This window comes from Pontimicrobium sp. MEBiC06410, from assembly GCF_053601615.1.
This window is the reverse complement of record NZ_JBSHNT010000164.1, coordinates 1-57671: the sequence shown is the minus strand read 5'-3', so window position 1 is coordinate 57671 and position 57671 is coordinate 1. Positions and strand designations below refer to the sequence as shown.

Annotated in this window: 38 protein-coding genes (1 of these 38 running past the window's edge); 22 read left to right on the top strand and 16 right to left on the bottom strand. The window is 30.8% G+C overall.

Annotated features, from left to right (window positions below; translation table 11 throughout):
* From ACVC08_RS18090 to ACVC08_RS18075, 4 genes are all read left to right on the top strand, one after another.
* On the top strand, positions 1–749 hold the 3' portion of the coding sequence (locus tag ACVC08_RS18090) for a S8 family serine peptidase (protein ID WP_452603113.1). Its footprint begins 481 nt before the window's first position; 749 of the gene's 1230 nt are visible here — the last part of the coding sequence; its start codon lies off the left edge, out of view; the stop codon is at positions 747–749.
* Entirely contained in the window at positions 749–3502 is a 2754-nt protein-coding gene (locus tag ACVC08_RS18085; protein WP_452603112.1) for a CHAT domain-containing protein, read from the top strand. The genes ACVC08_RS18090 and ACVC08_RS18085 overlap by 1 nt, the downstream gene beginning before the upstream one ends.
* 106 nt (positions 3503–3608) lie before the next feature.
* Positions 3609–5960 carry a T9SS type A sorting domain-containing protein gene (locus ACVC08_RS18080; RefSeq protein WP_452603111.1) on the top strand — a complete coding sequence of 784 codons (2352 nt, stop codon included), beginning with the start codon at positions 3609–3611 and terminating at the stop codon, positions 5958–5960.
* A gap of 123 nt (positions 5961–6083) precedes the next feature.
* Positions 6084–7043, top strand: a complete 960-nt coding sequence (locus tag ACVC08_RS18075; protein ID WP_452603110.1) for a YheT family hydrolase — start codon at positions 6084–6086, stop codon at positions 7041–7043.
* Positions 7044–7047: 4 nt separating this feature from the next.
* On the opposite strand, the gene ACVC08_RS18070 is transcribed toward ACVC08_RS18075, so the two are convergent.
* Both ACVC08_RS18070 and ACVC08_RS18065 read right to left on the bottom strand, forming a co-directional pair.
* Positions 7048–9804: a CHAT domain-containing protein gene (locus ACVC08_RS18070; RefSeq protein WP_452603109.1), complete on the bottom strand. Its 2757-nt coding sequence runs from the start codon at positions 9802–9804 to the stop codon at positions 7048–7050.
* Between the two features lie 41 nt (positions 9805–9845).
* Entirely contained in the window at positions 9846–11216 is a 1371-nt protein-coding gene (locus tag ACVC08_RS18065; protein ID WP_452603108.1) for a S8 family peptidase, read from the bottom strand.
* Positions 11217–11424: 208 nt separating this feature from the next.
* Between ACVC08_RS18065 and ACVC08_RS18060 the strand changes: the two genes are divergently transcribed.
* The 15 genes from ACVC08_RS18060 (at position 11425) to ACVC08_RS17990 (ending at position 36246) form a co-directional block, all read left to right on the top strand.
* Positions 11425–11991 carry an RNA polymerase sigma factor gene (locus ACVC08_RS18060; RefSeq protein WP_452603107.1) on the top strand — a complete coding sequence of 189 codons (567 nt, stop codon included), beginning with the start codon at positions 11425–11427 and terminating at the stop codon, positions 11989–11991.
* Positions 11992–12807, top strand: coding sequence for a hypothetical protein (locus ACVC08_RS18055; RefSeq protein WP_452603106.1), 816 nt, complete (start codon positions 11992–11994; stop codon positions 12805–12807).
* Between the two features lie 394 nt (positions 12808–13201).
* Positions 13202–13483: a hypothetical protein gene (locus ACVC08_RS18050; protein WP_452599073.1), complete on the top strand. Its 282-nt coding sequence runs from the start codon at positions 13202–13204 to the stop codon at positions 13481–13483.
* A 5-nt stretch (positions 13484–13488) separates the two neighbouring features.
* Positions 13489–14154, top strand: coding sequence for a C40 family peptidase (locus tag ACVC08_RS18045; RefSeq protein WP_452603105.1), 666 nt, complete (start codon positions 13489–13491; stop codon positions 14152–14154).
* 11 nt (positions 14155–14165) lie between these two features.
* Positions 14166–15227, top strand: a complete 1062-nt coding sequence (locus ACVC08_RS18040; protein ID WP_452603104.1) for a peptidoglycan-binding domain-containing protein — start codon at positions 14166–14168, stop codon at positions 15225–15227.
* 36 nt (positions 15228–15263) lie between these two features.
* Positions 15264–17879, top strand: coding sequence for a hypothetical protein (locus ACVC08_RS18035; protein WP_452603103.1), 2616 nt, complete (start codon positions 15264–15266; stop codon positions 17877–17879).
* A 30-nt stretch (positions 17880–17909) separates the two neighbouring features.
* The gene (locus tag ACVC08_RS18030) at positions 17910–20420 is read left to right on the top strand and encodes a hypothetical protein (protein WP_452603102.1); all 2511 of its coding nucleotides are present in this window, start codon (positions 17910–17912) and stop codon (positions 20418–20420) included.
* 109 nt (positions 20421–20529) lie between these two features.
* Complete coding sequence (locus ACVC08_RS18025; protein ID WP_452603101.1) at positions 20530–23118, top strand: hypothetical protein; 2589 nt, start codon at positions 20530–20532, stop codon at positions 23116–23118.
* Between the two features lie 21 nt (positions 23119–23139).
* Entirely contained in the window at positions 23140–25416 is a 2277-nt protein-coding gene (locus ACVC08_RS18020; protein WP_452603100.1) for a hypothetical protein, read from the top strand.
* Between the two features lie 7 nt (positions 25417–25423).
* The gene (locus ACVC08_RS18015) at positions 25424–27676 is read left to right on the top strand and encodes a hypothetical protein (RefSeq protein ID WP_452603099.1); all 2253 of its coding nucleotides are present in this window, start codon (positions 25424–25426) and stop codon (positions 27674–27676) included.
* Entirely contained in the window at positions 27619–30006 is a 2388-nt protein-coding gene (locus ACVC08_RS18010) for a hypothetical protein (RefSeq protein ID WP_452603098.1), read from the top strand. Before ACVC08_RS18015 ends, ACVC08_RS18010 begins: the two co-directional genes overlap by 58 nt.
* Before the next feature lie 4 nt (positions 30007–30010).
* Positions 30011–30574 carry a hypothetical protein gene (locus ACVC08_RS18005; RefSeq protein WP_452603097.1) on the top strand — a complete coding sequence of 188 codons (564 nt, stop codon included), beginning with the start codon at positions 30011–30013 and terminating at the stop codon, positions 30572–30574.
* Between the two features lie 35 nt (positions 30575–30609).
* Positions 30610–31698, top strand: a complete 1089-nt coding sequence (locus tag ACVC08_RS18000) for a hypothetical protein (protein WP_452603096.1) — start codon at positions 30610–30612, stop codon at positions 31696–31698.
* A 177-nt stretch (positions 31699–31875) separates the two neighbouring features.
* The gene (locus ACVC08_RS17995; protein ID WP_452603095.1) at positions 31876–33414 is read left to right on the top strand and encodes a YifB family Mg chelatase-like AAA ATPase; all 1539 of its coding nucleotides are present in this window, start codon (positions 31876–31878) and stop codon (positions 33412–33414) included.
* 54 nt (positions 33415–33468) lie between these two features.
* On the top strand, positions 33469–36246 hold the full coding sequence (locus tag ACVC08_RS17990) for a hypothetical protein (RefSeq protein ID WP_452603094.1): 2778 nt from the start codon (positions 33469–33471) through the stop codon (positions 36244–36246).
* A gap of 108 nt (positions 36247–36354) precedes the next feature.
* Here the strand turns inward: ACVC08_RS17990 and ACVC08_RS17985 are convergent, their stop codons facing one another.
* A complete protein-coding gene (locus ACVC08_RS17985; protein ID WP_452598964.1) occupies positions 36355–37812 on the bottom strand; it encodes a TonB-dependent receptor in 1458 nt (485 codons plus the stop codon).
* A gap of 93 nt (positions 37813–37905) precedes the next feature.
* Here ACVC08_RS17985 and ACVC08_RS17980 point away from each other — a divergent pair, with 93 nt between their 5' ends.
* Together ACVC08_RS17980 and ACVC08_RS17975 are read left to right on the top strand one after the other, a co-directional pair.
* Complete coding sequence (locus ACVC08_RS17980; protein ID WP_452598963.1) at positions 37906–38667, top strand: MBL fold metallo-hydrolase; 762 nt, start codon at positions 37906–37908, stop codon at positions 38665–38667.
* Between the two features lie 41 nt (positions 38668–38708).
* Positions 38709–39230: a hydrolase gene (locus ACVC08_RS17975; RefSeq protein ID WP_452598962.1), complete on the top strand. Its 522-nt coding sequence runs from the start codon at positions 38709–38711 to the stop codon at positions 39228–39230.
* Between the two features lie 31 nt (positions 39231–39261).
* Here the strand turns inward: ACVC08_RS17975 and ACVC08_RS17970 are convergent, their stop codons facing one another.
* The 10 genes from ACVC08_RS17970 to ACVC08_RS17925 all read right to left on the bottom strand — a co-directional run bounded on the left by ACVC08_RS17970 (position 39262) and on the right by ACVC08_RS17925 (position 52695).
* Complete coding sequence (locus ACVC08_RS17970; protein ID WP_452603093.1) at positions 39262–40986, bottom strand: hypothetical protein; 1725 nt, start codon at positions 40984–40986, stop codon at positions 39262–39264.
* A gap of 8 nt (positions 40987–40994) precedes the next feature.
* On the bottom strand, positions 40995–42239 hold the full coding sequence (locus tag ACVC08_RS17965) for a DUF4249 domain-containing protein (protein WP_452603092.1): 1245 nt from the start codon (positions 42237–42239) through the stop codon (positions 40995–40997).
* Positions 42240–42241: 2 nt separating this feature from the next.
* Positions 42242–43525 carry a DUF4249 domain-containing protein gene (locus ACVC08_RS17960; RefSeq protein ID WP_452603091.1) on the bottom strand — a complete coding sequence of 428 codons (1284 nt, stop codon included), beginning with the start codon at positions 43523–43525 and terminating at the stop codon, positions 42242–42244.
* A gap of 3 nt (positions 43526–43528) precedes the next feature.
* The gene (locus tag ACVC08_RS17955; protein ID WP_452603090.1) at positions 43529–46258 is read right to left on the bottom strand and encodes a TonB-dependent receptor; all 2730 of its coding nucleotides are present in this window, start codon (positions 46256–46258) and stop codon (positions 43529–43531) included.
* A 4-nt stretch (positions 46259–46262) separates the two neighbouring features.
* On the bottom strand, positions 46263–47003 hold the full coding sequence (locus ACVC08_RS17950) for a hypothetical protein (RefSeq protein WP_452603089.1): 741 nt from the start codon (positions 47001–47003) through the stop codon (positions 46263–46265).
* 417 nt (positions 47004–47420) lie between these two features.
* Positions 47421–48068 carry an alpha/beta hydrolase gene (locus ACVC08_RS17945; RefSeq protein WP_452603088.1) on the bottom strand — a complete coding sequence of 216 codons (648 nt, stop codon included), beginning with the start codon at positions 48066–48068 and terminating at the stop codon, positions 47421–47423.
* Complete coding sequence (locus ACVC08_RS17940) at positions 48068–48400, bottom strand: hypothetical protein (RefSeq protein ID WP_452603087.1); 333 nt, start codon at positions 48398–48400, stop codon at positions 48068–48070. Before ACVC08_RS17940 ends, ACVC08_RS17945 begins: the two co-directional genes overlap by 1 nt.
* A gap of 5 nt (positions 48401–48405) precedes the next feature.
* Positions 48406–49656, bottom strand: coding sequence for a dihydroorotase (locus tag ACVC08_RS17935; RefSeq protein ID WP_452603086.1), 1251 nt, complete (start codon positions 49654–49656; stop codon positions 48406–48408).
* On the bottom strand, positions 49653–51578 hold the full coding sequence (locus ACVC08_RS17930; RefSeq protein WP_452603085.1) for a vWA domain-containing protein: 1926 nt from the start codon (positions 51576–51578) through the stop codon (positions 49653–49655). Before ACVC08_RS17930 ends, ACVC08_RS17935 begins: the two co-directional genes overlap by 4 nt.
* Positions 51579–51687: 109 nt before the next feature.
* The gene (locus tag ACVC08_RS17925) at positions 51688–52695 is read right to left on the bottom strand and encodes a glycosyltransferase family 2 protein (protein ID WP_452603084.1); all 1008 of its coding nucleotides are present in this window, start codon (positions 52693–52695) and stop codon (positions 51688–51690) included.
* 161 nt (positions 52696–52856) lie between these two features.
* On the opposite strand from ACVC08_RS17925, the gene ACVC08_RS17920 reads away from it, so the two are divergent.
* A complete protein-coding gene (locus tag ACVC08_RS17920) occupies positions 52857–54758 on the top strand; it encodes a M61 family metallopeptidase (protein ID WP_452603083.1) in 1902 nt (633 codons plus the stop codon).
* Positions 54759–54891: 133 nt separating this feature from the next.
* Here the strand turns inward: ACVC08_RS17920 and ACVC08_RS17915 are convergent, their stop codons facing one another.
* From ACVC08_RS17915 to ACVC08_RS17905, 3 genes are all read right to left on the bottom strand, one after another.
* A complete protein-coding gene (locus ACVC08_RS17915; protein ID WP_452603082.1) occupies positions 54892–55089 on the bottom strand; it encodes a hypothetical protein in 198 nt (65 codons plus the stop codon).
* A 78-nt stretch (positions 55090–55167) separates the two neighbouring features.
* On the bottom strand, positions 55168–55362 hold the full coding sequence (locus ACVC08_RS17910) for a hypothetical protein (RefSeq protein ID WP_452603081.1): 195 nt from the start codon (positions 55360–55362) through the stop codon (positions 55168–55170).
* 1067 nt (positions 55363–56429) lie between these two features.
* Positions 56430–57356, bottom strand: coding sequence for a hypothetical protein (locus ACVC08_RS17905; RefSeq protein WP_452603080.1), 927 nt, complete (start codon positions 57354–57356; stop codon positions 56430–56432).
* Between the last annotated feature and the right edge of the window lie 315 nt (positions 57357–57671).

Below are 57671 nucleotides of genomic sequence, written 5' to 3'. Positions count from 1 at the left end.
TAGATTACAATTATGAAGGTTTTAACATCCCCTTTTTGTATGATACTTCGCAAGAATCAAGTTGTAGTGATGACCCATTAAAGCAAAACATATCTGGATGGGATTTCGTTAATGATGATAATGATGTATATGATGATAATGGACACGGAACCATAGTTACATATTCTATATTTGAAAAATTAAGAGACGCAAGAGTACCATTTAGAATATTACCTATAAAAGCATTTAATGAAGAAGGTAAAACAAAATATTCTACTATAGTATGTAGTTACATATATGCCATTAATAACCCAGATGTAGATATTATTAATATGAGTTTTGGTTGGTACTATAAAAAACTAGCTATTTTAAATAGTTATATTGCAACAACTAACAATATATTACTAAGCACATCCGCAGGAAACAAAAGCATAGATACAGATGCTATACCACATTACCCATCTGGTTACGAATATGATTTTATACTAACAACAACAGGAATAAAAAGCACGTATGACGCATTAGCTCCAATGGCAAATTTTGGAGATGAAACAGTTGATATAGCTGCTGCAAATGAATTTATTTTTATGTATGATAGTACATCTCACCTTTACCAAGGCACATCTTTTTCTGCGGCAGAAACAACAGCAAGAGCTGCAACATTATATACAAACGGAGTAAATCCTATGATATTAAAAAATGATGTTATATATTCAGGGGTATATTTAAGTTCTTTAAATAATATTAAATATCCATATACCCTCGATTAATGATTTATAAAACAGTTAGCGCACAAATTATTACATTACTATTTTTTTGTACGACTTTATTATCATTTGCTAATAATGAATTAGATGATAAAATCAATACAATACTAGAATCTAAAAGTATTGAAAACACAGAAAAGTTTAATAAAATAATGACTATTGTAGAAAATAGTACAGCGCTAACTGAATTAGAACAATCACAATATTATCATGATATATCTAAACTGTTTTATGGAAAATATAAAGACCTCCAATTAGCTATTAAAAGTGTTAAAAAAGCAGTAATAATTAGAAGAAAATATAAAGACACAAATCCAGATTTATTAAAAAAAAGCCTATTTAACTTAGGCGTTTTTTATAACAAAAGTGGAGCTATAAATGCTTGGTATAAAACTTACAAAGAACTTTTAACAACAGGCACAGAAGACCGTAGACATGCTAAAGTATATGTAGCGTTTGGTAAATTTTACAGAAAAACAGGAGATTTTGCTAAAGCACTAGAAAATCTAGAAAAAGCACAACGTTACTTTGTAGCTAATAACGATAGAAGAGAACTTTTTTTAACCCATTTAAGTTTTTCGTACTTATATGCAAATATGGGGCGTATAGAATACTCTAAGGAAATAATTAATCATTTAGAGCAGGCAGACTCTATTAATACAACCTTTTCCAATTCTAAAAATAGAATAGCAAAAGAGAGCGATTTGTTTATAATAAAACAACGATTAGGTAATCTAGCTTTAGAGAAAGATGAATTTAATAAAGCAGAAAAAAAATTAAAAGAAGCATTAGTTATAGCTTTAAAACAAAAAGACACAAGTAATATAGCCTTGGTATATAGTAATTTAAGTAATATTTATATAGAAAAAAAAGAACATGCAAAAACATTAAAAATATTACAAAAAGCAAAGTCTCTTGCTAATAGTAATATCATTAAATCTCTTATTAATAATAATTTAGGCGATTATTATTTTAATACAAAGGATTATAAAAATGCAGAAATTAGCTATTTAAGTGCATTTAACGGTTTAAATAATATTACAGAAAATAGGCTACCAAAAGAAAGCGAGCTGTCCAATGTTCCTAATAAATTAGACGCATTAAGCTATTTAAAAGATATAGCTGGTTTTTATTATAAACAATACCAACTAAATAATGATAAAAAATTGCTTCAAAAGGCACTGGAAGCAATTATTATGGCAGATAAACTAGTAGATATTATTAGGTTGGGTAGTACAGAAAATATGTCTAAACTTATATGGAGAGAAAGAGGGGCAGGCATATATATGAAAGGAGTAGAGATAGCCTATCTTTTAAATAAACCAGCCCAAGCATTTTATTTTATGGAAAAAAATAAAGGGTTACTTTTATTAGAAGATTTAACAGCACAACAAGCTAGAAAAGCGAGTAAACTACCAGATAGTATTATTATAAAAGAATTAAATTTTAATTCTAAAATAAAAGAAACAGAAATAAGCTTAGCAAATGAAAATATAAGTAAAGATAGAGAACAACTTAAAAATAAACTTTTTACATTAAAGAGAGAATATCAGTTTTTTACAGACACATTAAAAATAAATTATCCCAATTACTTTAAATCTAAACAGGATATAAAAATCACATCAATTAATGCTATAGATCCTTCTATTTTAAAAGATAATACTGCTATTATAGAATTTATACTCGATGATAACCAAGGTTATGCTATAGCAAAAACAACGTCTAGAATTAAATTAATTAAATTAAAAGATATAAAAACATTAAATAAAGAAGTAAAAACATTAAAAACACTTATTTCTAAACCTTTTTATGACGAATCAAGCTTTAAAAACTTTAATAATCTAGCAATAGAAGTCTATAAAACGTTATTTAAAGAACTAGAAAATATTATTAAAGATAAAGCAGAACTAATTATAATTCCCGATTATACATTAGCATACATTCCTTTTGAAGTTTTGCAAACACATAGAAATGGAAACCCGTTATTACCTAATTACTTACTATATACAAAATATATTAGCTATGCCTATTCTGTAAATTTTTTACTGCAAAATGATAAAGTAAACAGAAGCCCCAAATCTAATTTTTTAGCATTAGCCCCCATAGAATTTAATAGTGAATTAACGAAGTTAACAGATTCAGAAATTGAAATTGATAATATTAATACCTTATTAGATGGCACAATTTTAAAGCGTGAAGAAGCTACAAAACAAAATTTTTTATCACTATTAAATAATTATAATATTATACACATTAGTACACATGCAGATTATGACAAGGATAAAACAACATGGTTATGGTTTGCAGATAAAAAAATGAAACAAACAGAATTATATACTATAAAAAGCCAAGCAGATATGGTGGTGCTAAGCGCCTGTAAAACCTTAGATGGCGAAATGGTAAAAGGAGAAGGTTTAAATAGTTTGTCGAGAGGTTTTTTTAGTGCAGGAGCAAAAAGTGTATTGTCTTCATTATGGAATACAAATGATAAAAGTAATACAGACATAATGATAGCTTTTTACAAGGAACTAAAAAATAATACACAAAAAAATATAGCATTGGCAAATGCCAAAAAAGAGTATCTAAAAAAACATTTTGGAATAGAGAATTCACCTTATTATTGGGCATCGAATACAATTAATGGGTCAATAGAAACAAAAATGATAACTTCAAAAGTAAACTATAGCTATTATATTCTTAGCACATTAGTTGTACTTTCATTAATAATTTTCACCATACTAAAGCTAAAAAAATAATTAATTAATTTTTTTTTGGGTAACAGATTTTATTTTTCATAAACACTCTTAAAAGGTGTAAGCTGAAAAACCTAATTAATAGAGTAAGCCTATAAATTAATTAATTATGAAAAATAGAACTACACAATTAAAAGCCTTTCTGTGCTTTTTGGTATTAGCTATGTTTAGCTACAATTTATCAAGTGCCCAAAGTTGGGATTATGTGAATTTTACAGATGGCTCAGATTTAGCTATTAATAATGCTGCTATAGATGGTTCCGATAATGTCTATACTTATGGCTGGGGATCTGGGTTTACTAGAGTATTAAGAAAATTTAATGCCGCTGGAAATATACAATGGACAAAAGACATTACCGGGTTAATAGATTATTCAAATAATAGTACCATGTCTGGAGGTGTTGGAGGAGTAGAATACTCTAACTCTAAAATTTATGTAGTTGCCAATAAAAGTGGTAAAGGTATTGTTTTAACCTCTGGAGTAGGAGCAGGAGATCCAACAACAACGTGGGAACAGTTGGGAGGAACTGCAACAAGTACAATTTCTGGAATAGTACTAAAAAATGGTCACATGTATGTTGTGGGATATTTTGGAGGTGTAAGTACTGGGTCTTCTACAGTAACGTTTAATGGAAGTACAACTTTAACAGGTAACGCACATAGTGGTTTTGTTGCAAAATATACTTATCCATCAAAAACGCTTGTTTGGGCTAAAAAAATTCATGCCTCAAATATTGCAGATGCTGTAAATGTAGATGTAGACAACTCTGGAAACGTGTTTGTATCTGGACACTTTAGAGGGACAGCGACATTTTATAATGGCACAACACCATATTCTTTTACATCTGTGTCTACTTGGACCGCAGAAACATATTTAGCAAAGTTTAATAGTAATGGAGATTTTGATAATACCTTTGGTTTAAAGGTAGATGCAACTTCAGATAATTATAACTGGAGAAGTTATGATGTAGAAGTAAGTGATACTAATAATGCTGTGTATTGGGCAGAAGATACAAGAGTTCGCGCATATAATAAAAATGGTTCAGGAAGTTTACTGTGGTCTAGAGATTTAGCATCTAAACCTTACAGAATTAAAACGAATAATTGTGGAGATGTTTATGTAACAGGGCAAGCCGGTACACCAGTAACTAAAAATAGTAGTAAAGCACCATGTGGAGGTGACTTTTTTGGAGTATCACTAAATGCAGTAAATGGAACAAGTGTATGGCCAGAAAACTCTACATCTTGTTCATCTTATGGAGCAGAAGTCTTAATAGACTCTAACAATAAAGAAGTGTTTGTAGGAAGTTATTTTTCTAGCGGCGGTAGCCAGCCATTAGTAATAGATACATTTTCGTCAGGAAACTCAAAAGGTTATTTTATTGGAAGGTATACAGACGACCCTGTAAATAGCTGTTGTAAAGCAACTTTAGAAGTCGGTAAGAGTAAAGTAATTTGCGAAGGAGATCCATGGCCAGTACTAGATATTACAGGACAAATACCAAATATTGTATCTATTAATTGGTATTTAAACGGAAACCCTTTTCCACAACCTGTAAATGCAGAAACTATTACCACTTTCGCAGCTGGTACTTATTCTGTAGTTGTTGTTTACGACAACAGCTGTACACTAACCGACTCTATGACTTTAGTAGTCGAAGACTGTCCAGCAGAGTGTGAAATAACACCAAAATTTGATGTTAAAACAAAATACTGTACAGCAAGTTTCTCTAACAATTCTTACGCTTCTGGTGCAACTACTATAGTTGGTTATTTATGGGATTTTGGAGACGGAACGACATCTACAGAAGTAAACCCAACGCATACATATCCAGTAGGTGGTAACCATACAGTAACGTTATACGTATATGGAATAAATGAAGAAGGCGATTGTTGTGTAGAACAAATACAAAGAAAGATATATATTAATGTATCTTGTTTACCTAAATGTGGATTAACCCCTAAATTTAAAGTATCAGAAGTAGGAAATGGTGTTTATCTATTTGAATCTGCATCTATAACAAATGGGTTTACAACAATAGTAGGTTACGAGTGGACAATAAATGGAACAGTAGTATCTACAGCTCCTTATTTTGCACAACCATTTTCTGGAGGAACATTATGTTTAACAATATATGGATTAACCTCTAAAGGAGAATGTTGTAGTGAAACAACATGTAAATCTTTTGCTGTAAAACCAGGAGAAGACAGTATAGAAAAAGAATTTAAAGTATTTCCAAACCCAACTCAGGATAATATAAACTTCGATTTTAGTTCGCTAGACAATACAAGAGCATCAAAAGAGATTTCTGTAATAGATGTTAACGGACGCGTTATTTCATCACAAGAAACTAATGAGGCAAAATATAGAATAGAAACTAAAAATTGGCCAACAGGATTATACCTTTGTAAAGTTACAATAGATGGTATTACAACAACAAAAAAGATAATTAAAAACTAAAGACCAATAATTAGGTTTAAAAAAGAAAGCGCATTAATTTTATTGATGCGCTTTTTTACTTAAAAACTCATAATAGATTACAAGTAATTTACTAACTTTAATCTCAAAAAATAAACCAAAATAATGCCGATAATTCAATCAAAATATAAGCCCCCTTATTTATTTAGGCAAGGTCATGTTTCCACATTATATTCTGGAATTATTAGAAACGTAGAAGGAGTAAAACAAGAAAGAGAACGTATTATTTTAAACGATGGCGATTTTTTAGATTTAGACTGGAGCTTTTCAAAACAAAAAACAAATAAGCTCATTGTTATATTACATGGTTTAGAAGGTAACGCACAAAGACATTACACCTTAGGCGTAGCTAAACTATTTAATAAAGAAGACACAGATGCCGTTTGTGTTAATTTTAGAGGCTGTAGTGGAGAAGAAAATAAAACCTTTAGATCATACCATTCAGGAGTTAGTGAAGATCTAGAAGCCGTTATTAATTATGTTATAACACAAAAAAAATACAATGAAATATATTTAAACGGTTTTAGTTTAGGCGGTAATGTTATATTAAAATATTTAGGAGAACGTACCACAATACCAAAAGAAGTAAAGGCAGCAGTAACAGTTTCTGTTCCAGTTTGGCTTAAAGGAGCAATGTTACAACTGCATACCTTTAAAAACATACTGTATACTAATAAATTTAAAAAAGATTTAATAGTAAAACTAAAACGTAAAAAACAGTTTTTTCCAGATAAAATTTTAGATAGCGATATTAAACGAATTAAAGATTTAAAAACCTTTGATGATGTATACACATCTAAAGCTCATGGCTTTGTTGATGCTTACGATTATTATGAAAAATGTAGTAGCCTTCAGTTTTTACCTAATATAACTATCCCTACATTAATTATAAATGCATTAAACGACTCTTTTTTATCTCCAGAATGTTTTCCTGTAAAAGAAGCTAAAAACAACCCTAATTTGTATTTAGAAATGCCAAAATATGGTGGGCATGTTGGTTTTTACGATAAAGGTAATACATACTATAACGAATACCGTACATTAGAGTTTATTAAAAGCATATAAAATACTATAACTTTCTAAACCTCTTCATTAAAAAAAAGAGCAGAATAAGTAAAATAATAATAAAAGCAACTACCTTTAATACAAAAGGATTAAAGGACGTAAATTCTATAGCATCAGGATTTCCTGTTAATATTAACGAGGACCAATAATAAGGCGATAACTCTGTGTTTTGATGCGTATTTATATAGTTTAATTTAGCATTATGTAACGCTTTAGATTTTGTTTGTCCCTCTTTTAAGTTTTTATAAAAATGAACTAGAATTTCATTATTAGATTGCTCATTTACATTCCATTGAGAAGCAATAACACTCTCTGCACCACTATAGAAAAAACCACGAGATAAGCTCATAACACCTTCTCCTTTTTCTAATAAACCACTAGCAGTTTTACAAGCATCTAAAACAACTAAACGCGCTTGGTTTTCTGTGCCATAGAGCTCCTTTAATGTTATTTTATCATTAGAAAAAGCTATCCATGGATCTTTATTTTCATCTAAACCAGCATGAGTATTTACATGGATAACATTATAGTCGTTTAATCCAGATATAAATGCTTTTTTTGAGGCCTCTTTATAAGATAATATTACACTAGGAACAAGGTTAGATATGGTTTCCATTTCTTTAGCACTACCCATTAAACTTGGTAAAGAATCTATAGTATAAACTATAGGAGCAAAGCCAATTAACTCTTTTTTTGCAACACGTTTTTTTTGCTCTATTTGTTTAAATACAGAAGCAGATTGATAATAAGAAACCTCGGTGCTTTGTATTAAATAATTTGAAGCATTTTTGTTAGAAGCCGTTATTAACGCTTCAAAAGGAAGGTCTCTAAGTTTATAATCTGGTATAACAGTTAATTTTTTATTAGAAATTAAATGTAAAGCATTTTTAAAAGGAAAAATTGTTTTAAAAACCGAAAATGCTACAGCATTATATCTATCATTATCTTTTTTGTAAATAATAGGTTGACTTATAAGTGTTTTTAAAACCTCTAGTTCATTTAATAGTTTAGTAACATCTTTTATTTCAAAAAGAATCGTTTCTGTTTGAGAGCAAAAGAGACCATAACCAGAAGAGTCGTTTAGAATATATTCTATATAGTTTGTATTTGCAGTTGTATGCTTTGTTTTGGCCTCGTTTAGACTTAAAATAGTAGGCTCTTTTTTAGTATTAAAATAATCTGGATATTGATTTTTTAATGAGTTTAAAAAATTTATATACTTGTTTTCTTTTTCTAAGTATAGTTTTGTTAACGTATTATCTTTTGGGAATTTATGCCGTTTATCTTCTATATCTAAAATAGCATACCTTAAATTAAACTCATGTTGTAAAATAGAATCGGGTATTTGTAACCTTGCTTTTTCTTCTGCCGATGTTAAATTTTCAAGAAGCAATAGCGATTTATTTTTTTCCATAAAATAAAAAGCATCTTTTGGAGAATCTAGCAAATAAGAAACTTTAACAGCAAGCATATATAAATCCACCCCTTTGTTAATCCAAAATAACTTTGACTTTTCACTAGAACTATCATAACGCATTAACGATACTAATTGGTCTATTTTATAAAGTGTTTCTTGAGCTCTTTTTAAATATGTTTTGTTTTTTTCTTCCTCATAACTTTTTACGAGGTAGTTAGCGTATTCTGTTAAATATATCAAAGCATAAGATTTATGCGATGTTAATTTTAATTTTTCTAGAGTTGGTAACTTAAAAGTATAGCTTAAGTTTGTTTCCTCATTAAAAAGTATCCGTATTGCTTTTTCAAAATAGGGGAGTCTCTCAATAGACTTTTTAGTATTTAAATAAGCTCCTTGGTTTGCATAAATGCCAGACTTTGTTAAATTGTCTTTAACCATAGTAAGCGCTTTATTAAAATACTTTTTTGCTTTACTATGCTCTTTTGTAATTGAGTATAATTCACCTAAATTATGATATAAAGTAGAAGCATTTGCAGAATCATTTATTTTTAGGTATTCAGTTAAAGCTTTATTGTAGAATTTAGAAGCAGTCTCATATAGGCCTATATTTTTATAAATTTTAGCTAAACTATTATCTATATATATAGGTCGCTTTAATTTATCATGAAGCTTTACTAAGTTCTCAATGCTTTGGACATGCGTGTTTATTTTTATTAAATCTTCTTTATTGTTACTTTTTTCACTATAAATATAAATAGCAGCTTTATGAGCATCATAGAGGGTTTTAGGATCTTTATAAAATTCATAAGATAATATAACTTTATTTATATATTCTAAAGCAGTGTAATAGTCACCAATAGTTTCGTGTATATATGCTAATGCATTATAGGATTTATACACAAATTTATCTGTAGAACTTCTATTTAAAGACTCTAAAACTTTGCGCCTCATACTCTTATTACCCATACGAGAATAGCAGTTTGAGATATTATATAGGCTATTATTTATCTTTTTTAAATCTTTTGGAGTTGATGCTTCCCTTATTTTTATAGCAGTTTTATAATTATTTATGGCATCAATACTATTTTTTTTTTGCTTACTATATTTGGCTAACCTTTCATGTAACAACCCTTTTCTATGATAAATATTAGCAATCCCTTCAGAAGGAGTTAAGGTATCTTGTTGCTTTAATAGAGAATCAAGTACTATAAGCCCTTCTGTAGGGGTGCTTTTGTTTTGATTGTATATTGTATTGGTTTGTTCAATTAAATCGTTAATATTTTGAGCATTACTAAATGAAGTTAATAGTATAATACTATAAAATACATATTTATATAAAGTCATTATTTTGAGGGTTTCCCCAAATATATACAATCATACAATAATTAAGGAATTACTTTTTGAAATTTTACTTGCCTGTCAGACTCATAATAAGTTAAATATTGCCCGTAATTATATATTTTTTCCATGAGTTGAGCAATAGTTAAACTATAATCATGATTATCTAAAATTGTAGCAGCAACAGCAGAAACCTGAGGAGCAGCAAAAGAAGTACCGTGTATAAAATGCTGGTTATTGCCAACATCTATAAAAGATACATTGTAACCTCTAGCTACATAATCTACAGAATAAATACCATGATTAGAAAAACTAGCGATTCTAACATCTGTATTTTTAGCATAATATCTTGCTGCACCTATGGCTAAAAGATTAGGTTCGCTTATAGATGAAGGTTTGTGTATTTTTTCGTTATCATTATTATTATTTGCATTACCAGCAGATGTAACAACTAGCGTATTATTAAACTGTTTAAATAAATTAGTAAGTATTTGGTCGTTTGTTAAAGTAGCACCAATAGGAGAAGTTAATACAGGAGATTGGTAATAGCCAGAACTTATATTTATTACTTTGGCTCCCATATTTCCAGCAGCATTTACAGCACAAATGATATTAAATAACGAAGAGCGCCCCTCATCATTAGAAGCTTTTAATGGGATAATTTGGTAATCAGTATCAGTTAAATCTAATTTCGTTTTTAGTACACTGGTTACTAAACTACCATGTTGAACAAGATTATCATCAAAAGGATCATTATCACTATTTACAAAATCCCATCCAGAAATCACAGAAGGAAAACCAGGGAGATTGGCTTTGTATAAAAAAGGCTGACCATTAAAAACCGGGAAATTTGGATTCAATCCAGAATCTATTACAGCAATTGTAACTCCTGTATTTTCAGTAACAACTTTGTCTGTATAATCGGCATATTCAATAGAACCAAATGCAGGTGTAGTATCATTTTCTAAAACAAATGATAGATTATAGCTAAAAGCGTCAATTAAATCTTCAGAATCTGTATCATCATCTCCAGATATACCTATAGCAACAATCTCAATATCTACTTCAGGTTCTAAGGTCCATAATTCTATTATAGCTTCTGGAGAACATAAGTCACAAACCTTAAAGGTACCTTGTTTATTTGGTGGAGGTGTGCCTTGTAAATTAGCAGAATAAATGCCAAATGATTGCCTAAAAAGCTTTATAGCAGCTGGACTAACATTTTTTTTGTATTGAATAATAAGTTCGTTATTATGATATTTAGCCATGTTTATATTATTGTATGACAGATTAGGTTTTAAACCTTTTTCTAGTATCTGTGTAGATGCTGTATCATTGGTTATGGTGTCATCTTCAATTTCAGAGCATCCTAATAATATAAATGCACAGCAAACTAATAGTTTAATTAAATTTTTCATTGTTTAATAGGTTTTACGGGTTATTACTAATAACAACATTTTAAAAATATTGTAGGGTTATAGGTCTAGTTTTTTTGGTCTGATAGCATTTTACATTAACAAAATAAATATTGTGCACAACTTATAGTGTTTAATACTAATAAGTATTAAATAACTAAAAACATTACCCAATTTTTTTAAAAATTAAATTATTTTTGATTTTACTCACATGAATACACTTATGACGGAAAGCGAAAAGTACTTACAAGCCCTTATAAATGGAGATTATAAAAGGACTCTAGAAATATATGATAAGTTTTATCCAAAAGTACAAGCTTTTATACAACGTAATAATGGTAAAATTGAAGACGCTAAAGATGTTTTTCATGATGCACTAATATATTTAATAACAAAACATAAAAAAACGCCTTTAAAATTAGAGGCTTTCGAAGGATATTTATTTACTATTTGTAAAAATATATGGCGCAGCAGAATAAAAAACAAAAAAGAATGGGTAATGAAAGATGGGGTTTTACCACTAGTAGAAAAAGAAGACAGTATAGCAAACTTTACTTTAGAACAAAAACATTTAGAATTTTACCAAGAGAAATTCCAGTTATTATCCGATAACTGTAAAGAAATGCTAAGTAATTATTTTAATGGTATGAGTTATGAAGAAATTATGCGTGATTTAGCCTATAACTCTATAAACGTAGTAAGACAACGCGTTTTTAAATGTAGAGCTAAAATTGTACAATTAATAAAAGCGGATAGCCGTTATAAAACACTAGCATAAATGAACTCCAACCAAGACGACAACATGCAAGAGCAAATAGAGGCGTATTTAAACAATACACTATCTATAGATGAAAAAATAGCTTTTGAAAAGTTAATACAAGAGGATAAAGCTTTACAAGAAGAAATAAATTTATATAAAGCGTTACAAGAATCCCTTAATGAGAATGATTGGCATACCATAGATAAAAATAAAAACAAGGTAGAGTTATTAGAAATAAAGAAAGAATTAAAAAGTAAACCAATACAAGATGCTTCCAAGCATATAAAAAAAATAGAAGAACATTATTTTAATAATAAAAAGGCCAATAAATCCAAACGATTCTATACAATAGCAATTGCAGCGTCAATATTATTATGTGTTAGTATTGGACTTCCATTTCTATTTTCTAATCATAGTTTAGAAGGTTATTATAATAATTATCAAGACTGGGAGGATATACCCTCATTAACCGAAAAAGGCACACACGACGAATCTTTTAAAATAGAAACATTATTTGCTGAAAAAGACTATAGAGCTATCATTGAGTACTACGAGAAAAACCAATCAACAAAGAATATGTTACATCCTTATACATTACTTAAAGTAGGTAGTGCATATTTTTATACAGGAAATTATGATAGCGCATTGAAAATATTTGATGAGTTTATAGCATTAGATACTATGGATCGTTCTAGAGGCTATTGGTATAAGTTATTAGTGTATTTAAAACAAGAAAACAAGACTAAAGTAGAAGAAATGTTAAAAATAATTTTAGCAAATACACAAAACCATAACCACATAAAAGCTAAAAAAATAGCTGAAGAAATAAAATAAAGTATATATAGTGACTCAGAATAATTAATCATAAAAACTAAAACAAAAAAGCTATTACAGTACTGTAATAGCTTTTTTGTTTTTAGACACTTTAACAACTAAAGCATACAAAACATAAAAGGTGTTTTCCTCCATCACTTTATAGTATTTTCATTGTTAAACCCAAACGGGGTTTTCTTCAAAAAAAATAGACTTTCCCTTTCTAACATAAGTGTATTTCCTTAATCAGTAAGGTTAATCAACCTAAATTAAAAACAGCGTATTACCCACTTCTTAAAGGTCTGTTTTCCTATACAATAACCTCTACTTTAAAATTACTTTTGACTTGTTGAAAGACGTTGGCAGTCAGTCTTTTAATGCACAACAGAACATTAACTAATAAAATATAAAAGTCATGGTAAGTTATCCAGCAAAAATTAATAACCATTCAATTACAGTATCTAATACAGGTGCAAACATAAGGTTGCGAGGAGACAAAGAACAATTAATAGGAGATATACAATTTACTACAAGCCAATCTCAAGACCATTCTACTACAGCCTTTATTAATAGAGGAGGCTTTATATCTATGACGTATCCACTAGCACTTTTACCTTCTATTTTAATCTTACTTCAGCAGGACGATATACTACTAATAGAAGAAAACGGAGACTTTACTAATACAATAAAACAATAGACATTATGAATACTTTAATTCAAATAGCCTCAAAAGAAATAGGAACAAAAGAAATACCAGGTAGTAAGCATAACCAGAGAGTTGTTAATTACGCAAAAGAATCGGGCTTTAATTATATAAATGACGACGAAACACCTTGGTGTAGTTTTTTTATGAATTGGGTAGCCAAAAAAGCAGGAATGGAAACCTCTGGATTAGGAAATGCAAGATCATGGTTAAACGTTGGAATTTCTGTAGTCAATCCAGAACCAGGTGATGTTGTAATATTTTGGAGAGAGAGTCCAAACTCGCATAAAGGACACGTAGGTGTTTTTATGGGGTATTCACAAGATCAAAGCCGTATATATACATTAGGTGGTAACCAAAATAACCAAGTAGGAGAAACAGCATACCCTAAAAGCCAGTTATTAGGTTTTAGAAGATTACGACCAGCAAAAAAAGGCACACTATCTACAGCGGTTTTAAAAAAAGGAAGCCATGGGAAAGATGTAGTCGAGTTACAAAATGCATTAAAACTTTGTGGATTTAATGCAGGAACATCCGATGGCGATTTTGGTCCAAAAACAGAAGCAGCATTAAAACTATTTCAATCTACTAAAAAATTAAAAATAGATGGTGTTTTTGGAAGCGCAACCAGAGCAGAATTAATTAAACAATTATCAAAATTATAAAACCAAATAAAATGTCTGTACAAACTTTTACAATATCCGATGCTGTTTTAAGAAGAGCCTGCGAATACAATAGCTTTTCTATAGAAGGTAGGGAAAACGAAATGATCATTTTTGCTATTAGAGGAGCGCTTCCGGCAGCTCCAAATGTGTCTTTAATGGATTATTCCGAACACATGAAATTTAAAACCAGTCACTTATTACAACGTGTTAATATAAACTATTACTATCCAAGATGTCTTATAGGGCAGTGGCTTCCAGCCGAACGTAAGGTAGCAGTGTTTTTATCTAGTACAGTACCAAACCTTAAAAATGCACAACGTAATAGAAAGCGTAAGCATCAATTTAATAGTATGCAACCAGGGTTTTACAACTATAAAAAAGGACAACACCCTAGAAACAACTCAGGCTTTCAACCTCATAGAGCATTACGCTTAAATGGCTTAATTACGTTACGAAGAGCAAACTATACTATAAGTAACGGACAACCAGTAATTAATTATGGGCCTTCAGCAGATATATCAGTAGGCAATCCTGGCGATAATATCCATTGTGCAAGAAACAATCCAAAAACAACAAAAGTAAAAGCCATTAAAAACGATCCTTACTCTACATCATTTTGCATTTCAGACTATTATAGTAGTTATGGTTGCCAAGTGGTAACAGGCTGTCCGCCACAATATATTCCAAGAGGCTATACAAATGGAGATTGGAATGCATGGGATAAATTTATAAAAAACGTGTACGATGATAAAGCAGAAAATCAAGACGATTTTAAGTATATCCTTTTAAATAGCTGCGATCTGTACAATATATCTAAAGCAACAACATCTAACCCTGCGTTTATAAAAGTAAGACATGGCTCTACAGGACATTTAGTAGAAAAACTCCAAACAGGGTTAAAACGAATGCGTAGTAGCCAAACAGGTAATCCATATTATTCTGGACGTGTAGATGGAGATTTTGGTAAAGGAACAGCCGAAGCCTTAATACGTTATCAAAAAGAGAACTGTAATGGCAATGCTTTTGGGTTTGCGGGACAAAACACTTTTAGAGCATTAGGAGTTTCAATTTAATAAACAGTATACAATCAATAATTAAAAAGTAAAATCATGTTAAATATAGAAAAACAAGAAGTTATAGAAGGATGTGTAGTATACCAAGACTATACAGATCCAAATAGTTTTTACTGTTTGCCAGACGAAAAAGTAAAAATAGCAGATAACGGTAAAGCATTGCAATATGTAGTATATACAGATGGAGAAATAATAGAAGATGAAGACCCAGATTTTGATAAAGATGAATCTCGAGTGGGAGGTTTTTTAACCCTACAAGTAGAGTTAGGACCTTCCGATGAAAAATTTGAAGCCATTAAAAGCGAACTAGAATCTAAATACGGAGACGGTATTAGTTTATCTATGGTTCCTTTTAAGGATGGAGATGTAAAATTAGTCATGTTTAGTACAGATGGTAGTAGCGAAAACAATACCGAAGACTTTAAGGTAACAATAGCAGGTTCTACAAAACCATCATTAAGTATGAAACAAACAGCTGTGTTTTCTACGCGATTAAGTAATAAACCAGCACAGATAATGTGGAACTTACTAAAGCAAGAAGGACAAACACAAGTAGCAGTCGTGTACGATTTAAGCTATTTGGGTGTAATGAAAGCCTATAACTTAGAAATAACAGTAGATTTTAAAGCCACAGAAGATTTCTGGAACCACTCTTTTAATATGAGAGCAGGAGTAAAAAACGATAATATAAACATAGCAGCCAGTGCAGATGTAGATGTCATGATAAGGGAGCTAATGAGCGAAGGCGCAATTACAGTCAAACAAGTAGTATATGCAGAAGGAGAATCGCAAACTAATATTTTAGGTAACGACCCAACAGGAATAGAGTTAGTAAAAAAACTAATGGGGCCAACGCTCTTTAACGCTACAGCAATACCTTCAGAAGATTATAGTGCAGGAATTAATGAAACTATAGCAAATAGAGTAAGAGGAGAAGAAGAAGATGCAGATGGAGGAGATGATGAACAAGAAGAGCCACCAACAGAAGAAAATACTACAGATGAAGATGATGGTACAACAGAAGAAGATACAACAGAAGACGATCCAGTGGATGGAACAGACTCTGATAACGATAGACCAGAAGAAGATACAACAGGAGGCGGAAGTGCAGAAGATGAAGAAGCAACAGATCCAGAAGAAGAAAACAATACAGATGAAGACGACGATGCACCTTCCGATGAAGTCACAACTCCAGATGAAGATAATGATGATGACAGTAATGATGGCGATAATGAAGACGATGATGATACAGAAGAAGGAGAAACAGACTCCGCTTTAGATATAGATGTTAATGTAGGATACAGATTAAGACGAAGAGAAATTTCTCAACAAATAAAAAGAAAATTCACATTTAATAAAGCAGAATCTAAAACAATAAAATACCATCCAAATGGAGCCTTATCATTGGCAGGAACAGCATTCGATGCTGATAAACAATTACTAATGGTAACCTTAGGAGAAGGACCGTTTAAAGAAATAGAATTAGAAGTAAGAGCAAGTTTCGATTTTGATGAATATGATGTTAGAGAAGCCGTCGTACATATTTCGTACGGTTATAAAGGAGACGAAGGAGATAAAACTAAACGATTACACGAGCACAGTTTAACATTAAACAAAACAAATTTAAACGATAAAATAAAATTCTTTGTAGACCAATATGGCACACTTAATTACGATTATCAAGTAGAATTTATACATAATACAGGTTCTATTATAGGAAGCCCAGAGACTAAAATAACATCTCAACTCTTTGAAAATGAAACAAGGCGAGATTTAAGTATTAATATGGATACGCATTCTCCATTAATTCCAGTAGAAATTCAAGCAGGAGAATTACAATTTAGCGACGACAGCATACGATCTGTACAAGTATTTCTAGCCCCATCTAAAGGTTCAAATGGTAGAACAACCATATTAAACCAAGGCAGCACACAAATGAAACGCTACTTAATTCAGCCACCAGAAGAAAATAAGTACGATTATTACCTAAGACAAGAGTTTTTCTTTAAAGATGAGAAATTGGTGTTCGAAGAAGAAAACATAAAAGACTCTCAGGTAGTAGTAGATAGGCCATTTGCGCGAATATTTAACATAACACCAAACTTAGCAAATAGTAATAACCTAGTAAAACAAGCATTAATAGATATAAAATACACAGCAGCAGATAATGAAGAAAAAATAACCACATTAAGTCTAACACCAGAAGAATCAAGTAAATCTTTTGCAGTACTAGTAGAAGAAGAAGACTCTAGAAATTGGGAAGGAAGAAGCCGATTTATACTTAATGATGGGCGTTTATTTGAAGGCAACTGGGTAAACTACGATACAGAACAGCCCTTTATAAATTTAGATAATAGTGGATTTAGAACCGTAAAAGTAGAAACCCTATTAGGGCCTACAACATTTACAGGGCGAATAGTAGCATTACAAATAACAATAAATAGCACAGACCCAGAGATGCTAGGTACAGCTGTACTATTCTTAAACCAAAGTAAAGTTAGTGATGTTGCAATTATTCCAGATATGCCAGTAACAGTACCATTAAATGCTACAGTACGCATTTTTGCTAACGATGGATCGCAAGAAGAACAAGTTTATGCAATCCCTCCAAATACACCACAATTAATGCTACCAATAACAACAATTAATTAATCCAAAAAAAATAATTTAAAACATACAATCATGCTATCATTATTAGATAAAATAGGAGTTCCAGGACTTCCAGACGTAGAAATCTTTAGAGACCATCAAAAAAACAATGTTTTTTATGCCTTAAGATCTACCCCAGTAATTGCCAGAGATCAAGACGGAAAACCAGCATTGAGCTATAGTTTTTTCTCTAGAAATGCCGATATAGCCTATGCAAGTAGTGCAAATAAAGAATTAGTAGAAACACAATTAGGGCAGTTATTAGTTACTGTAGACTTATCGCTTTCTAAAGAAGAACATAAAATAGCAACAACCTATTTAAAAAAGATTTTAAATCAAAAAAATCACAAATTTGTTGCACGCTATCATAAACGATTCAAAAGACCAGTACCATCAAGAATAGAACCCATATTAACCTATCCAGGAACATGGAAAGAAGGTGCCGTAAAATTAGAAATATTAGAAGGATTAGGAGACACCTTCAAAAAAAGCTCAAGTGCAGAAGTAAAACCATCATTAACAGCATCAAACTCAGCAGCCTTATATGCTACATTTGGAGTAGAAGGCTCACAAATTATGTTCGATGCACTATCTAAAGGCTTTAAAAGTAAAAAAGGTAAAACAGAAAAAACACCATTACAAGCAATAGTTAGGTACGAATTAAAAGGCTATGCCCATATCCCAAATTTAGAAGTAAAAGTAAGAGGAAGATCTACTCAAATTTACGACTTCATACAAAAACAACGCAACACCTATAAAAAAGAGGTACAACAAGGCAAAAGAACACGAACAAAAAAATTCTTTGGAGTAACGTATTCTAAAAAAACATCAACATACGATCATAAAGTGGATGTAGATAAAACAGAGGTAAACTCTTTAGTTGAGCAAATGATTGATAAAAAAGTAATTAGCATAGATATTACAGATTATGGAGGAATGGACTCTAGTAGTGCAGAAAAGAAGGAAGTAGAAGAAAACTTAAGAAACTCTTTAATGGAACTTATTTTTGGAACTATTGTAAAATCATTTTTTGAAACAGCTTTTATTGGAGATAAAAAAGAATCCGAAGGAGAAGAAGGAGAAGATTCAGGAGCATCAACAATACAACCAAACTCAAATTTAAAATTATCAGCACGAGATAAACGTGTTAAAAACCAAGACCATTACTACTATTTTAGAAACGATGTAAAGAAAACTCAAATACAAGACATTTATTTTCACTTTAAGAAAAACGGAGTTGTCGACTTTTTAAGATATCCAAATGGCTCATTATCTGTTCAACTTACAGATAGCGAACGTAAAGCAGCTGTGCGTTACATAGACGTAAGTAGCCCAGAAGTACAAATGTTAGAAGTACAAGTAAAAGTAAATGCAGACTTTGTACAAGATAATATAGATTCCATTATAGTTAATGTAAGCTACAAGCAAAAAGATCATAAATCTGGTATAGTACGTCAAAACACAAAATCATTCCTATTTGAAACAGGAGAAGAAGTCTTCACATTTAGAGCCAGTATGGCAAGAAATTCAAAAGGCGAACTAATGGATTTCTATAAAGCAGAAGCCAAAATCTCATACAAAGGAACAGCAGATGCACCACCACCAATAGTATTAAATAATATTAGCGATAGAGTATTAAACATCTCTTACGATAGATTAGGGTTTATAACAACACAAGTATCTGCAGGAGATATAGATTGGACAGCCATTAAAGAAGCAGTCGTAGAATTAGAATACAAAGCAGAACCAAATAAACCAGACTCTAAAAAACAAATACGATTAAAACAAGACAATCCAGTAGACACATGGAAATGCTTTATGTATGGACATGATGATAAAACGTACCGTTACAAAGTAAAATACTTTTATACAGACGGAACCGAAAGCGAAACAGAATATAAAAACGATACCAGAGAATCATTAATAATAGATGATAATTTAATAGGAAGAGCCAAAGCTTCTTTCGATGTTTTAATGGATACAGAATCTGTAAAAACAGCAAAAATTGAAGTAATCTATAATGATGAAACAAGCAAAATAAAAGAAGAATTCTCTAAATGGTTTGAAGGATCAGAAACATGGGATTGGAGCATGAGGCTTCGTGAAGGCGCAACAACAGAATTTAAGTACCGTTATTTTGTGCAATATACAGACGGTTTAGTTTTTGAATCGGAATTAAAAACAGCCAATAGCGGTGAAGACATTCCTCCAATAGATATAAAACGATACAAACAAAGTCTTACAGTAGATGCAGGCCTATTAGATTGGACAAAATGGAGAATGGTATATGCAACTATTAAGTATGAAGATAAAGCAAATAAGTACCAAAAACAAGAAACTATTAGATTAGACGAGAGTAACTTCATGAAATCTTTTGAAATCTTTTCATTCCATCCAGGAGCAAATCAATACACATGCGAATTAAAATACGCAGGAAGTGACGGAAAAGTAATAGACGCAAAACCTAAAACTACAAAAGGAGGGATTTTAATACTAGAAGCACCACAAGAAAATGCAGATTCCCCAGAATCTGATACAGAGTAAAAAACAATAATAATCAATAATTAGTATTACTTATAGTCTTTGAAATTGCTGTGTTATTTACACAGTAGTTTCAAATACTGTGGGCAATACATAGGCTAAAAATATAACTATGGCACTCCAGATAGACCCATCGAAATTTAAAATGCATCAAGCAAAGATGCTGAAATTAAAAGTCGATCCATTAAAAATGAAACTATTTTCAAAATTAATGGTAAATAATGCAGTAACCAACACATTAAATGAAGCACCAGTTTCAGATAAAATATATAACTACAAAGGAAAACAATATGGGAGACCATTATTTAGGTTATTATCTAACAATTCAGGGAAAAAAATACCAGGACAACAAGGGTTACGTTTCTCTAAAGACAATAATGGAAACTTACATTTAAATGCTATTGTTGAAGCCTATAGAGAAGAAGCAAATGTTATCCCTCTAGACTTTAGAGATGTAACATTAAAACTAGTCTATGATGCTAATGGAAAACAAGAAACATTACCTTTATCCATAACGCAAATACTACCAATAAAGCAAACTAATGTATTAAAACACATATATGCACATGCTATTATAAAACCAGAGCATAAAGAAGCTATCTACGAAGCTTTAGTAACAGGTAATAAGTTATCTAAACTAGACATAAATTTAAATCTATGGTGGCAAAAACCACAACAACCAGTAGCAGCTAGATCAAGGACACCTCGAAGAGTACCACAAAGGCGAACAGTAGATCCAAATGCATGGATAAAACGTTTAGGGAATCCCTTTTCTATACGAAACCTTAAAGTAAGAGGCACACATATTTATAACGGAAATATAAGATTAATGTCCTTTAGGTCTGTAGCAGACGTTAAAAAAGCATTTAATGTTATAAGACATTATAATATGAGTAAAAAATGCTCAATAGGAGATAATTTTCATTATTTCTTATCAGGAAATAATGCGCCAGTTGGCGGTTTTAAAGGTGAGGACTGTTTAGGTTTTAACCCAGCAAAAATACAAGTAAAAAATGTTAATAAACGATGGAAAATAGTAGAAGGTAACCGATACTTATTCGATTTCGGAAGTAATAGAACACAAGCTACACAAGCCTTTAAAATCATTAAACATTACGGGTTTGATGCCGTGTGTTATGTAGGGAGACCAAAACCAGGAATGACCTATTTAAAACGTACAAAACCAGTACGTATGCAAATGTTGCACATGGTTGCAAGACCATATATGGTAAATCCTAAAGTTACAGCCGCAGCAGTTGCAAAACCAGCACTAACACCTAAACCCCAAAAAATAAATATAAAGGCACAAGTACATATGCTTTATGAGCGTAAAGACCCAGAAATATTTCAAGGCTTTTTTGCAGAATTAGAAACACAAGAATACAAGTGGGAACAAGGCGCAAAAATAGATGAGCAGAATGCAAGCGTACTACATTCCTACTATTATAGGCTAACCAACGACCCAAACAAAGTATTCTTTTTACCACAAGTATATAGAATAGGTGTAAACCATAACACAGGAGAACCTAGAGTGCATATAAACATGTACAATAAAGAAAACGCTACAGGAGAAATGGAGTACCGTATAAACATGACATTTCATGTAGTACCATACTTTCACCCAAGAGCAAAAAAAGATTTAATGAAAGCTTTAGATATAAAATCTGAAGGAAAAATTAAATATGTCGAAAACCTAATACTAAGCGGTTATAAAGAAGTGTCTTTTGAGTTGGAAGATCGGTTTTTAAGTGATAATGCATTGTTTTCAGAAAAATTTACCGAGAAAATATCAAAAATAGACCCATCTACAGGCTTTACAATTACTGCCGATCATAGCCTAGAATCTTTTGAAGTTTTTAAAAGAGAACTATTAACTAACGGCATTAATATAGGAAAACTCTATTTTGATTTAGAAGAAGAAAAAGATGGAGAAATAAGTGTAATTAGAAGTAACCCAATAAATGTAGAGCTAAACTTTAAAAAACTAGAAAACATTCCATTGCATATAGAAGCCTCTACAGTTAGTTACGGTAACCATTCTATTATTTGTGGATTCAATTTACTTAATAAAACAGACATTCCCTTAAACGTAGGAGGAGTAGAGTTAACATTACTCTCATCAAAAGACAATCATATCTATGATGTAGATAGCGATTTAAATACAAAAATAGATGCAGAAGATTGGCCAATAAGTATAGAAACTAACGAAAACAAAACCATATTTATAGACGATAATGATATCGATCAACTATCAGACGAGCATATGGTATGGAACGATTTAGTATGCGAACCATATAGTATTAGAGCAAACATAGACTCCGAAAAAATAATGGCATCTGTAATAGATCATGCCTCTGGAGATCCAGAAATATGGAACTTAGATGTTGTATGCCAATTATACAAAAATTGGGAAGATTGGACCGAAGAACAACGCGCGCCATATAAAGGTATTGTTGGGTTAATAGTAGATATAAAAACAGACGATGGAGAAGAGTTCTCTCTAGAATTAAATAGAGAAACACCACAAGGAACTATAAAAATGTCCAGATCTGTAAAACAACTATTACAATCCACTAACTACGATAACAGAAAGTACCAGTACAGATTAACCAATATAACATTACCACCAACACCCTCTGGAGCATGGAAAACCCCAGAAAGTACAAGCGTAAACCGCTTACAAGTATATCCAGAACTATAATAACATTAAAAAACTTAAAACATGACAACTTTACCACAAATAGCAGTATTAGACGACATCATAGCATTTCCAGATGACGAAAACCCAAATATGTTTTACCTAGCCCGTTCCACACCACAAATAAGAATGGATGATGATATGCCCATTTTTAATGGATTATTCTGGACAGATAAAGCAGATGGAACAGGAAGTTCTACCGCAGGATTAGCAGGAGGTTACGTTAATTTTGATATAAACTTAGGAATATCAGAAGAAGAAAAACGTAAAGCCGCTAATAAGCTGAAAAAAATGAAAATTCAGCAACAACGTAGACGAGAAATAGTAAAACTAGAAAAAGAAAGATTAGGCTTAATAGCTAGAGCAAGAGGAGAATCTAGAGTACCAGAACCAGACGTTCCAGCAGTAGGAGAAATTACCTTTGGCGCATTAGAATATACAGATGGCACCGTAACATTATTAGAAGAAAAAGAAGGAGGCTTAGTCTCTTGGTCTTCAGCAGGAGGCCCAGCAAGTTTAGTAGGCGATAATAATGCGGCTTTTGCTATTCGTTTAAGCGCAGATGGAGCAGCCGTTTGGTATAAAGCTTTAAAACAAGGAGATAAAGCTATAAGTACACGTTACGACTTAAAATTTAGATTACGCTTACCAAGTTTAGAAATTAGAGCATGGGCAGGATCTACACAAAAATCTGAAATAAACCGAAAAGTAGATCGCGTATGGAAAAACCAAGACCAAGGCTGCTCAGATGCAGATGTAGAACGTATAGATGTCTCTAGTGTTGTAGAAAACATGACAGAAGAAGGGCTTTTAAATATAGAAATAAAAAAAGGTTCTACAGAAATTTCAGATGAGCACGTAAGCCAATTACGCGATATGGCTATAAAACTTATCGAAGACAAAGTAAAAGAAATTATAAAATCTAGAATTCATGGCATGACAGAAGAAGAGCGTAAAACCTCTATGATAGAAGTTATGAAAGAAGAAATACGATCATTTGTAGAATTGCGTTTTACACAACGAGACGTTGTAGAATGGAAGATGGCACCACAAGCCACAATAATGAACTTTTTAGAAGATGTTTCAGAAGAAAACAAACGAAACATAACAAAACTAGTAGATTTAGCCGACGATATTGTAGGCACAGTAGAAATACCATTACAAGTAAATGCGCCATGGGAAGAAGCCCCTTTTGTATCCTCAGTTAAAGTAATGGCAGAATACCCATCAGCAGAAGAAAACAAATCTTGGCTATTCGATAAAAATACAACCAAAGATAAATGGCTGTTTAGACGCCCTAAAAAAGACGATGCAGTCGTTAAATATACCTCAGAAGTGTACTTTAAAGGTGTTTCAAAACCACTATTAATACCAACACAAGAAACTAACGGATTAATAAATATAGAAGTAGGTAAAGTTGGTTTTATGCAAGCAAACTTTAAACCACACCCAACTTTAAACTCACTTTCAGGAGACAATAAAATATTAAACATTCAAGTAGCCATTAACTATAAAACAGAAGACGATTCAGATCATTTTAAAACCTCACTAGTCTTTAAACCCGAAGATGTAGAAGGTAAAAAATTAGAAAGAGCAATATACGAGCACGTAGATGCGCCAATAGAATATACCGTTACCTATTACAGTAAAAACGGTAAAGTAATAGAAATGCCATCTCAAAAATACTACTTCACAGAAAATCAAGTGGCAGATATTTTTACACCAAACCCTTATGAAGATACACTAGAACTAGATGTAGAATTAGGGATGTCACCAGATGAAAGCTTAAAGAAAATTATTGTTGAATTCCAATATAAAGATGACGATAATGAGTTTACAAGCGAAGATAAAGTTGCATTAGAAGCAGAAGAAGATTGGGAGTCTGTAACAGCAAAATTAGTACAACTCAACAAAGACAAGCAAGACTTTAGGTACCGATATAAACTTATAGGAGACAACCTGTTTTCAAGAAGTGGCTGGGTAGATAGCACAGGAGATCAAACCCTAATATTACCAATACTGCAAGTAGGTATTAACGTTAGCCGATTAAAAATAGGAGAGAAATACCAAAATGTAGTTTTAGAACTATCGTACAAAAACAATAAACAAAAAGTAAACCAGCAATTCTTTTTAGATGAAGAATCTGCGAAAAAGCCAATCAATTGGTTTATACCAAGAATAGACGAATCTCATGACAGTTATACCTACTCTATGACATTATATCCAGAAAGCGGAGACCCAATAGAAGTGAAGGACTTAGAAGGAAAAGGGAAGTTTTTAATTATTAAAGATGTAAAATAGTAAAGCTATGTTAAGTTATCAACCACCATTTATGGATGTGGGGAATCTTACCATTTTTAGAGATGATACAGATCCCGAAACATTTTATTATGCCAATATCCAGCCTTCTATAGTAGAAAAAAGAGAAGGACCAGCAATATCAGCCTATACTATTTTACCAGAAAGTAGTACAGATAAGAATATAAACCAAGTAATGGATACCAGTTTATCCTTAGAAGTCTCTTTAAAAGTAACAGATAGCATATTAGAAAAAGCAAAGCTAGAAATAAAAGACAAATGGGGAATAAAAGCAAAGCGTTTAATACCCGTTACAATTACCGATGGTAAAGTGTATATGGTTATAGCATCTGCAGGAGAAGAACCAGACCCAAAAGATTGGTACGTAAGCTCAGGAATATCACCATCTATATTTGGTGATAACCGTGCTGCGTTAGTAGTAAAAACCAGTGGAGAAGAAGCCAAACGATTAGTATCTGCATTAAATGAAGACGTAGTTGCAGGACACGTATATTACGAATTAAATATGCTAGGTATAGCCCCAACATTTAAAGCAAAAATGCGAGTAAAATGGGATAGAGTATATAAACACTTTGAAGATATGAAGGTAAAAAACTTTATATTTTACAGAGAAGAAATAAGTAATACACTAGACGATTTAAAAGAAACCAGTATGGTAGAAATGGAGATAGAAGAACTAGATCCAGATGTTTCCGAATACGCTTCAAAAACGCTATTAAATGAATTAAAAACCGAAGCAATAAAACGCTTATTTAATCCATCAGTACCACCATTAAGCGCTAGTAAAAAAATAGAAAATAGAATAGCACATGCAGTGGGAATGATTCATGCCTCTATAATACCAGGATCACATTATATATTAAGAAACAATAAAGAAGCACAAACCAATGAACTTATAGTTGATTTAAGAGAGCGTAAAGTCAAAAAATATCCATTCTATCCGCAAGCCTTACTATCTAGTATGATACAAAATGCAGGTGGCTTAGGCGATAACTTAAAATGGATTAAGCTGGACGATATGCCGTTTAGAAGTGAAACAATTACAGTAGATATAGCAGCAGATACATTTAAGATAAATAACATAAAAACAGTAAAAATAGACTGTATTGTTTGGGACGAAACCAATAATAAGCAAGAAAATGAGCAGACGTTTATTTTTAATACAGCTGAAGATGTAAAAGGCACCTTTAAATACACACGCCAAAACGCAAATAATTATAAGTACCGTTACAAAGCCACAATATATTTAGATAATGATGGCACAGGTTTACCATCACAGATGGAAGTAGATTGGACAGAAACCACATCAGAATTCATCTATTTTAATCCAACAGAATACTTTGAGAATGTAAAACTACAAATAGGTATAGACGATAGAACCATTTTTAATAATACACATCTTATTGAAACAACTATAAATGTTATAGAACGCGAAACAGATAGAAAAATATTAAGCCAATCATTTTTACTTAAAGAAAATGATAAAGACGAAAACGAAAAACTGTTATCTCTGTTATACAGTAAGCTTCATCCCTTTAAAATAGACCTTCAAGTTATTTATTACATAGAAGGCTCAGAAGAATATATATTAAATCTAGAAGACCATAAAGACTTTAATTTCTTCATACCAAACCCATTCGAAAATAAATGGTCTGTAGAATTAATGAGTAAAGTAGATTGGGAGCAAACCAATAAGATAATTACAGAACTACGCACGTGGGATTACACCCGAAAAACATGGATAGAAGAGAAATTTAACTTTACCAAAGACAAAGGCGCGTATACCTTTTCAGTAGTGACAAGTTTAAATACACCAAAAGAAACCTTTGAATATAAAAACACAGAAATTACTTCAGAAGGCAACATTAATAGAGGCGCTTGGAAAAAGCACGATGGTCCAATACTAATGATAAAAGATAAAGTAAAGCCAGAACGCACCATTAAAATCACTCTAGAAGACGCACCAGACTTTAAAGAATACGAAGTAAAAGAAGTAAAACTATACATAGTCTATAAAGACAATGATAATGACATCATTATTAATTCAGACGACAAGCAAAAGCTAGAATTCTCCAAAATAGGAGAAACACTATACTTTACACACGATATGCTAGATGCGTCGCAAACAGACTATAAATATAGAATTAAAGCAAAAAGTAAAAGTGGAGACCGTTATAAAACAAAATGGATAACCTCCAGTACAGAACATTTAAAAATAACCCTTCCAGAAAATATTTGGTAATTATGTTAGACCTATCAAAACCATACGGAGTACACGAAGACATTTTGTTTTATGGCGATCATGAACAAGAAAATATAGTCTATTATTTACCCAATGAAGTAGGCTTAGCACCTATAATTTCAGACAATGACGATCAAGATAAAGCATACGACTTTTTCCTTCAAATATTTAAAGAAGGAAGAGCCATACAAGGCGGTTTAAAAGAATTAGAAGACTCCTCGGGAGCAATTATGTCTTTAGGCGTGCAATGTATAGCAAATGCAGAGCGCTTAGAAAAAGCCAGAACCAAACTTATAGAAGACCATAAACTACAAGAAGATTTCATTTTTACACCACCAGAGTGGAAAGATGGATCTATAGATTTAATCGTTTTAGACTCTACAACACAAAGCGAAGAAACTATTAACGAAGACTCTTTTGTAGATAGCATCATTGGCTCTAAAAAACCCTCATTATCTAGTAGCGACCTTAAAGCTGTTTTTAATGTAAGGCTAGATCGTAAAGGAGCAAGTTTAATAGCAGCAACATTACAAGGCGATCGTAGCTCTGTAGCAGGCATACTTTACGATTTAAAAATGAAAGCCATGCGCCCTGCTTTAGATATGACTATAGAGGCAGATCTAGACCGTTGCCATACTAAAGTATCACATATGGTAGCAGCAGGAGCAGCAATAAAATATGGAGAACTTACTATATCTGCAAAAGCAGAATTTGAATTCATTAAGGAAAAATTGATAGAAGAAGGCGATATAAAAGTAAATATCATTTCTCAAGTAACCACACCCGAAATGAAACAAATGGTAGACGATATGGTAAAAGAGTTTACAGATAAAGTCATGCGAGAACTCTTTTCTCCTTATGTATCTCCAAATTTACCAGATATTAATTTACCAGAAGGAGTAAACCCAACACCTGGAGATGGTATTCTAATAGGTGTGGCGTATAAATTTCAAAAGAAAAAACTATTCCATAATAAAAGAATATTTGTGGATTACCGAGAACGCTCTACAACATTAAAAACACATAACCCACAAGCACATTTATGGTTGTTAGGAAATCAAATAAAAGATGATATCGATAACTATACGCAAACGGTAACCTTTGGAGATTTATGGAGAGAAAACCATTTAAAAACTAAAATATTACATGATTTTGAAGCAGAACATAACGACTTATTAAGTGCTGAGGTTTTAATATGGCGAAAAAAAGATGGTAAAAAAGAACTATCTAAAACAGGTGGCTTTGCTATTCCAGATGATGCCATTCCGTTAATAAGTTATACAGTAACAAAAGAAGATCAAGAAGAACATGAAATAGCTTGGACAACAGAACCAGATGAAGCATCAGGCTATTACTATCAAGTAAAATTTACCTATAGAGACGATATAGATAATGTAAGTACACCAGTAACCATTTTTAGTAAAGTTATTTACAGTAGCTCTCAAGATTTAATACTAATACCTCAGGTACTGGCACCGCTAAAAATATTCAACTTTAAGTACGGAAGTATTAATAAAGATAAAGTAAATGGTATAGATATTTACCTAAGAGCTAAAGACCAAGACGGTATACAAATTAGTCAGGAAATACTAACACTCTCTAATGATAATAAAGAAGAATTCTGGCGTATTAGAAACCATCCACACGATGTAGCAACTCTTGAAGAAGAACGCCATTTTCATTTTGCAGATGGCAGACCAACACTAAAGCAAAATGCAGTAGCCTTAATAGATGAAGAGTTAATACTAGCAGACCCTTTCGAATTTAAAAAAGTAGATATAATACCTGTAATAACAGGAAATACAGACGATTTTCTAGAAATATTATTACAAGTGAACTACACGGCAACAAACGACGATTTTGAGTTTAGTCAGCTATTTAGAGCAAAACTACCAGATTTTGCACTAGATGAAATTACTATTCCCGTATTAGAAAAAGGAGATGCAGTAGACTACACATTCACAGCCATTACAAAAGATGGCGATTTAGTTGATTTAGAAAGTGGGCAAACCAAAGGCGGTGCCTTACTGTTAAAAATAAAACAGAAAGTACCAGACAACGGGATTACTATAATTTGGGATGGACCAGAACTAGAAACAGAAGATTTAGACTATGTACGCTTAGAGTTTAAACTAAAAAAAGAAGATGGAACAAAAGAAAAACTAGACCATGTAGAATTTACCAGAGATGAGACACCACAGCCTATAACTTATATAGTAGCCGAAGAAGGAGAACTTTCTATGCGCGTTGTAAAACGCTATATAAATGGGAGTAAAGACAAAGGAAAATATAAAACAGTAACAACAAAAGAACTAACAATAAAACCTTAAAACAATGGAAAATATAATAGACACAATGGGAGGAAAGCTATTAAGCTATGGTGTATCTGGATTTGCCCTATTAATGATAGGATTTACCTATTACCTCATGAGAAGCGAATTAAAACGAGACCTACCAAGACACATCGCTATAAAAACAATATGGATGTTTATGGGGTTAGTAATCTTATCTACAGTAGTAGTAGGCTTTTTTAGTTTACCACTAGCTAATAAAAATGATGAATTAAACGATGAGGTTAACGGGTTAACAACAGATGTATCACAACTTATGGAAATGCTTACAAAATATGAATATGCATTAAACGATTTGGCATATAAATTAGATAACGTAAACAAACCCAACCCAACACCACCGCCAAAACAAGATGATGGTAAAAAGCCAACTTTAAATACAACATTGTTAGCTAAACATGTTGATTTTTCAAAAATTACAATACCTAAAGAATATAAGGCCGTTAAAGCAATAGATTTGGATGCCGCTAAACGAAAAGAACTAAAAAATGCTGTGCAGTATAAATTAAATACCAATCAATTTAAGCAAGCTCTAAAAAAGAATTAAAAGAAGGCTAACTAGCTTTAATTAAAGCATAAACGATGAAAAAATATATTATTTTAGTTGCTGGTTACGAATACCACAATGGAAGAACCAATATGGCTACAATAGCCAAACGTAGAGCTAACTATTTATTACATAGAAATAGATCGTGGCGAACAGACCCTCAAGTCAATTTTATTCTATTCGATGTACGAATGGGAAGAATAGATAAAGGAACAGTAAGTCGTGGAAGAATCACTTGGGCTCTAGAAAACGACGGATTCGATGCTATAGATGATAGCACACATTATAACAGTGAACGAAAATTTATAGAAGCAAATACAAATGTAATATCTATAACAGATGCCTATGCCTATATTCAAAATATTGGACAAAACGAACCAGGAACAGTTCAAGAATTTTCTATTTTAGGACATGGATGGAGAGGAGGCCCAGTATTAGTTAACACTTATGAAAGAGCAGAATATATAGCTAATGGTTCTAGATCTAGAGAAAGAGACCCATGGGATAAAGATGGAAGAACAAAAGACACTAATGTAACCAATATGGGCTTTACACCTTGGCTTAATTATAAAAATGCATTTGCCGATAATGCTTATATCTGGGTTTGGGGTTGCGCCTCTAGTAGACGTTATAAAACGGTGATACAAAAAGTATTACGCTCTCCAGAATTTAGAGCAAAACGTTATGGAAGACATGTAGATACAGATACATTTACATTATCTTTTTCACAACAATTTGCAGACGATAATTTTATTTACGACCCTTTATTTTTCTATAGATCTGCAACAGCAGGCTCAACAAGTAACAGACGCTTTACAAGAACACTGTTAGAAGTTAAAAACTTTTTAATTAGAGGCTTAGTACATACATATGCAGGGCAAATGGCATATAACACCAATATAAAAACGTATGCTGCCTTACCAGGAACAGGAGCAGATTACGAGCGAGGAGGAACTAGTAGTAGAAGAGTAATGGTAGTACCTACAAGCAGTAGTACCTATGGTTATAGCTTTAGTCAAATTGTCCGCTTTTATAAAACCTATTTAAATACAGTGGAAGATCCTGAAAATAGAGACTATGCGTTTTATGATGCAAGGGTTATACAAAGTTGGAAAGGTAGGTGATATTAAAGTATAAGTTATTGTATTTAAGTTTTTTAAATAAATACTGTATTGTATCTGTGAAAAAAAATAAAATATTATTACAAAAACATGAGAAACAAATAAGAGCACATTAAATGTTTAAAGGTTTTTAGTTACATCTATTTTTTCTACTTTTAGTTTCTAAAATCAATAATTTTTATGCTCAAAAAAGTTTTTGGGAGCGCCGTATTTGGTGTAGAAGCAACCACAATAACAGTAGAAGTAAATGTAGATTCTGGAATAGGCTATCACCTTGTAGGGCTACCAGATAATGCTATAAAAGAAAGTAATTACCGCATAGCCGCTGCATTACAAAATAATGGCTATAAAATTCCAGGCAAGAAAATAACAATAAATATGGCACCTGCCGATTTACGAAAGGAGGGAAGTGCCTATGATTTAACATTAGCAGTAGGAATACTAGCAGCATCCAAGCAAATACAAGCAAAACATTTAGAAGACTACCTTATTATGGGAGAACTCTCTTTAGATGGAAGCTTACAACCCATAAAAGGAGCATTACCAATAGCAATTAAAGCGTTAGAAGAAGGCTATAAAGGATTTATATTACCTAACCAAAATGCAAAAGAAGCAGCTATAGTAGATGGTTTAGAAGTTTATGGTATAGAAAACATTAAACAAGTCATTAATTTTTTCGATAAAAACGAAGCTTTAGAACAAACTATTATAGATACAAAAGCAGAATTTGAAAAGAATTTAAACTTTCCAGAATTCGATTTTAGTGATGTAAAAGGACAAGAGAGTATAAAGCGTTGTATGGAAATTGCAGCAGCTGGAGGCCATAATATTATATTAGTTGGTCCGCCAGGAGCGGGAAAAACTATGTTAGCCAAACGCATGCCAAGTATACTACCACCAATGACTTTAAATGAAGCGTTGGAAACGACTAAAATACATAGTGTGGTTGGGAGAGTAAAAGCAGATGCAGGAATCATGGCACAACGCCCTTTTAGAAGTCCACACCATACAATCTCCAACGTCGCGCTTGTAGGTGGTGGAAGCTATCCGCAACCAGGAGAAATCTCATTATCACATAACGGCGTATTATTTTTAGATGAACTACCAGAATTTAAACGAGAAGTTCTAGAAGTAATGCGGCAACCGCTAGAAGACAGAGAAGTTACTATTTCTAGAGCAAAATTTACAGTAACCTATCCATCGTCGTTTATGTTGGTAGCAAGTATGAATCCAAGCCCTAGTGGGTATTTTAATGACCCAGATGCCCCAGTAACCTCTAGTCCGGCAGAAATGCAACGTTATTTAAGTAAAATCTCAGGGCCTTTATTAGATAGAATAGATATACATATTGAAGTGACTCCAGTACCTTTTGAGAAATTAAGCGAAGATAGAAAAGGAGAATCTTCGGTAGATATTAGAAAACGAGTTACTGCAGCAAGAGAGAGACAAACACAACGTTTTGCAGAATCTAATGCAGTACATTATAATGCACAAATGAATACTAAACAAATTAGTAAGTATTGTGTATTAGACGAGCCCTCTAAAGGCTTATTAAAAACAGCTATGGAACGTTTAAACTTATCAGCTAGAGCGTACGATCGTATTCTTAAAGTATCCAGAACCATTGCAGATTTAGAAGGTTCAGCCTCTATTAAAGGTTCTCATATTAGTGAAGCCATACAATATAGAAGTCTAGATAGAGAGGGATGGCTGGGGTAGTTTTTTACCAATTGATAATTGATTCTAAATTTAGCATTTTAAAAAATAAAATAAATGAAAAGAATATACCTACTAGTATTTTTATGTTTTCTATCAAATAATATCATAGGTCAGGAAGAAGAATTTATAGAAGTCGAAATTGAAGAAGTGGCAGAAGAAGAAGCTATTTCTATAGCTGCTCCAGATTTAAGTTTAAAGTCTAAACCAACGCATACTTATATAAATGATACATTGTGGTTTAGCTATGACTGGAAAGTGGTTAAAAATAAACAACTAGCCCATTATTATAGAACAAAACCAATAGCACAAGATAATCTGTATTTAATAAAAGACTATTATTTGGATGGAACACTGCAAATGCAAGGTACTTTTATAGATTTCGATGGGACTGTTAAACACGGATTAATTGAATATTACAGACCAAATAATACTCTAGAAAATAAAGTATATTATGAAAATAATAAGTTTAAAAATAGCTTTAATAAAGATAACAGTTTACAATTATTAGAAAGAAATACCTACAATTTTATTAAGCTTAATCTACCAAATAGTATTAAAAAGAAGGAGATAAATAATGAAGAGACTAACTTTTCTTTTCAAGATCTCTTTAATACAGATAAACAACTACGTGCCGAACTTAATATAGACGAATCTATATATATAACAAAGGAAGAAGGTAATGTAATAACCACTATAGAACGTAAAACTAACCGTGTTGTTTCTAAAATGCAAATTAATAGAGACAAAACAATAGAAGGAAACTTAAAACTATACGATGGCAGTACCCTAGCTATAGAAATTAAACCAAACCCCAAAAGTAAAGACTATGAATTGATTAGGTATCATAAAAACGGCAACCCATTTTTTAGAACGACTATAAAAAGCGGTCACACTAAATATTTTTCGCCTAAAGGTGAGTTAATTGCAGAAAATGATGGTGAGTCGGGTTCATTTATATTAGGATTAGATAAAAAAAGAATATTAGGATTTAGCTACATATCTCCAATAGAAGAAGGGCAAAGTTTTATAATAAGTTATATAGAAAATGGAGATTTATTATATTCTAATCAGTATTATAGTTATAATGTGCCTTATAGAATTTTCGATAAAGCATCAGGTTATACCAAAGAATATAAAGAAGATGGTACTGTTATTAGCGAATATATAAACCCCAATAAAAAAGCAAGTTTATACAACTTTGGTTTAGAAGATAAATTAACTAAAGGCTACCGTAGCACTCTATATAAATCTAAAAGACTTAAAACTAAAAGTTACTTTGAACCAAAGGCCAAAATAGTTGAACATTTTAGAGATAACGCAGAATATAAAGAATATTATAAAAAAGAAAAAATAGATGGTATTTATGGCTCACCATATCGTACTGTAAGATATAATGAAAAAGGCATAAAAGTTTTTGAAGAAGAAATAAAAGATAGAAATTATTTATCTACAAATTATAACGATAAAGGAAAGGTTATTGGTCAATTTTCTGGCGATTATATGAGAACTTTAAATACTTATCCAGATTTAGGGAATGATCAAGATGGTTATCTCTTAAAATCCTATGAAACCAATGCTTATGATATGTTCAGGTCTCCAGAATATGAAGATATTAATGTAAAAGTAACATTTGAGTTTATCTACGAAAAAGGCATAAAAAAACGAGAATTTTTAAGTATTAACAATGTTGTATTTATAGACTATAATTGGGATGGAAAAAGCAAATTTTATAATCCAATTAAAGGAGAAATAGTAACATCGGTATTTAAAGAAGGTCAAGTTATTTCTGGAGAATATGTAGAGTATTCAGTGTCTTACAATAACATTAAATTAAGAACTATTGAACAGTATAAAAATGAAGCAGTAGTATATAAGGTGGATTTTAAAGACCAATACGATAAAGGAACATATTATACCCATAAAGTAGAAAAGGTAAATAATGACGATATTATAACAACTTACTTAAACGGAACAGAGTATAAATACAATAAAACAAAAAAAGATGGGAAATTTGTGGGTAAAAATTGGGATATAGATAAAATATTAAATGATAAATATACCTTTCATGATATAAATTCAGATTTATGTATTGCAGAATTTAAAAACGGAGACTTATTAAATATAAAAAGCTATCAAAGTAGGTTTTTTAACAATAGGGGGAGAGAAACACCAAATACAGAATATTTTCTTCTTACAAACAAATCATTATACAACAATGGAAAATTGATTGCATTAGAATCTTTTTATGACCCTGACAGTGAATTTAAAAACATTAGAAATAAGCTTGTATTAAAATTTAAAGACGAATTACCATATAGTGGAGAAGTGTTTATTAATGCATACGATGATGAATATTACAGGCTAGAAAATGGAACAGTAATACAAAAACTAAAAACGAACTATAAAGAGTTTTATGAAGTCACCCCAAACACAGTAAAAGTAAAATACCTAAAAGAACAAAAAGAAATTACATACAATATGTATTTTCAAGTTATAGAATACAGACCACAAACGGAGACTTACACTTATACTGCTGTAGATCCAGAAGGAAGAGAACACGAGGCAATATTTGATGGAAATAAAATGAAAAAAGGCATTTTTTATTATGAAAAAAGCTATGAAGGTATGTATACATTAATTGTAAAAGATGATAAGGTTTATAAAGTAGATAAGTATATTTCACCAAAAGCATTCAATAGTACTCTTGCTGTAGATTCTATACCAGTCTCTAGTTCTTATGAAGCATTTGATAAATTTTATGGATTTTATAGTTTTTCAAGCCCATTACAAATAAATAAAAGGGATTATGGAGACTTAGAATTAAAATTTTAAATCAAGAATTCTATTTTAAATGGTAAGTTTATAGAATAAAGTATTACAAACATAAAAAGCCTCATAAAATGAGGCTTTTTGTATTTTATTAATTAAAAAACTAGATGTTTAATCTTTTCCGTGTATTGCTTCCTCAATCTCACAACCAAATAAACTTTTTTGCATAATTAAGTTTGCAACACCTTCAGGTAGCATTTTTTGCCAACCATCTTCGTTATCTGAAATCATTTTTAAAACCTTACGAGAAAATACATTTAAGGTCGATGGATCTACATCTGCAATATCTACTACTTTTCCGTTATATTTAAAGAACTTGTAAAGTTCTTTCATTCTAGGGTGTACTTTTAAGTTGTCGCTAGTTGTTAACGTGCCATCACTGTTTTCCATAGGGTAGAGGTATACTCTTAAATCTTTAAAGAATAACTTACCAAAGGCTTCAAGAATGCCTCCACTTAAATGGCGATAGTATTTTTCATCAAAAATATCTACTAAGTTATTAACGCCCATTGCTAAGCCCATTCTAGACTTTGTATATTGAGAGAAATATTCTACTAATTTATAATACTCTTGGAAATTAGAGATTAATACCGTTTGCCCTAAAGAACATAGTAAACGCGCACGATCCATAAAATCTTGCTCATCGATCTCTCCTTCAGCTCTTAAGTTAGATAAGGTAATTTCAAAAATAACTTTTGTTTTGTCTTCATCAACCTTATTCTCTTTAATAAACATATCGTACGATTTCTTGTACATGTCCATGTTTACCTTTGTTACAGGTCTAAAACTACCACGTAAGGCTAAAATGTTTTTCTTATAAAGTACTCTTGCTGGTAAAACGTTATTACCATCTGGATCAAACATAATGGCATCTGTCATACCATTTTTTACCAATTGTAAACTCATTAAACGGTTATCTACATCTGCAAAAACAGGTCCAGAGAAATTAATGGTATCTATTTCTAATTGGTCTTTATCTAAATGATCGTATAAATAACGTAATAATTTTCTAGGCTCTCTAAACTTATAGAATGCTCCATAAATTAAGTTAGTTCCTAGTTTTCCTAATGTTTCTTGTTGTAAACGCGCGTCGTTTTCTTTAAAACGAACGTGCAATACAATTTCGTTATACTCTTTATTACCAGCTTCTACTTGGTATTTTATACCAACCCAGCCATGTCCTTTAAACTTTTTAGCAAAATCTATAGTGGCTACAGTATTGGCATAACTAAAAAATATTTTATTTGGGTGTTTGTCTCTAGTAATACGTTGCTCTATCAAGTTCATTTCATGATCTAGCATTTTACGTAAGCGTGCTTCGGTAACGTAGCGCTTATCTTTTTCTATACCATAAATGGCATCACTAAAATCTTTATCGTAAGCAGACATCGTTTTGGCAATTGTACCAGATGCGCCTCCAGCTCTAAAAAACTGACGAACGGTTTCTTGTCCAGCACCAATTTCTGCAAAAGTACCATAGATATTTTCGTTTAAATTAATACGTAACGCTTTATCTTTTAACGATGGAATACTTTCAATATTTATGTCTCCTTTTAACTTAACTTTCATAGTAGTGGGCTATAGTTTTTACTATTACAAATGTACCAAATAACTAGAGCAAACAAAAAAAATAATATACTTTTGTGATAAATCATTAAGCTTTTGAAAGTAACATTTTTAGGTACAGGAACTTCACAAGGGATTCCAATAATTGGATCTGATCACCCTGTATGTTTAAGTAAAAACCCAAAAGATAAGAGACTGCGTGTCTCTGTTTTAGTAGAGTGGGAAGATTATACTTATGTAATAGATTGCGGCCCAGATTTTAGACAACAGATGCTTCAAGCAAATTGTAGTAAAATAGATGGTATTATATTTACACATGAACATGCAGACCATACAGCTGGGTTAGATGATATAAGACCATTTGTTTTTAGGCAAGGCGATATTCCTATTTATGCCCATAAGCGTGTTTTAGAGCAATTAAGATTACGTTTTGCTTATATTTTTGAAACAGAAAATAAATACCCTGGCGCTCCAAGTGTTATAGAAAATGAAATTAAAAATGAAGCATTTACTTTAAAAAATATAACTGTTACACCAATTGAAGGTTTGCATTATAAACTTGAAGTTTTTGGTTTTCGGTTTTTAAATTTTGCGTATTTAACCGATATGAAAACTATTGCAGAAGAAGAGTTATCTAAATTAGAACATTTAGATGTTTTGGTTATAAACGCTTTAAGAGAAGAAGAACATATTTCTCATTTTAATTTAAAAGAAGCATTAGCGCTTATAAATAAACTTAAACCAAAACGTGCTTATTTAACGCATATTAGTCATTTATTAGGATTTCATGATGTTGTACAACAAAATTTACCAGAAAACGTTTATTTAGCTTATGATGGATTAGAAATTGAATTGTAATTTTTAAATTCGCAAACTTTAATAGAAATACTCGCTTAGTTATGAAGAATAGAATTTTTATGTATTTGTTTATTTTTTCGCTGTTATTGTTATTATTTCAGTTTATAAACTCAAAAAATATTTTTGATGACAGTAATCAAAAAGTAGCCGATTATAAGGCCAAAATTGAAAATTATAAAGAAGATATAAAGAAGTATAAAGATTCTATTGAGAATTTAAACGGAAAAGTTTATGAATTATCTCAGTTTTCTATGAATGGTAATGAGCCTGCCATTACTTATTTTTTAAATCAAGGCTATAAAGTAGATAATGTATTATCTATAGTAGAGGACGAATTATATGAACTTAATTTTGCTACAGGAGAGCACCCTCTTGTACCTTATGCGTCTAGCGAAGGAAACAAAATGCTAATAAGTGGTATTAGAATTTTAAACCATAAATGGGTTATTGCAAGTTTTACAGATAATCAATTTAATGGAGAACTTTTTATTACATATAATTTTAATGATAAAGGAGAGCTTAAATTTAATTTAGAAGACTCTTTTTTATACCCATTAGAGTAATATAGATAACTATTATTTTTTGCATAATAAACTATTTGCTTATTGTAAAATAACTAGTTGTTGTTACCTTTTTTCCATTTGCATCATAGCCCTGTAGTAAAACTTGATAAGTCCCTGTGTTATCTGAAGCATAAGTATTAAAATTTAAAGACTCACTTGTAAAAGATACATTTGGCACCCATAACAGTTGCCTTCTATAATCTGGAATTCTATTAGTTTTATTACTAGAATAGTCTGGTTGATAATAATTTTTAAGAAGTATAGGTTTTTCTAATGTTATCTCTTTAATATAGTCGCCTTTTGCCGAAGATTTAAAATCTTTTAAATAAGTTTCTACATCTATTATACCATCAAATAGCTTTGCGCCGTATAAGTATTGTCCTCTAACAATGGTAATTTTTTTAATGTTATCGCAATTATAATATAGTAAATCGTCGTTATTGTCTATAATAATACCATCAACAAGAACTAACGGTTTTAATGAACTTATAGTGCTATTATTATCTTTTGCTTGGTAATCGTATACAATAAAACGACTTGATTCATTATTAACTCTAACAGCGGCATCTAAAATAACTTCTATAAATGTCTCTCTTACTGTTTTAAATCGCGTATAATCATCCAAAAGGTATTCTTTACCTAGTGGATAATAAAATGGTTTAGAGGCATTTATTGCTGTTAAGCTGTCTTGTTTTTTTTCGTAATAAGCATTATCTATTTGGTTTTGTATGCTGCGTTGTTCTATATTTTGTTTTAATTCGGGATCTAGTTTTAGTTTATTAAAAGTTAGAGCTTCGTAATTATTATACTTATTAGCATTTAATTCTATTTTATAATCTTCCTTGTTTGTTTCTATAATTTGTAATATCCCTTTTTCTTCTTGGTAGTCTTCTGTTAAATTAAAATAGAACACGCCATTTTTATTTGTTTTTGCAATTTTAAAAATATAATTCTCACCAGTTACAGATAAAGAAATACTTACATTTTCTACTGCTTTGGTGTTTTTTATATTAGTTATTTTTCCAGAAATAAGTTCACCTCTTAGTTCTGGAATATATATAACCTCATTACTATTTTTTAATGAGATATAATCGTTGGAGGTAGAGTTGTTAATGTAAACAGAATCTAGTTTTCTTACCGATAACGTATAATTCCCATTTTTAATAGTTTTATTTTCATTACTTAGTATATCTATTCTTATTTTTTCTCTGGTTTTATAATTTGTTTTAGAGGTAGAAATACTAATGTCTTTATTTACTATAGCTTGTGTTATTAGTTTCTTTTTTTTAGAAATGTCTATAGCAGTATCATTTTTTAACGCATTATTACTAGTTGAAAATGGATTTATAATAAAAATGTCTTTGACAAAGCTGTGTTGCGTTGTATTGTTTTTTGTCCAATTGGTGTAACCTATTAGTTTATAGTGCCCAGTTTTAACTTTTGTTGGTACAAAAATATCTCCTTGCGCCATTCCGTTTTTTAAACGTAATTTATGCTTAATAATCTTGTTTTTGTTAGCACTTACAAGCTCTACATATCCTATTTTACTAATTGTACTAAGGTTATCTCCTTCAAATACATGAAAACTATAGTAAATAGATTCTCCAGTTAGTAAAAACTCTGTATTAGTTATAATATTTACACGTTCCTTGTGTATTGGAATATGGTTTAAAGTTACTTTTTTTGTTGTAATTTCTTGCCCTGTAATAAAAAGAGGTAAAAGAAATAGTATTGATATTTTAAATAGGTTCTTCATAGTTTATATTAATCTTCCCAAAAGTCTGGTTGTATATTAGACCCAATAGTTGTACAGTCTCCACATTCTGGTCTTACAATTCTCCAAATGGGTGTGTCGTAAGGGATTTCTGTTAATGTAAAATCTTGATTATATTCTTCAAAACGTGTTAATCGTCTATAAATTTCTTCTTTTTCATTTTTATCGAAATCTAATACAGTATTGTCACTAATGTTTAACACTAAAATATTACATTCGTATGCATAATCTGGCTTTACTAATCCAAAATCAAAATAGTTAAAAAAGATTCTGCGTTCTGTTACAGAGGATACATCGAAAAACCCAATGCTTTTTTCTATAGGATCATTAACAGCACTTATATTTCCTTTAATAAAACCTGGTTGGTTTTCAGACAGTATACTTGCATTTTCGCTAAGTTGATCTAACACTTTGTAATAGGTGTAAGATTCTAAGCTTTGTGTATATTGTTTAACAAGAATACTATAACGATCTCTTATTATGCTGTCATCTGTGCCAATAAATCGTATGGGAAAACGAGATATAGTATTAGAGCTTAAGTCGTTTGTACTTGTTTGAATAATTTCGGTGTTTTGTTTAGAACTAAAGCATATTTCTTCTTCTTGTAATCGATCTCTAAATTCAACATCGAAAAAAACATTTAAATCTCCTGTTGGTGTAATAATGGAACTATAATTATTAAGTACTTCTTCTTGAGGACAAAAATATGGTGCTACAATTTTATAGGTTTCTTCATATTCGTATCTAAAATATTTAGCATCATCTATGTTATTATCACTATCTACAAACACTTGAATCCCTGGGCCTTTTTTTGTATCGTTAACCAGTTCTGCATAGAGGTTATTTATTTGTGATATGGGGCTTAATTGTGTTGGTGTAGAAACATATTGCTTTCCATTGCTTGTAGTTATTTCTAATGTGTATAAAGTATTTGGTATGGCCTGAAATGCTATATCAGATACATATAATCCTTCTGAGTTTTGTGAAAAATTATAAGTGTTATTTGCATTGTCTGTAACTTTAACTTGGGCATTTAGCTCTAGTAATTGCTCAGACTCTTCTAATCTAACTGTTTTTGATAGTTTTATGTTTTGAAACTTCAATTCATTAGTAATTGTTGCTTCTACAACTAAATTACTTTCAAAGTTCTCTGTTTCTATAACAAACGTTTCGGTACAACTCATGAGCATTATACTCATAAGAATTAAAAGTGCTATGTGTTTTTTATTTCTCATAATTAATCTTCCCAAAAGTCTGGTTCTATATTCGATCCTACAGTTGTGCAATCACTACATTCTGGGTTTACTAATTTCCAATTAGAGTCGCCAATAGGTCTTGGGTCTTGTGTTATTTGATAATTAAATTCGGTAATTAATCTGTAGATTTCTTTTCTTTGATTAAAACTCATGTCTGTTAATGTATTATCATTATAATCTAACTCTTTTTCTATGCATTCATAGATATATCTTGGTGTGGGTATATTAAAGTCTGTAGCGTCAAAAAAGATTCTTTTTTCTGAAACTGAGGACACATCAAAAAAACCAATAACTTTAGCTTTAGGGCTGTTTATAACATTAATATTACCTTGTACAAAACCGGGTTGATTTTCTGATAGGATATTTTCATTATTACCTAATTGGTTTATAATTTTATAAAACGCATAAGATTCCTGACTTTGTACATATTGTTTAACAAGAATACTATATCGGTCTCTTATTATACTTAGATCTTCTATGGTTTTATTCTCTTCAATTTCTTCTTGTTCTATAGGTTCGTCTCCTTGTTCTTCGGTTATAAAACGAACAGGGAAGCGTAAAACGGTATTTTCATTTAAACTGCTTGTAGAGGTTTGAATAATATTTTTATTTGTAGCACTTACATAGCAGGTTTGTTCTTCTTGTGTTCTGTTAACAATGGAAGTGTCATAAAACACATTAATATCTAAGCCTACAAACTCTTCATAATTAGACAAAACAGCTTTTACTGGTAAATATTGAGGAGCTACTATTTTATAGGTTTCTTCATATTCATATCTAAAAAATTGAGCGTTTGTAGATTGATTGTCGCTGTCTACAAATACTTGTACGCCAGGCCCATTATTTTCATCTACATACTCTGCATACAATTCATCTATTTGAGAAATGGGTGTTAGTTCTGTGTTTTTAGATTTATACATAATACCATCGTTAGTAATAATTTCTAGATTGTATGTTGTGTTGGGCTGTGCTTCAAATTCTATACTAGAAACATAATCTCCCGAACTATTTTGAATAAAAGAAAAGCTATTTTGTTCGCTATCTGTAACTGTTACTGTCGCATTGTTTTCTATAATTGGTTCACTATTTTCTAGTAAAAATGTTCTAGATAGTTTTATAGTTTGTCTTTTAAACTCATTTGTTATTGTCCCTTCTACAACCAAAATACTTTCAAAATTTTGGGTTTCTATAGGTAACCTCTCTACGCAGCTATTAAGAGCTATACAGATTAGTAAAACCACTATCGTGTTTTGTGTAAATTTCATGTGCTAAAATTTGAAATTATATGTAATTGTTGGTACTGGTATTGCAAATATGGATGTTTTATACGCTTCAACTTTCCCGTCGTTATTTACAAAAAATACAGAATAGGGGTTATTTCTTCCTAAAACATTATAAACAGAGATATTCCAGAAGCTATGTGCTAGTTTTTTTATTTTATGGTTACCTTCTATATTTACTCCAAGATCTAAACGGTAATAATCGGGTATTCTAAACTCATTTCTATCACTGTATAATACTTGCTCACTACCAGCAAAAATGAATTTACCAACGGGGTAAGTAATTGGTCGTCCTGTTTGATAGATAAAATTTGCTGAAAAACTAAAACGATTTGTTAGTTTATAATTGGTAACTAAGCTAATATCGTGTGGTTTATCGTAATTTGCTGGAAAGAAATTGCCATTATTTACCTGTTCTTGCGGAATATTGCTATTAAGTTTTAATAACGCTCTAGAATAACTGTAACCTAACCAGCCATTAAGTCTTCCTTTTTTCTTTTTTAATAAAAATTCTATACCATAGGCTTTGCCTTCACCTTGTAATAATTCTTGTTCTATGTTTTCATTTAATATTAATTCTGCACCAACTTTATAATCTAAAATATCTTTCATCTTTTTATAATAGCCTTCTAAACTAATTTCAATATCATTGTCTTCTAGGGTTTTATATAGCCCTAATGAGATTTGACTAGCTCTCTGAGGTTTCGTGTTTAAGTCTGAAAGTTTCCATGTATCTGTAGGCGAAATAGTAGTATTACTAGATAATAAATGTAAATACTGTATAGTGGTGTTGTAACTTGCTTTTAATGATAGGCTAGGAGAGAGGAGGTAGCGAGCAGATAATCTAAATTCTGGGCCACCGTAGGTTTTAATAGCTTCGTTATTGCTAAATTCTTTAACTTCAATAATAGACGACTCATTTCTAGGAACACCTTCTTCATAAATATTTTGATTTCTAGGGCCTAATGCTGTAAAGGCAGAAAAACGAACGCCTAGATCAAAAAGTAACTTATCATTAAATTCAAACAAATCTGAAAAGAAAAGTGCAGATTCCAGGCCTTTTTCTTTGCCTAAATTTTGTGCTTCTACAATAGAATTACCGCCTAAAGGTGTTAGGTTTCCTGGTTCTATTTGGTATAGTTTTGTACTAATTCCGTATTTAAATTTATGCTTCTTGCTATGAAAGTATTTCATATTTAATTTAAGCTGCGTTTCATTTATTTTATAATCGAAATCGAAATTACTATTAGATTCTGCTTCATACTCAATACCATATTTGTATTGACTGTTAACAGCAATTATTTCTGCTTTCTGCTTATCGTTAAATCGATGATTCCATTTTAACGATACTAGAGCATTGTTGTAGCTAAATATAGAGTCTGAAGTAATACTAAACCTATCATTACTATAATAGCCTGTGGCTTGAAACTCGTTATTTTCATTTATTTTATGATTATATTTTACAATACCATCATAAAATGAAGCTTCGCTATTTTTTAAAGATTCTTCATCTAGAGATCTTAAAATCCAACCAGAATAGGTAGCTCTTGCTGCTGTTGTTATAGATATTTTATCTTTTACAATAGGAGTTTGTAGGTTTAAACTACCTGTAATTGGCCCAATTGCTCCTTCTCCAGAGAATTTCTCGTAGTTGGGTTCTTTACTTTTTATGTCGAAAACAGAAGATAATCTACCGCCATATTCAGCAGGAATACTTGCCTTGTATATATCTAATGATCCTGTAGCAAAAGGGTTTATTGCTGAGAAAAAGCCTAAAAAATGTGAAGGACTATATATAACGGCATCATCTAATAGTATTAAATTTTGATCTGCTCTACCACCTCGTACATTAAAACCAGCAGAACCTTCTCCAGTTGTTGTTATACCTGGTAGTGTTGTAGCTATTTTTAAAATATCTCGCTCTCCAAAAACAACAGGGATGTTTTTTAACCCTTCTACATCTATTTTGTTTACACCTAAAACGGCCTCTTTAACATTACTGTTTTTTGAGGATTCAACGAGTACTTCATCTAATTGCTCTGCTGCTTCAGGTATTTGTAATTTTACACTTCCATTGCCATAAATTAATAATTCTTTTATAGTATCGTCATAACCTAATAATTTTGTTTCTAAAACAACAGGCCCAGAAGGGACTTTTAATGAGAACCTCCCATTTTTATTTGTTGTAGTTCTAATATCTGTATTCTCTATAGCAATAATTAAACCTTCAATTGGAGTGCCATTATTTTCATTAATAGCTCTTCCCTTTAAAGTGTATTCTTGTTTTTGATTGTTCTGGTTTTGTTTACCTACTGTTTGTAAGTTTTTATTATCGTACTCATTATAAAACAATGCTTCGTTGCTATTGTTTTTTGTATTCGTGTTTTCTTGAAAAAAATCTTCAGGAAGTTTACTGTAAATAGTGCTGTTTTTGGTTAATACAACATTGTTTTCGTATATAAAGAAATTAACAGAAGAGTCTTGTAATAAGTCGTTTAGAATAAATTGAAGCGATTTATTTTTATATGATTTAGTTATTGTTATACCTTCAAACCAGTTTTCTATAAAATAGAATGGGCGATTAGATTTTTGTTCTAACTGTATTATAGCATCTTTTAATGTTGTGTTATTAAAACTAATATCAAGGTTTTCACTTTGAGCAAAAGATAAATGTATGCTTAATAAGAATACTAAATATAGGATTATTCTTTGTCTCATAGCATTAATTCGTTTTTTGTGAAGTGTTGGTAATTGTTTCGTCTAACCTTTTAAAGAGTCCTGTCATAAATTGATACTCATTATTTTTTGCTAATAACCTGTTAGATTTGTAATAAGTGTTTATGGCTGTTTCGTAATCTGGAAATTGTTTACGTAAAGATTTGTAAGATTTAATTTTATGAACTTCTCCTTTTGAATACAGAAAATAGGTGTTTGTTTCATAAAATAAATGAACAACTTTATTTCCTTTAATACGTTCTCGTACTTCTTTTTTACGTTTTACAAAAAAGGTATAATTTTTACTAGACGTTATTAATTCTGCAAACCCATTAAGTTCCTTGCTATTTATAATTAAATCTACATTAATAAACTTATGATTATTAATTGTAAAACTTTTTACTTTTTGCTTAATTAATTCGAGGTTAACAAAGCTTTTTTTATCATCTAACTTACTTACTAAAACATCTTTTAAAGCATCGTATTTTAAATCTATATTATAAAAAAACTCATTATCGTATACTACATCTCCTTTAACATATTCTGGAGCATAGAAAAAGTTATGATTTGTTTCTGATATTTTATATGTTTTATAGTAACGATTACCATTGTATAGCTTTGTGTTTTCTATACCTGTTAAATTATCAAAAAAAATTAGACTTTCTCTTTTACTAGTTGTTTGTTGAGCGCTAATAAAAAAAGAGCATGGTAAAAGTAATAGAATTAATACTCGAAGTTTTAATCTCATATTATGTATTGGTAATTAAGAGGTTGTGTTAACGTATTAATACACTACTAATACGTTATTATTTTAAGTTAGTTAATGTTTTTAAAACAGTTTACATTTTAGCTAAATGCTAATCAAAGAAACCGTGAAAAAGAAAGGAAAACAAGATATAGTATCTCGTTTTTATAAAATAACAGTACTAAAAACAGATTTAACTGTCTGTTTTTTAGCTGTATTTGTGTTTGTTAAGCTTTTTTGAATATAGGGAATGTATTAAAGGTATATTAATCATAAAAGTTAGGGATTATGTGTTCTATAAATAATACATTTAGATGTCTATAAACCCTACTTATCTTTATACTTTTAACAAAAAACAGATTAAAACAAAGTAAAAAATCTAACTTAATGAGATTTAGTTTTACGTAAAGAAAAAACAGACTAAATAGTGTTTATTAGCCAATTTTTAAACTCATAAAAGTTTTGTGGAGCAACACCATGTCCCACAGGAAACTCATTATAAACATGTTTAATATCTAGTTTTGAAAGAAATTTTGGTGCTTGTCTAGCCCAATCTACAGGAATTACTTGGTCTACGCTACCGTGAGAACAATAAAAATTTAAATGTTTGTAGTTGCTTAGTGGCTTGGCCTCAAACAAGTCTTCGTTAATATAACCACTTAGTGCTATAATATTTTTTAGTTTTTCTGGATAGGTTAAAGCTACAGCGTAGCTTAAAATAGTCCCTTGACTAAATCCTAAAATGGAAACATTATTAGCATCTACAGGGTATTCTGCTATGGCTTCATCTATAAATTCAGCAATTAAGTCTCTAGATTGTATTGCTTGTTCTGTGTCACTCCATTTTCCCTTATCTGCATCAAAATTAATGGTATACCATGCATTTCCATAGGGTTGCATAGGGTAGGGCGCTCTTACCGAAATAATAAATAACTCTTTAGGTAATTCTGTAGCAAAAGAAAACAAATCGTTTTCATCGCTTCCATAACCATGACATAATATTAATAATGGTGCATTTGCTTCTAATGAAGATTCGCGTACTATATGATAAAGTGAATTTGCTGACATTAGTTACCGAGGTTTGAAAATATTTTTTGATAAAATTTACCTAAAAGAGGAACTTCTTGCATTTTTCCTGATGTAGCTCCAATTAATCCAAAAATAAATAGGATACCAAAACCTAACCAAAAAGCAAAAGTGATCATTAAATTACTAAAATAACCAATAAAATAACCACATAGCATAAAGGTTAAACATAGCCCTAAACCTTGGCGTACATGAAAAGCTGTAAACGGATTTTTTTTATCGTTATTCATTATTAAAGCTATAACTGCACCAATAATGGTTAAATAGGCTACAGCAGCCATTGTTTTGCCTTCTTCTATTGTTTTAAAATCCATAATAACTATAATACAATTTTATTGTTGGCAATAATGCCATAAACAGTTCCTTTTAATGTTTGGTCTAAAAATAGACTGTTTTTAGATTTAGAATATATGTGTTCTAAAGTGAATAGGTATTCTTTATCTGGGTTAAATAAAGTTATATTGGCAGTTGCACCTTCTGCTATAGGTGTTTCATTGCTACCAAAATATGTTTTCCCAGATGTTAGTAAATCAATAACTTTTTCTGTTGAAAAAATAGTTTGCAAAGCCCCAAAAGCACTTTCTAAACCAATAGTGCCATATTCGGCGTAATCGAATTCTACTTTTTTACCTTCTATTGTTATTGGGTTATGGTCACTAGTAACCATATCTATTGTGCCATCTTTTACGCCTTCAATTAAAGCGTCTACATCAGTTTTTGTTCGTAATGGAGGTAAAACCTTATAATGTGTATTAAAATCACTTAATACATCGTCTGTAAGTACTAAATTATGAATAGCGACACTACAGGTAATGTTTAAATTTTTCTTTTTTGCTTGTCTTATTAAATCTACAGATTCTGCAGTAGAAATAGTTGGAATGTGTAAAGCGCCTCCTGTATATTCTAAAATATATAAATCACGAGCTACTTGTAATGCCTCAGCTAGGTTAGGGTTTCCTTTTAAACCTAAAGTAGTACTAGTAACATTTTCGTTCATAACTCCAGAACCAGAAATTTTATTTTCTTGCGGATACGAATAGACTAATCCACCAAAACCATTAGTGTATTGTAATGCTATTTTTAATAAGTTTGGATTACTTACAGGCTTTTTGTAATCGTAAAAAGCAACAGCCCCAGCACTTTTCATATCATATAATTCTGCAAGGTGTTCGCTATTACTGTTTTCTGTAAGCGCTCCAATAGGTAATAATTCTACAGCATTATTTTGCGCTTTCGATTTTATAAAAATCACATCAGAATTACTAGCTACTACCGGATTGGTGTTTGCTTGCATTGCAACGGTAGTAAACCCAGATTTAGCTGCCGTTTTAAGACCATTTGCTATGGTTTCTCTATCTTCAAAACCAGGTTCGCCAAAACAGACACTGCTATCAAACCAACCTTGAGAAATATGAAGATTATCTAAAGCTATTTCTTTGTAATTATTGGTATTAGGTATGGTTTTGTTAATTTTTATAATACTACCATTTTCAATTAATATATCTTGAGTGGTGTTGTTAAATTCACTTTTAGAATCAATTATTGTGGCAGATTTTATAAGTACGGTCATTTAAAATATTTTAAGATGAGCATTTCTATAATTAAAAATAGTAGTGCAAAAATAATAAACCATTTCCATAGCGCATTAATTTTAGACTCACTTTTTATAGTGTTAAATAATTCTGGAATAGAACTAGAGATAGTAGCATTTTGCAGCTTTGAAAGGTCATGATATAACAAGTGACTTTCTGTTCTATTATAGTTATAACTTACGTTTTGTATTGTGTTTGTTTTGCTTTTTATATTATAAATAGCCGCTTTATCTGGTGTTTCGCTAGTTGTAATTGCAACTTTATTGTTAAAATAGTGTTGTTGTGGTATTATATTGTTGTTAGCATTACTTAAAGTCAATATTTCGTCTTGTTTTAATACCGTTGCAACATCATAAGTATTAGTTTCTCCAATGGTATAGTATAAATTGGTATTTTTTAAACTACTCTTTCCTATATTATAAAAAGTAGGTACGATTAAATTAATAGCCTTAAAATTTGAATTATCACTATTTAAAGATGCTGAAAAAAGATAGGCATTACCATTTTGAGATAAAAAAGGTTTGTTATCCTCAAATTGTAAAAGGGCAGAAGCTTTAGATAGATCTTGAGGGTAAAACGTATTTACTTTTGGGTACTGAAAGTTTGTAACCTTTTTTTCAAAAACACTAACATATATAGGGTGCGAATAATTAATATTTGTTAATCGTTTGCTTGAAGTATTTAGGGATTTAAATGGTATAAAGTTATAATTTAATAAAGTGTTGTTATATTCTTTTAAATCAATATTTTGAGATGGGATTATAATAATAAAACCTCCATTATCAGTAAAAGCTTTAAGCGCAGTATTTAGAGCATTAGGAATACGATTTAATTCATTTAGAATAATTAAATTTTGATCTGTTATGCTATTGTAATTTAAGGCGCTATATTTAACAGATTCGTAATTAAACTCATCATCTGTATAGATCCGTTTTAAGAAAGAATCTTCTGCTTCGTTAATAGATAAAACATTAATTTTTGGTGTTTTATTAATGTTAAAATAGAAGTCATTATCAAATAAAAGGTTAATGTCTTCAACTTTTAAAACTCCGTTTATTATAGTATTTGTTGGTATTGTAAATGTTGTTGTTGCTGTTTCATTTATACTTACAGCAGTTTTAGCTAATAAATTATCATTGTTATATAAGGAAACAGGTAGATTATCTATAGCATCACCATTATTTCTAAGCTTTACAGAAAGTTCTAAGTTATTTGGTGTACGTTTAGAAATATACAAGCTATCTATAGCTACATTATTTGCACTTACTGGCTTTAACTGTACTAAATGGGTTTGTATTGTGGAATCTGTGGAAACATTTAATAAAGACGCTTTTATTTGAAAGTCGCTAATAAATACTAAGTTTTTTATTGTACTTGCATCTTTACTAAAATAAGCTTTGCTCTTTAAAAAGGCAGCTTCATAATTTAGCTGACTTGTTGCATAGTCCATTTGAAGCAAATCGTTAGTAATTGCTTTAATAGTTGTGTTTCTGTAAACATTATCGTTAGTAACTAACGAGAATTGCTCATTATCGGGAACACTACCTATAATATCTTGTACAGCACGTTTTAATAATGGGCCTTTTGCTCCTTTGGCTTGCATGCTAAAAGAGTTATCCAAATAAATAACAGTTTCGGTTTTTGTATTAAAGTTTTTATTTTTTGAGGTAAAAGGTTGAGCAAAGGCTAATATTATAGCAGTAATTAATCCTAATCTAGTTAATAATGTAAGCCATTTTTTAATTTGAGAACTTTTACGAGTTTGTAGTGTTATTTCCTTTAAAAAAGCAACATTAGTAAAAGCTTCTTTTTGAAATTTACGCAACTGAAATAAGTGAACAATAATAGGGATAAGCAGTAAAAATAAAGCGTAAAGAAGTTCTGGGTGTTTAAACTGCATTGTTAATTTTGATTGCTCAAATATAAAGAATAATTAGTAATCCTTTAACAGAAAAAGATTAACAAAATCATAAAATTTTACATTAAAAAATAATCTAGCCAATTATAGGTTAGCAAAAGAAAAAATAATCTTGCATAGGGGAGCAGTTTTGTGTTTTTAAATAGTGCTTTATCTTTTTTTGCTCATCGGGGTTAGCTACACTAATAATACTCTGTGGTTGTTTTAACTGTTCTAAATAGTTAAAAGGTTTTAATTCTTGCTCGTAAATATGCTTTCCTATTTTTTTAGGGTTATCACAAATCCAAATAAACGGAATGGTTTTAGCAATTAGTTTTTTTGCTATAGTTTTCCCTTTACGGCCAGCTCCCCATACCACTAACGGTCTAGAATTGTTGTAATCTAGTTTTAAAAAATAATGTAGCTTAATAGCTATAAAACTATTTTCGGCATAATTAGCATCTGTTCTAGATGCCCTTGTGCCGTAGTCTCTCCAGTAATGTAGTATTACATCACAGGGAACAATTTTATAATTTTGTTGATAAAACCGAAAAGTTAAATCATAATCTTCAGGATACCTTGTTGGGTTAAAGGCATCAATAGCCAATAAGTCGTCTCTATGTAGCATCCAACATGGAGATGGAATAACACATTCTTTATAAATTTCACTGTAATTAGTTCCATGTGTTGTTAAGCGATTTAGCCATGTTTCATACTTTTTATAACCTTCGCTAATGCCTTTTTCAGAAAAATAGCGTACTAATCCTGTTGAGACATGCTGCTTACCATTAGTTTTTAATTTACAAAGTAAAACCTCTAGTTTATTAGAAGCCATGATATCATCACTATCCATTCTAGTAATGTAATCTCCTTTAGCATGTTTAAAAGCTAGCTTTAAGGCATTTATAATGCCCTTACCTTCATTATTTAACAGTGTTATTCTAGAATCTTTTTCTGCATAGCTCTTTACTATACTATTACTAGCATCTGTAGAGTGATCGTCTACAATAAGCAATTCCCAATTAGTATAGGACTGTAATGTTATAGAATCTATACAAGCTTCTAGGTAGACTTCTGTGTTTTTAAAAGGAATAAGAATACTAATTAACGACTGTTGCATTTTACGAAGATAATGAACACTTTTAAACTTTTTATGCTTTTGTATGCCCTGTAAACTATAGGGCTTAACATTAATTAACAAAACTTTGATACATATAAGTGTAACAGATTGTATTTTTGAGCGTCATAACAAGACTTAATACTATCAAAAAACAATAAATAATGAAAAAACAAGCATTTGCTTCAGTACTTGCAGGAATACTTTTAGTAGGGTGTAACTCTACTAAATCTGCGACAAAAGCAGTTAATGATTTAGCAATTAGTAATCCAATTGAAACGACAATAGATTTAACAAACGTTTTAGACGATAAAGCGCCTGTAACTATAAATCCAGGACGTATTACTTCAGAAACTGTTACTTATAGATTACCAAGAGTAGTACAAGGAACATACTCTGTTAGTGATTTTGGGAAATATATAGACGGATTTAAAGCTATAGGTTATAAAGGGGAAGAGTTACCTGTAGAAAAAATAGACACTAACTCTTGGACAATTAGCAATGCTGCTAATCTAGATAAAATAGAGTATTTAGTAAATGATACTTTCGATACAGAAATTAATGGTGGTATTGGTGGCGATGCACCTTTTTCTCCAGCAGGAACTAATATAGAGTCTACAAACTATGTATTAAACCTTCATGGATTTATTGGTTACTTCGATTCTTTAAAGAATAACCAATATAAGTTAGATGTTAATGCACCAGCAACAATGGTAAGAACATCTGCATTACAAGAAACAGGGGTGAAATCTAGTCCAGACGGTAAATCATTAACATCTAGTTATTTTGCACCTAGATATTTTGACATTACAGATAATCCAATGTTTTACGGTGCTTTAGATGTTGAAGAATTTCAAGTTGGAGATATAAAAATTGTATTAAGTGTGTATTCGCCTAATAAAGTACATTCAGCAGAAAAAATTAAAGCTGTAATGGAAAAAATGATGAAAGCTCAAAAAACATACTTAGGAGACATAAATAGTACAGCACGTTACGATATATACTTATATTTAGCAGGACAAAACGAAGGGGCGCCAAAAGGATTTGGAGCCTTAGAACACCACACCTCTACAGTAGTAGTGTTACCAGAAGCAATGCCAGATGCGGCTTTAGCAGAAAGTATGATTGATGTTGTATCTCATGAGTTTTTTCATATTGTAACACCATTAAGTGTGCATTCTGAAGATGTACATTATTTTGATTATAATAACCCAACATTTTCTAAGCATTTATGGATGTATGAAGGTGTAACAGAGTATTTTGCAACATTATTTCAAGTAGATCAAGGGTTAGTTACAGAAGATGAGTTTTACTCTAAAATAATGGGTAAAATTAAATCTGCTGCGGGAATGAATGATTCTATGAGTTTCACAGAAATGAGTGAAAATGTTTTAGACGAGCCTTATGCAGGACAATATATTAATGTATACCAAAAAGGAGCATTAATTGGTATGTGTATAGATATATTAATGCGTGAAGCTAGTAATGGTAATAGAGGTATTTTATCTTTAATGAAAGAATTGTCTCTTAAATACGGAAAAAATAAGCCATTTGTAGACGATAATATTATAGCAGAAATAACAGCTATGACTTACCCATCTGTAGGTGAGTTTTTAAATACACATGTAGTTGGAAGGACACCTATAGACTATAAAAAGTTTTTTGAAAAAGTAGGATTAACAATAACAGAAGCAAAAGTAAAAACAAATTACATCCAAAATGATGGCGCATTTATTTTTACACCTAATCAAAAAGAAGGAACAATTGCATTTTCTGAAGCTGTAAAAAACAATAGTTTTTGGGCAGAGAATGGGGTTAAACCAGGAGATGTTATTAAAACTATAGATGGAGAAGAATTAACATTAGCTAATGCTAATCAAGTATTATCTAAAGCATTTATGTGGCAACCAGGAACAGATATCGATGTTAAGTTAGATAGAAATGGAGAAGAGGTTGTTGTTAAAACAACTTTAACACAGTCTTACACTACAGGTACAAGTTTAGCAGAAAGCCCTGATGCTACAGAGGCTCAAAAAGCATTACGTAATGCTTGGTTAAAAGGATAATTGAATACTTAAAAATAGTATAGAGAAATTAAATTTTTCTATTGTAATTTTAAAAGCCCAAAACAAATTTGTTTTGGGCTTTTTTCTTCACTGTTTTTTAATTGATTTTTAAGGAGAGTGCTCTTAACGAATACTATTCAAAGTCATTTTCGAAGATGTCATCTCCTGTCGGGCCTTGATCTCCTGGAATTGTTGTTATAATAATAGATATTATTATTGAACAAGCTATAGTGGTAGGAGATGTACCTCCGTTAACACTTAGCATTTGAGAGTTGTTTAATTCTACAACATCATGTTTTGTGAAATTTAATTTTTGCTTACTTGTTTTCATAATTTACGTTTTTTAATTAATACTTAAGCTCTTTTTAAGAGATATGAGCGCTTCACTTTTAATATTTTCAATGTATTTCTATTCAAAGTCGTCTTCAAAAATACCATCGTCGTCCCTTGTGGTTCTTATGATAGAAGCTATAATTGATTGGATTACTCTTGAGCAAACCAGACTTGAAAGAGAAGTACCTCCATTTACAGTTATTAAGTGAGTGTCATTTAGTTCTACAATATCATGTTTAGTAAAATCTAATTTTTGCTTTTGTGTTTTCATAATTTACGTTTCTAATTAATAATTAAGCTCGTTTTAAGTGATATGAGCACTTCACTGTAAGTACTTTAAACTGTTGTTATTTTGGTAGTATTTAATTAAATCGATAAAGTCGATGACCGTAACCAAATGCTAATAGGTAATGCACTAATATTTAAACTATTGTTAACAATGTTATTTGGTTGGTTTTGAGTTTAAAGTAATTTTAAAATGAAGTAAATTACAAGCAAGCGTACACGAATTTTATAAAACTCGTGTACGTTAATTGTTTTGTTTTAAATGATTTATTATTAGCAACTTATCCTCTTGCAACATGAATATCTTTAATAATTGTAATTTTAAGATAATGTGTACCATCATCAAAAAGTCAGTTACCAGCAAATTTATTTAATGTGTTGTTTACACCTTTAAAATATATTGCTATTTCTTCTGGAGTATTATATCTATGTTATTTTGTTGTTTGAGAGAAACTATAGTTTCTTGTGCTTTACAAGAAAAACTTGTTATAATAAAAGTCTCTTGATTATTATCGCAATTGCCACAAGTGTCTATCGTTTCTTATAACACGTCTTTCTTACAAAACATTATAAGTAAATCACTATATTTCATAACCTTGTTATCGTTTCTGTTATTAAACAAAACAACATCTTTTACAGTGTGTAAGCGTCCTTATAAAGGACCTAAAATTTAACTTATTACTCTTAAAAAACACAAAAGCCTCTTAAAAGAGGCTTATAGAAAATTATTTTATGTGAAATTACAGGCTTGTGCAACGGTTACCGTTGTTAGCCGTAGTACTTTTACGATTTCTTTTTATTCTCAAAATAACCAATAATTGCTAAACAAATCTTAGATATCGGGAATGCATTTATTAATTGCACGATTCGTTTTATAACAATACGTGATTTATTGGTCGGCATAATCCAAAGAAAAATGAATATTGTAAAAAAAAATAAAAGTATGATAGCTAAATTCAGACTGTATGTTTGTTCTCCCATAATATTAAATTGAGTACAACAAATAAAAGCCATAATGACTAAATCAAACGTTCCAATGCGTTCCGGAACGGATTAATTAACTAGTTTTACGTTAGGCAAATTGAATTGCTCTTTTTCAAATGTATTTTGGTTTTCTTCAAACTTGTCATCAAGTGGATTTAAATACTTTCTTAAAGTTCCTTCAGCTACATCTACTTCAAAAAGTTCTTTTATGATTCTAGCAAAAGCAGTATAATTTACCTCACCACTTTTTAACTTTGGTGTTTCAATATACCCTTCTTGAGCTAGCATACTAAAAATATAACCAATATGAGTTTTTTTTCCTAACCATTTTATTTTGGTTTTTTCCTGATTGGATAGGCAAATCTCATTAATATTATTCTGAATTCTAACTAAATCGATGATAAAACGATTTCCAACGTGAAAAAGAGCGAATGGAAGCCAACTTAAAGCTTTTAGTCTTGAATTATGGAATTCTAAGTAATAGTAACTCCAAATATGATTTTCTTTGGATGTATTAGTGCTTTTATCAAGAGATTCAAATATTTGTATCATTGAACCGTCTTTCGGATAATCCTCAGCATTAATCTCTCTTTTTGTTGGTATTCCAATATTATTTGTATCTAGATTGTCAATTAGTGTTGAGTAATATCTAGACTGTTTATTGTTAACATAAAAATCAGACTTTATTGTTCTAAGGCTTATTTTAACTGCTTCGATATTAAATTTTATAAATGAGTCAAAAGTGTCGGAATTTGTAGTTGCTAATTTTAAGAATATTTGAGATAAGGCATTTTCATATTGCTTTTTAATATCATTTAGAATTTCTCGTTGTCGAATTTTTATGAATTCTATATTATTCTCATAGTAATTTTTGTTTTGATATTTAATAAGTACAAAATGCTTTTCATATTCTACTGAACTTGAGTAAGGGTCAATTAGAAATTCTATATAATAATTTTGTTTTAAAGCCTTGATGAAATTTTTAACACTCTTCATTTAATATTTTTCTCGTATAAAGATAGTTATTTCTTTTGTTCATCTCGTTCTGGGTATTACGGCTAACGGTTTTGTGTATGGCTTGTTGCGGGAAATCAGCTATGATTTTCCGCTGTAACTCAAAGATAGCAAATTGCAATGAATTCCGATAAGGAATTCAGCCGCAATGAGCTATACACGTTGTGCATGTTGCACAACTCTGTTTATAAAGATACTATAGTTTTCTCAAACTAGTTTTAAAAATCATTAACTTTAGTTATGCAAGGTAAAAAAGAGTATCAAGAAAAACTATTCACTAGTTTTCTGTTAAGTGAG

Excerpts from the sequence above, each read along its gene's own strand:
- ACVC08_RS18085 (WP_452603112.1), top strand. The coding sequence starts at position 749 with ATGATTTATAAAACAGTTAGCGCACAAATTATTACATTACTATTTTTT.
- ACVC08_RS18080 (WP_452603111.1), top strand. The coding sequence starts at position 3,609 with ATGAAAAATAGAACTACACAATTAAAAGCCTTTCTGTGCTTTTTGGTA.
- ACVC08_RS18075 (WP_452603110.1), top strand. The coding sequence starts at position 6,084 with ATGCCGATAATTCAATCAAAATATAAGCCCCCTTATTTATTTAGGCAA.
- ACVC08_RS18070 (WP_452603109.1), bottom strand. The coding sequence starts at position 9,804 with ATGACTTTATATAAATATGTATTTTATAGTATTATACTATTAACTTCA.
- ACVC08_RS18065 (WP_452603108.1), bottom strand. The coding sequence starts at position 11,216 with ATGAAAAATTTAATTAAACTATTAGTTTGCTGTGCATTTATATTATTA.
- ACVC08_RS18060 (WP_452603107.1), top strand. The coding sequence starts at position 11,425 with ATGAATACACTTATGACGGAAAGCGAAAAGTACTTACAAGCCCTTATA.
- ACVC08_RS18055 (WP_452603106.1), top strand. The coding sequence starts at position 11,992 with ATGAACTCCAACCAAGACGACAACATGCAAGAGCAAATAGAGGCGTAT.
- ACVC08_RS18050 (WP_452599073.1), top strand. The coding sequence starts at position 13,202 with ATGGTAAGTTATCCAGCAAAAATTAATAACCATTCAATTACAGTATCT.
- ACVC08_RS18045 (WP_452603105.1), top strand. The coding sequence starts at position 13,489 with ATGAATACTTTAATTCAAATAGCCTCAAAAGAAATAGGAACAAAAGAA.
- ACVC08_RS18040 (WP_452603104.1), top strand. The coding sequence starts at position 14,166 with ATGTCTGTACAAACTTTTACAATATCCGATGCTGTTTTAAGAAGAGCC.
- ACVC08_RS18035 (WP_452603103.1), top strand. The coding sequence starts at position 15,264 with ATGTTAAATATAGAAAAACAAGAAGTTATAGAAGGATGTGTAGTATAC.
- ACVC08_RS18030 (WP_452603102.1), top strand. The coding sequence starts at position 17,910 with ATGCTATCATTATTAGATAAAATAGGAGTTCCAGGACTTCCAGACGTA.
- ACVC08_RS18025 (WP_452603101.1), top strand. The coding sequence starts at position 20,530 with ATGGCACTCCAGATAGACCCATCGAAATTTAAAATGCATCAAGCAAAG.
- ACVC08_RS18020 (WP_452603100.1), top strand. The coding sequence starts at position 23,140 with ATGACAACTTTACCACAAATAGCAGTATTAGACGACATCATAGCATTT.
- ACVC08_RS18015 (WP_452603099.1), top strand. The coding sequence starts at position 25,424 with ATGTTAAGTTATCAACCACCATTTATGGATGTGGGGAATCTTACCATT.
- ACVC08_RS18010 (WP_452603098.1), top strand. The coding sequence starts at position 27,619 with ATGGATAACCTCCAGTACAGAACATTTAAAAATAACCCTTCCAGAAAA.
- ACVC08_RS18005 (WP_452603097.1), top strand. The coding sequence starts at position 30,011 with ATGGAAAATATAATAGACACAATGGGAGGAAAGCTATTAAGCTATGGT.
- ACVC08_RS18000 (WP_452603096.1), top strand. The coding sequence starts at position 30,610 with ATGAAAAAATATATTATTTTAGTTGCTGGTTACGAATACCACAATGGA.
- ACVC08_RS17995 (WP_452603095.1), top strand. The coding sequence starts at position 31,876 with ATGCTCAAAAAAGTTTTTGGGAGCGCCGTATTTGGTGTAGAAGCAACC.
- ACVC08_RS17990 (WP_452603094.1), top strand. The coding sequence starts at position 33,469 with ATGAAAAGAATATACCTACTAGTATTTTTATGTTTTCTATCAAATAAT.
- ACVC08_RS17985 (WP_452598964.1), bottom strand. The coding sequence starts at position 37,812 with ATGAAAGTTAAGTTAAAAGGAGACATAAATATTGAAAGTATTCCATCG.
- ACVC08_RS17975 (WP_452598962.1), top strand. The coding sequence starts at position 38,709 with ATGAAGAATAGAATTTTTATGTATTTGTTTATTTTTTCGCTGTTATTG.
- ACVC08_RS17970 (WP_452603093.1), bottom strand. The coding sequence starts at position 40,986 with ATGAAGAACCTATTTAAAATATCAATACTATTTCTTTTACCTCTTTTT.
- ACVC08_RS17965 (WP_452603092.1), bottom strand. The coding sequence starts at position 42,239 with ATGAGAAATAAAAAACACATAGCACTTTTAATTCTTATGAGTATAATG.
- ACVC08_RS17960 (WP_452603091.1), bottom strand. The coding sequence starts at position 43,525 with ATGAAATTTACACAAAACACGATAGTGGTTTTACTAATCTGTATAGCT.
- ACVC08_RS17955 (WP_452603090.1), bottom strand. The coding sequence starts at position 46,258 with ATGAGACAAAGAATAATCCTATATTTAGTATTCTTATTAAGCATACAT.
- ACVC08_RS17950 (WP_452603089.1), bottom strand. The coding sequence starts at position 47,003 with ATGAGATTAAAACTTCGAGTATTAATTCTATTACTTTTACCATGCTCT.
- ACVC08_RS17945 (WP_452603088.1), bottom strand. The coding sequence starts at position 48,068 with ATGTCAGCAAATTCACTTTATCATATAGTACGCGAATCTTCATTAGAA.
- ACVC08_RS17940 (WP_452603087.1), bottom strand. The coding sequence starts at position 48,400 with ATGGATTTTAAAACAATAGAAGAAGGCAAAACAATGGCTGCTGTAGCC.
- ACVC08_RS17935 (WP_452603086.1), bottom strand. The coding sequence starts at position 49,656 with ATGACCGTACTTATAAAATCTGCCACAATAATTGATTCTAAAAGTGAA.
- ACVC08_RS17930 (WP_452603085.1), bottom strand. The coding sequence starts at position 51,578 with ATGCAGTTTAAACACCCAGAACTTCTTTACGCTTTATTTTTACTGCTT.
- ACVC08_RS17925 (WP_452603084.1), bottom strand. The coding sequence starts at position 52,695 with ATGCAACAGTCGTTAATTAGTATTCTTATTCCTTTTAAAAACACAGAA.
- ACVC08_RS17920 (WP_452603083.1), top strand. The coding sequence starts at position 52,857 with ATGAAAAAACAAGCATTTGCTTCAGTACTTGCAGGAATACTTTTAGTA.
- ACVC08_RS17915 (WP_452603082.1), bottom strand. The coding sequence starts at position 55,089 with ATGAAAACAAGTAAGCAAAAATTAAATTTCACAAAACATGATGTTGTA.
- ACVC08_RS17910 (WP_452603081.1), bottom strand. The coding sequence starts at position 55,362 with ATGAAAACACAAAAGCAAAAATTAGATTTTACTAAACATGATATTGTA.
- ACVC08_RS17905 (WP_452603080.1), bottom strand. The coding sequence starts at position 57,356 with ATGAAGAGTGTTAAAAATTTCATCAAGGCTTTAAAACAAAATTATTAT.